This window comes from Shouchella sp. JSM 1781072, from assembly GCF_041949915.1.
Taxonomy (GTDB): Bacteria; Bacillota; Bacilli; order Bacillales; family Bacillaceae_D; genus Shouchella.
On record NZ_JBHFQE010000001.1, the window covers coordinates 1,493,597 to 1,551,267 of the forward strand.

The 57,671-nt window shown below is 40.0% G+C and carries 65 protein-coding genes (2 of these 65 running past the window's edge); 11 read left to right on the forward strand and 54 right to left on the reverse strand.

Going from position 1 to position 57,671, the window contains the following annotated elements:
- Positions 1-188: the beginning of a two-component system sensor histidine kinase NtrB gene (locus ACE1TH_RS07960; RefSeq protein ID WP_176554192.1), read on the reverse strand. 865 nt of this gene lie to the left of the window's left edge; 188 of the gene's 1,053 nt are visible here — the first part of the coding sequence; its start codon is at positions 186-188; the stop codon falls past the left edge of the window.
- Between the two features lie 223 nt (positions 189-411).
- On the opposite strand from ACE1TH_RS07960, the gene ACE1TH_RS07965 reads away from it, so the two are divergent.
- On the forward strand, positions 412-675 hold the full coding sequence (locus ACE1TH_RS07965; RefSeq protein WP_099300425.1) for a DUF2624 family protein: 264 nt from the start codon (positions 412-414) through the stop codon (positions 673-675).
- A gap of 77 nt (positions 676-752) precedes the next feature.
- Here the strand turns inward: ACE1TH_RS07965 and ACE1TH_RS07970 are convergent, their stop codons facing one another.
- Together ACE1TH_RS07970 and ACE1TH_RS07975 are read right to left on the reverse strand one after the other, a co-directional pair.
- Positions 753-1,631, reverse strand: a complete 879-nt coding sequence (locus tag ACE1TH_RS07970; RefSeq protein WP_099300424.1) for a deoxyribonuclease IV — start codon at positions 1,629-1,631, stop codon at positions 753-755.
- 15 nt (positions 1,632-1,646) lie between these two features.
- Complete coding sequence (locus ACE1TH_RS07975; protein ID WP_255225077.1) at positions 1,647-3,008, reverse strand: DEAD/DEAH box helicase; 1,362 nt, start codon at positions 3,006-3,008, stop codon at positions 1,647-1,649.
- A gap of 141 nt (positions 3,009-3,149) precedes the next feature.
- Here ACE1TH_RS07975 and vrrA point away from each other — a divergent pair, with 141 nt between their 5' ends.
- The 3 genes from vrrA to ACE1TH_RS07990 all read left to right on the forward strand — a co-directional run bounded on the left by vrrA (position 3,150) and on the right by ACE1TH_RS07990 (position 5,375).
- Positions 3,150-3,722: a VrrA/YqfQ family protein gene (gene vrrA, locus ACE1TH_RS07980; RefSeq protein ID WP_255225076.1), complete on the forward strand. Its 573-nt coding sequence runs from the start codon at positions 3,150-3,152 to the stop codon at positions 3,720-3,722.
- Between the two features lie 104 nt (positions 3,723-3,826).
- Entirely contained in the window at positions 3,827-4,318 is a 492-nt protein-coding gene (locus tag ACE1TH_RS07985; RefSeq protein WP_099300421.1) for a CarD family transcriptional regulator, read from the forward strand.
- A gap of 112 nt (positions 4,319-4,430) precedes the next feature.
- Positions 4,431-5,375, forward strand: coding sequence for a 4-hydroxy-3-methylbut-2-enyl diphosphate reductase (locus ACE1TH_RS07990; RefSeq protein ID WP_099300420.1), 945 nt, complete (start codon positions 4,431-4,433; stop codon positions 5,373-5,375).
- A gap of 56 nt (positions 5,376-5,431) precedes the next feature.
- Here ACE1TH_RS07990 and ACE1TH_RS07995 read toward each other — a convergent pair whose 3' ends face one another.
- The 25 genes from ACE1TH_RS07995 to rpsU all read right to left on the reverse strand — a co-directional run bounded on the left by ACE1TH_RS07995 (position 5,432) and on the right by rpsU (position 28,234).
- On the reverse strand, positions 5,432-6,547 hold the full coding sequence (locus ACE1TH_RS07995; RefSeq protein ID WP_375078802.1) for a Nif3-like dinuclear metal center hexameric protein: 1,116 nt from the start codon (positions 6,545-6,547) through the stop codon (positions 5,432-5,434).
- Positions 6,538-7,260, reverse strand: coding sequence for a tRNA (adenine(22)-N(1))-methyltransferase (locus ACE1TH_RS08000; RefSeq protein WP_375078687.1), 723 nt, complete (start codon positions 7,258-7,260; stop codon positions 6,538-6,540). The genes ACE1TH_RS07995 and ACE1TH_RS08000 overlap by 10 nt, the downstream gene beginning before the upstream one ends.
- Positions 7,261-7,292: 32 nt before the next feature.
- A complete protein-coding gene (locus ACE1TH_RS08005) occupies positions 7,293-7,664 on the reverse strand; it encodes a c-type cytochrome (RefSeq protein ID WP_099300418.1) in 372 nt (123 codons plus the stop codon).
- 253 nt (positions 7,665-7,917) lie between these two features.
- A complete protein-coding gene (gene rpoD / locus ACE1TH_RS08010) occupies positions 7,918-9,039 on the reverse strand; it encodes an RNA polymerase sigma factor RpoD (RefSeq protein WP_099300417.1) in 1,122 nt (373 codons plus the stop codon).
- A 31-nt stretch (positions 9,040-9,070) separates the two neighbouring features.
- Complete coding sequence (gene dnaG, locus ACE1TH_RS08015) at positions 9,071-10,885, reverse strand: DNA primase (RefSeq protein WP_099300416.1); 1,815 nt, start codon at positions 10,883-10,885, stop codon at positions 9,071-9,073.
- Positions 10,886-10,896: 11 nt separating this feature from the next.
- The gene (locus ACE1TH_RS08020) at positions 10,897-11,361 is read right to left on the reverse strand and encodes a YaiI/YqxD family protein (protein WP_255225071.1); all 465 of its coding nucleotides are present in this window, start codon (positions 11,359-11,361) and stop codon (positions 10,897-10,899) included.
- 241 nt (positions 11,362-11,602) lie between these two features.
- Complete coding sequence (locus ACE1TH_RS08025; RefSeq protein ID WP_099300414.1) at positions 11,603-12,415, reverse strand: pyruvate, water dikinase regulatory protein; 813 nt, start codon at positions 12,413-12,415, stop codon at positions 11,603-11,605.
- Between the two features lie 15 nt (positions 12,416-12,430).
- A complete protein-coding gene (ccpN, locus tag ACE1TH_RS08030) occupies positions 12,431-13,066 on the reverse strand; it encodes a transcriptional regulator CcpN (protein WP_099300413.1) in 636 nt (211 codons plus the stop codon).
- A 30-nt stretch (positions 13,067-13,096) separates the two neighbouring features.
- Positions 13,097-15,184, reverse strand: a complete 2,088-nt coding sequence (gene glyS / locus ACE1TH_RS08035; protein WP_375078688.1) for a glycine--tRNA ligase subunit beta — start codon at positions 15,182-15,184, stop codon at positions 13,097-13,099.
- Positions 15,184-16,065 (reverse strand): glycine--tRNA ligase subunit alpha, encoded by an 882-nt coding sequence (gene glyQ, locus ACE1TH_RS08040; RefSeq protein ID WP_099300411.1) that lies wholly within the window; start codon positions 16,063-16,065, stop codon positions 15,184-15,186. The genes glyS and glyQ overlap by 1 nt, the downstream gene beginning before the upstream one ends.
- Before the next feature lie 258 nt (positions 16,066-16,323).
- Positions 16,324-17,103, reverse strand: coding sequence for a DNA repair protein RecO (recO, locus tag ACE1TH_RS08045; RefSeq protein ID WP_099300410.1), 780 nt, complete (start codon positions 17,101-17,103; stop codon positions 16,324-16,326).
- A gap of 28 nt (positions 17,104-17,131) precedes the next feature.
- Positions 17,132-17,275 (reverse strand): YqzL family protein, encoded by a 144-nt coding sequence (locus ACE1TH_RS08050; protein ID WP_099300409.1) that lies wholly within the window; start codon positions 17,273-17,275, stop codon positions 17,132-17,134.
- Positions 17,276-17,474: 199 nt separating this feature from the next.
- Positions 17,475-18,383 carry a GTPase Era gene (gene era / locus ACE1TH_RS08055; protein WP_099300408.1) on the reverse strand — a complete coding sequence of 303 codons (909 nt, stop codon included), beginning with the start codon at positions 18,381-18,383 and terminating at the stop codon, positions 17,475-17,477.
- Positions 18,361-18,774: a cytidine deaminase gene (locus tag ACE1TH_RS08060; RefSeq protein ID WP_099300407.1), complete on the reverse strand. Its 414-nt coding sequence runs from the start codon at positions 18,772-18,774 to the stop codon at positions 18,361-18,363. The genes era and ACE1TH_RS08060 overlap by 23 nt, the downstream gene beginning before the upstream one ends.
- A 12-nt stretch (positions 18,775-18,786) precedes the next feature.
- Entirely contained in the window at positions 18,787-19,176 is a 390-nt protein-coding gene (locus tag ACE1TH_RS08065) for a diacylglycerol kinase (RefSeq protein WP_099300406.1), read from the reverse strand.
- Positions 19,151-19,624 (reverse strand): rRNA maturation RNase YbeY, encoded by a 474-nt coding sequence (gene ybeY, locus ACE1TH_RS08070; protein ID WP_375078689.1) that lies wholly within the window; start codon positions 19,622-19,624, stop codon positions 19,151-19,153. The genes ACE1TH_RS08065 and ybeY overlap by 26 nt, the downstream gene beginning before the upstream one ends.
- Positions 19,625-19,635: 11 nt before the next feature.
- Positions 19,636-21,777 carry an HD family phosphohydrolase gene (locus ACE1TH_RS08075; RefSeq protein WP_099300404.1) on the reverse strand — a complete coding sequence of 714 codons (2,142 nt, stop codon included), beginning with the start codon at positions 21,775-21,777 and terminating at the stop codon, positions 19,636-19,638.
- A gap of 29 nt (positions 21,778-21,806) precedes the next feature.
- Positions 21,807-22,778, reverse strand: a complete 972-nt coding sequence (locus tag ACE1TH_RS08080; RefSeq protein ID WP_099300403.1) for a PhoH family protein — start codon at positions 22,776-22,778, stop codon at positions 21,807-21,809.
- 5 nt (positions 22,779-22,783) lie between these two features.
- Positions 22,784-23,971, reverse strand: coding sequence for a sporulation protein YqfD (gene yqfD, locus ACE1TH_RS08085; RefSeq protein ID WP_099300402.1), 1,188 nt, complete (start codon positions 23,969-23,971; stop codon positions 22,784-22,786).
- 16 nt (positions 23,972-23,987) lie between these two features.
- Complete coding sequence (gene yqfC, locus ACE1TH_RS08090; RefSeq protein ID WP_099300401.1) at positions 23,988-24,275, reverse strand: sporulation protein YqfC; 288 nt, start codon at positions 24,273-24,275, stop codon at positions 23,988-23,990.
- A 157-nt stretch (positions 24,276-24,432) separates the two neighbouring features.
- Positions 24,433-24,996: a hypothetical protein gene (locus tag ACE1TH_RS08095; protein WP_375078690.1), complete on the reverse strand. Its 564-nt coding sequence runs from the start codon at positions 24,994-24,996 to the stop codon at positions 24,433-24,435.
- 56 nt (positions 24,997-25,052) lie between these two features.
- A complete protein-coding gene (gene floA / locus ACE1TH_RS08100) occupies positions 25,053-26,069 on the reverse strand; it encodes a flotillin-like protein FloA (protein WP_099300399.1) in 1,017 nt (338 codons plus the stop codon).
- Positions 26,070-26,091: 22 nt separating this feature from the next.
- The gene (locus ACE1TH_RS08105) at positions 26,092-27,432 is read right to left on the reverse strand and encodes an NfeD family protein (protein WP_375078691.1); all 1,341 of its coding nucleotides are present in this window, start codon (positions 27,430-27,432) and stop codon (positions 26,092-26,094) included.
- Between the two features lie 158 nt (positions 27,433-27,590).
- Positions 27,591-28,034 (reverse strand): GatB/YqeY domain-containing protein, encoded by a 444-nt coding sequence (locus tag ACE1TH_RS08110; RefSeq protein WP_375078692.1) that lies wholly within the window; start codon positions 28,032-28,034, stop codon positions 27,591-27,593.
- Between the two features lie 26 nt (positions 28,035-28,060).
- Positions 28,061-28,234 (reverse strand): 30S ribosomal protein S21, encoded by a 174-nt coding sequence (gene rpsU, locus ACE1TH_RS08115; protein WP_035396344.1) that lies wholly within the window; start codon positions 28,232-28,234, stop codon positions 28,061-28,063.
- Between the two features lie 183 nt (positions 28,235-28,417).
- Here rpsU and ACE1TH_RS08120 point away from each other — a divergent pair, with 183 nt between their 5' ends.
- Both ACE1TH_RS08120 and ACE1TH_RS08125 read left to right on the forward strand, forming a co-directional pair.
- Complete coding sequence (locus tag ACE1TH_RS08120; protein ID WP_099300397.1) at positions 28,418-29,356, forward strand: Na/Pi symporter; 939 nt, start codon at positions 28,418-28,420, stop codon at positions 29,354-29,356.
- Positions 29,357-29,398: 42 nt separating this feature from the next.
- A complete protein-coding gene (locus ACE1TH_RS08125; RefSeq protein WP_099300396.1) occupies positions 29,399-30,328 on the forward strand; it encodes an aldo/keto reductase in 930 nt (309 codons plus the stop codon).
- Positions 30,329-30,358: 30 nt separating this feature from the next.
- Here ACE1TH_RS08125 and deoC read toward each other — a convergent pair whose 3' ends face one another.
- The 12 genes from deoC to gpr form a co-directional block, all read right to left on the reverse strand.
- Positions 30,359-31,033, reverse strand: coding sequence for a deoxyribose-phosphate aldolase (gene deoC, locus ACE1TH_RS08130; RefSeq protein WP_255225067.1), 675 nt, complete (start codon positions 31,031-31,033; stop codon positions 30,359-30,361).
- Positions 31,034-31,142: 109 nt separating this feature from the next.
- Positions 31,143-32,492: a tRNA (N(6)-L-threonylcarbamoyladenosine(37)-C(2))-methylthiotransferase MtaB gene (mtaB, locus tag ACE1TH_RS08135; protein WP_099300394.1), complete on the reverse strand. Its 1,350-nt coding sequence runs from the start codon at positions 32,490-32,492 to the stop codon at positions 31,143-31,145.
- Positions 32,493-32,502: 10 nt separating this feature from the next.
- On the reverse strand, positions 32,503-33,249 hold the full coding sequence (locus ACE1TH_RS08140) for a 16S rRNA (uracil(1498)-N(3))-methyltransferase (RefSeq protein ID WP_255225066.1): 747 nt from the start codon (positions 33,247-33,249) through the stop codon (positions 32,503-32,505).
- Positions 33,250-33,257: 8 nt separating this feature from the next.
- On the reverse strand, positions 33,258-34,202 hold the full coding sequence (prmA, locus tag ACE1TH_RS08145; protein ID WP_255225065.1) for a 50S ribosomal protein L11 methyltransferase: 945 nt from the start codon (positions 34,200-34,202) through the stop codon (positions 33,258-33,260).
- Between the two features lie 79 nt (positions 34,203-34,281).
- A complete protein-coding gene (gene dnaJ, locus ACE1TH_RS08150) occupies positions 34,282-35,400 on the reverse strand; it encodes a molecular chaperone DnaJ (RefSeq protein WP_099300391.1) in 1,119 nt (372 codons plus the stop codon).
- A 156-nt stretch (positions 35,401-35,556) separates the two neighbouring features.
- Positions 35,557-37,389: a molecular chaperone DnaK gene (dnaK, locus tag ACE1TH_RS08155; protein ID WP_099300390.1), complete on the reverse strand. Its 1,833-nt coding sequence runs from the start codon at positions 37,387-37,389 to the stop codon at positions 35,557-35,559.
- 18 nt (positions 37,390-37,407) lie between these two features.
- Entirely contained in the window at positions 37,408-37,971 is a 564-nt protein-coding gene (gene grpE, locus ACE1TH_RS08160) for a nucleotide exchange factor GrpE (protein ID WP_099300389.1), read from the reverse strand.
- A gap of 153 nt (positions 37,972-38,124) precedes the next feature.
- Positions 38,125-39,147, reverse strand: a complete 1,023-nt coding sequence (hrcA, locus tag ACE1TH_RS08165) for a heat-inducible transcriptional repressor HrcA (RefSeq protein ID WP_099300388.1) — start codon at positions 39,145-39,147, stop codon at positions 38,125-38,127.
- A 103-nt stretch (positions 39,148-39,250) separates the two neighbouring features.
- Entirely contained in the window at positions 39,251-40,411 is a 1,161-nt protein-coding gene (hemW, locus tag ACE1TH_RS08170; RefSeq protein WP_375078693.1) for a radical SAM family heme chaperone HemW, read from the reverse strand.
- 60 nt (positions 40,412-40,471) lie between these two features.
- Positions 40,472-42,295: a translation elongation factor 4 gene (gene lepA, locus ACE1TH_RS08175; RefSeq protein ID WP_375078694.1), complete on the reverse strand. Its 1,824-nt coding sequence runs from the start codon at positions 42,293-42,295 to the stop codon at positions 40,472-40,474.
- Between the two features lie 85 nt (positions 42,296-42,380).
- On the reverse strand, positions 42,381-42,737 hold the full coding sequence (locus ACE1TH_RS08180; RefSeq protein ID WP_375078695.1) for a DUF3679 domain-containing protein: 357 nt from the start codon (positions 42,735-42,737) through the stop codon (positions 42,381-42,383).
- 175 nt (positions 42,738-42,912) lie between these two features.
- Positions 42,913-44,028: a GPR endopeptidase gene (gene gpr, locus ACE1TH_RS08185; protein WP_375078696.1), complete on the reverse strand. Its 1,116-nt coding sequence runs from the start codon at positions 44,026-44,028 to the stop codon at positions 42,913-42,915.
- 198 nt (positions 44,029-44,226) lie between these two features.
- On the opposite strand from gpr, the gene rpsT reads away from it, so the two are divergent.
- On the forward strand, positions 44,227-44,493 hold the full coding sequence (gene rpsT, locus ACE1TH_RS08190) for a 30S ribosomal protein S20 (protein WP_375078697.1): 267 nt from the start codon (positions 44,227-44,229) through the stop codon (positions 44,491-44,493).
- 52 nt (positions 44,494-44,545) lie between these two features.
- Here rpsT and holA read toward each other — a convergent pair whose 3' ends face one another.
- Positions 44,546-45,571, reverse strand: a complete 1,026-nt coding sequence (holA, locus tag ACE1TH_RS08195) for a DNA polymerase III subunit delta (RefSeq protein WP_375078698.1) — start codon at positions 45,569-45,571, stop codon at positions 44,546-44,548.
- Positions 45,572-45,867: 296 nt separating this feature from the next.
- On the opposite strand from holA, the gene ACE1TH_RS08200 reads away from it, so the two are divergent.
- Positions 45,868-46,002, forward strand: coding sequence for a YqzM family protein (locus ACE1TH_RS08200; RefSeq protein WP_099302074.1), 135 nt, complete (start codon positions 45,868-45,870; stop codon positions 46,000-46,002).
- 141 nt (positions 46,003-46,143) lie between these two features.
- Here the strand turns inward: ACE1TH_RS08200 and ACE1TH_RS08205 are convergent, their stop codons facing one another.
- The 3 genes from ACE1TH_RS08205 to ACE1TH_RS08215 all read right to left on the reverse strand — a co-directional run bounded on the left by ACE1TH_RS08205 (position 46,144) and on the right by ACE1TH_RS08215 (position 49,705).
- A complete protein-coding gene (locus ACE1TH_RS08205) occupies positions 46,144-48,408 on the reverse strand; it encodes a DNA internalization-related competence protein ComEC/Rec2 (RefSeq protein ID WP_375078699.1) in 2,265 nt (754 codons plus the stop codon).
- Between the two features lie 25 nt (positions 48,409-48,433).
- Complete coding sequence (locus ACE1TH_RS08210; protein ID WP_375078700.1) at positions 48,434-49,009, reverse strand: ComE operon protein 2; 576 nt, start codon at positions 49,007-49,009, stop codon at positions 48,434-48,436.
- 66 nt (positions 49,010-49,075) lie between these two features.
- Positions 49,076-49,705, reverse strand: a complete 630-nt coding sequence (locus ACE1TH_RS08215) for a helix-hairpin-helix domain-containing protein (protein ID WP_375078701.1) — start codon at positions 49,703-49,705, stop codon at positions 49,076-49,078.
- Positions 49,706-49,790: 85 nt separating this feature from the next.
- On the opposite strand from ACE1TH_RS08215, the gene comER reads away from it, so the two are divergent.
- Positions 49,791-50,615 carry a late competence protein ComER gene (gene comER / locus ACE1TH_RS08220; RefSeq protein ID WP_375078702.1) on the forward strand — a complete coding sequence of 275 codons (825 nt, stop codon included), beginning with the start codon at positions 49,791-49,793 and terminating at the stop codon, positions 50,613-50,615.
- A 40-nt stretch (positions 50,616-50,655) separates the two neighbouring features.
- On the opposite strand, the gene ACE1TH_RS08225 is transcribed toward comER, so the two are convergent.
- The 9 genes from ACE1TH_RS08225 to ACE1TH_RS08265 are packed head-to-tail and all read right to left on the reverse strand — an operon-like array spanning position 50,656 to position 56,567.
- Positions 50,656-51,411 carry a class I SAM-dependent DNA methyltransferase gene (locus ACE1TH_RS08225; RefSeq protein WP_375078703.1) on the reverse strand — a complete coding sequence of 252 codons (756 nt, stop codon included), beginning with the start codon at positions 51,409-51,411 and terminating at the stop codon, positions 50,656-50,658.
- Positions 51,412-51,426: 15 nt separating this feature from the next.
- Positions 51,427-52,281, reverse strand: a complete 855-nt coding sequence (locus ACE1TH_RS08230) for a CvfB family protein (RefSeq protein ID WP_375078704.1) — start codon at positions 52,279-52,281, stop codon at positions 51,427-51,429.
- On the reverse strand, positions 52,278-52,628 hold the full coding sequence (gene rsfS / locus ACE1TH_RS08235; RefSeq protein ID WP_375078705.1) for a ribosome silencing factor: 351 nt from the start codon (positions 52,626-52,628) through the stop codon (positions 52,278-52,280). Before rsfS ends, ACE1TH_RS08230 begins: the two co-directional genes overlap by 4 nt.
- Positions 52,591-53,199 carry a bis(5'-nucleosyl)-tetraphosphatase (symmetrical) YqeK gene (gene yqeK / locus ACE1TH_RS08240; protein ID WP_375078706.1) on the reverse strand — a complete coding sequence of 203 codons (609 nt, stop codon included), beginning with the start codon at positions 53,197-53,199 and terminating at the stop codon, positions 52,591-52,593. Before yqeK ends, rsfS begins: the two co-directional genes overlap by 38 nt.
- Positions 53,183-53,758 carry a nicotinate-nucleotide adenylyltransferase gene (locus tag ACE1TH_RS08245; protein WP_375078707.1) on the reverse strand — a complete coding sequence of 192 codons (576 nt, stop codon included), beginning with the start codon at positions 53,756-53,758 and terminating at the stop codon, positions 53,183-53,185. Before ACE1TH_RS08245 ends, yqeK begins: the two co-directional genes overlap by 17 nt.
- 14 nt (positions 53,759-53,772) lie before the next feature.
- Positions 53,773-54,066 (reverse strand): ribosome assembly RNA-binding protein YhbY, encoded by a 294-nt coding sequence (gene yhbY, locus ACE1TH_RS08250; RefSeq protein WP_375078708.1) that lies wholly within the window; start codon positions 54,064-54,066, stop codon positions 53,773-53,775.
- 12 nt (positions 54,067-54,078) lie between these two features.
- Complete coding sequence (gene aroE, locus ACE1TH_RS08255) at positions 54,079-54,903, reverse strand: shikimate dehydrogenase (RefSeq protein WP_375078709.1); 825 nt, start codon at positions 54,901-54,903, stop codon at positions 54,079-54,081.
- A gap of 22 nt (positions 54,904-54,925) precedes the next feature.
- Complete coding sequence (gene yqeH, locus ACE1TH_RS08260) at positions 54,926-56,044, reverse strand: ribosome biogenesis GTPase YqeH (RefSeq protein ID WP_375078710.1); 1,119 nt, start codon at positions 56,042-56,044, stop codon at positions 54,926-54,928.
- Positions 56,037-56,567, reverse strand: coding sequence for a YqeG family HAD IIIA-type phosphatase (locus ACE1TH_RS08265; protein WP_099300369.1), 531 nt, complete (start codon positions 56,565-56,567; stop codon positions 56,037-56,039). Before ACE1TH_RS08265 ends, yqeH begins: the two co-directional genes overlap by 8 nt.
- Before the next feature lie 367 nt (positions 56,568-56,934).
- Between ACE1TH_RS08265 and sda the strand changes: the two genes are divergently transcribed.
- Positions 56,935-57,075 (forward strand): sporulation histidine kinase inhibitor Sda, encoded by a 141-nt coding sequence (gene sda, locus ACE1TH_RS08270; RefSeq protein ID WP_099300368.1) that lies wholly within the window; start codon positions 56,935-56,937, stop codon positions 57,073-57,075.
- A 61-nt stretch (positions 57,076-57,136) separates the two neighbouring features.
- Here sda and ACE1TH_RS08275 read toward each other — a convergent pair whose 3' ends face one another.
- Positions 57,137-57,307, reverse strand: a complete 171-nt coding sequence (locus ACE1TH_RS08275) for a hypothetical protein (protein ID WP_375078711.1) — start codon at positions 57,305-57,307, stop codon at positions 57,137-57,139.
- Between the two features lie 250 nt (positions 57,308-57,557).
- Here ACE1TH_RS08275 and ACE1TH_RS08280 point away from each other — a divergent pair, with 250 nt between their 5' ends.
- On the forward strand, positions 57,558-57,671 hold the beginning of the coding sequence (locus ACE1TH_RS08280) for a Na+/H+ antiporter subunit A (RefSeq protein ID WP_375078712.1). It continues 2,298 nt past the right edge of the window; the window shows 114 of its 2,412 coding nt (coding positions 1-114); the start codon lies at positions 57,558-57,560; the stop codon falls past the right edge of the window.

Consider the following 57,671-nt stretch of genomic DNA (forward strand, 5'->3'; position numbering starts at 1 on the left):
AACTCTTTGAGTGAAGAATGTTGAAGTTCTTCTTTTTTAATGTCTGTTAAAAAACTAAACATTTCATTCCAAGATAAAACTTTCAACGTTTGATCTACTTTTAAATATGGTAAATTTAACTCTTCAATAAGCGTGAACATCGTTTGATTACGATAGTCTTGCTTTCCAATTATCTCTTTGTGCAACATATCAGTACTCCTATTAGGGCCATTTTTGTAAAGCTGGTTTTGGTTCATAGATCTTCTGGCCCCCCTTATCATTAATCAGAATAACAAATAATAAAACACTTTTCCGAATCTCCTATATTTTACTCTTATTCGTGAAAAGAGACGTTAACTCCTTTTTTTGTTCTGTTTTTTCTTTCACAACATACAGTAAAAGAGACTTTCTATTTTAAGGAGCGGTGCCATCATGAACTTCATCATGCAACAGCTCGTGAACCAAAAAATTAATTCAATTAGTAAAGAAGAATTTATGCAACTTGCCGAGAAACAAGGTTACCCATTATCAAGTGAACAGGCAGATAGCGTCCTTCGCATTTTACGGCAACAAACCATTAATGTTGGAAATAAAAAACAAGTCGAATCCATTATTTATCAATTAACAAAAGAAACAGATTCCTATGTTTCTTCAACCGTTTCCCAGCTGTTCCAGAAATACAACCATATGCTTTAAATGGTTTCTTGCCATTATTTTACCATTAGATAATAAAAAGAGCACCTCGTTTTTTCAAACTAGAGGTGCTCTTTTTATTATTTTTCGATAAGATCGCTCCGCTCTCTTCTTAATAACGCAATTTCGTGCTCATAAGGTGGCTTACGGTCTTTTTTGTCAACCCCGATAAACGGCGTTTCTAAAATTTTTGGGACATCTTTAAACTGATCATGATGAACAATATAATCAAGTGCCTTTAAACCAATATATCCATGTCCAATGTTTTCATGTCGGTCTTTTTGCGCGTGTCGTTCATTTTTTGAATCATTAACGTGAACAACTTTTATTCGATCAGCACCAATAATTTTGTCAAAAGACTCTAATACGCCGTCAAAGTCTTCCACAAGATTGTAGCCAGCATCATGCGTATGACATGTATCAAAACAAACAGATAATCGTTCGTTATGCGTGACTCCCGCAATGATCTCAGCCAGTTCTTCAAATGTCCGTCCACATTCAGAACCTTTACCGGCCATTGTTTCAAGCGCAATTTGCACATCTCTTTTTTCTGTTAAGACTTCGTTTAATCCTTCGATAATCTTCTTAATTCCAGCTTCCGGACCAGCACCTACGTGCGCTCCAGGGTGCAAGACAATTTGTTTCGCACCAAGAGCTTCTGTCCGTTCAATCTCTGAACGTAAGAAATCCACACCTAGTTTAAACGTTTCGGGCTTCTGCGTGTTTGCAATATTTATAATGTAAGGTGCATGAACGACAATGTCACGAATACCATGCTCTTCCATGTGCTGTTTTCCAGCTTCAATATTCAACTCTTCAATTGCTTTACGTCGCGTGTTTTGCGGTGCACCTGTGTAAATCATAAACGTGTTCGCACCATAAGCAGCCGCTTCTTCACTCGATTGAAGCAACATCTTTTTTCCACTCATCGATACATGTGATCCTAATAACAAAGACATTATCTGAACTCTCCTTTACTTGCTTTTACGGGAACGTGCTTTATTATCTCTTCGATGTTTCTTTTCCTGCGCGACACGCGCTTTTCGTTTGTATGCAGGTTTAACTTTTTTCGCTTTGGCTTTTGCTTTTCCACCAGTTCTTTCTTGTGGCTGCGATTTCGAGGCTGAATTTGACTGTCTTTTTTCATTAGTAGCTGGTTTTTTTTGCGAAAAGCCACCACTACCGATAGGCCCTTTAACTTGCTGCCATTCTCCATCTTTGAACTCCACAAACGTGAATGGAATTCCTTTGCTTGCAAGTTTGCCACATGCATACTCGTCCGTTTTTTCAAATAGAGACATCGCAAGACCATCTGCGCCTGCACGAGCGGTACGACCTACTCGATGAACATAAAAATCTAAATCTGCAGGAAATTCGTAGTTAATGACATGAGTAACACCTTTAATATCCATGCCTCTAGCTGCAAGATCAGAAGCAACTAAATACTGCACACTGGCATCATCTACTTTTTTCATCACTTTTCTACGCTCGCGTGAAGCAAGTCCACCATGAAGTCGTTCGATGTTTAATCCTTCTTTTGCTAGTTCATCTGCTACAATATCCGCTTGCTCTTTTGTGTTTACAAATACTATCGCTAAATAAGGATTAATGTTACGTACCAATTCTTTTAACACGGTTAGCTTTTCTTTGTGACGAACAGGGACCAGCTGGTGTTTGACCGCCTTAGCAGCCAAAGCTTCAGGCTGTACATGAACGTGGCGTGGCTGCGTCATATATTTCTTTAAGAACGGTTGAAGCTTTTCTGGAATCGTCGCTGAAAATACAAGCATCTGTAGCTGGTCCGCCATTTTCCCTGCGACTTTATCGACATCTTCAATGAAGCCCATATCAAGCATTTGATCTGCCTCATCAACCACAAGCGTTGTAGCCGTATACGCAAGTAGCGCATTTTGCTGAATTAAATCATTAATTCTACCTGGTGTCCCAACAACAATATGTGGTTGTTTCGTTTTTAAGCGGTCCAGCTGTTTTTGACGGTCCGTACCACCAACATAAAGTTGAGCAGAGACTCCACCTTCAAACGGTTTAATGAGCTTCGCTACCTCATTATATAATTGTGTTGCAAGTTCTCTAGTTGGAGCCGTTATAATGGCTTGAACCTGCTCTTGTTCCCTTTTTAACTTCTCAACAATTGGCAATAAGAAAGCGAACGTTTTTCCAGTTCCTGTTTGCGATTGTCCAATAACGTCTTTACCGTTTAAGATAGCCGGTATAAGGCGTTCTTGTATTTCTGTTGGTTTAGCTATATTGGCATCAACAAGCGCTTGCTGCAATTTATCCGTAATTCCTAGTCTTAAAAAATTTTCTGCATTCATTATTCATTTCCTCTTTTCCAGTTCCTTCATGCAATAGTTCATTTTATCATAATTCACGAGCAAGTCCAAGGTCAAAATACGCACAATACGCCCGTTTTTCGCATAGTCTATATTATTAGATCATTGTAGGAGGACATTGTCATGCAGCCATATTATGGACCACCTGCCAGCTCGATCCCTATGCAACCATTATCAAGTGGTTCAAGTCGATTATTAGGAACAGCAACTCATTTTATGCAGCCGACAGCATCAATGGCATCCGCCCCCATCCAACATGCTGTATCAGGCGCTTCCCGTGGCGGCGGAATCTTAGCTCGTCTACTCGGAGGTGGTCGGATTACCAGTCAAGCATTAGGAAGTGCATCTGGAGGGTTAAACTTTGCTACCATTTTAGAAAATACACAACGGGTTATGGGCATTACCCAGCAAGTCGCCCCTATGATTCAACAATACGGACCATTTGTTAAAAATGTTCCCACTCTTTGGCGAATGATGCGATCGATGAGACAGCCATCATCCGGTCAACAGATGCAGACAAGTGCAGAATCGACTACTGCTCGTTCAGACCAAGCTTCTAATCAGCAAGCGGACGGTATTCAAAATGAAACACCCGTGCTTGATCGTCCATCAAATCAATCAATTGCGAACACAACTTCGGCTACTAAACAAAAGCAACCACCTTCCGGGGAATCGCTTCCAAAACTTTATATATAAATCAAATTTTAGTTGTTGACAAGCTTCCTATAACGATAGTATAATTTGATATTTGCCTTCAAATGTGCTATACTGACATGTATAAATCGATTGGAGGAATGTCCATGTTTAAAGTCGGAGACAACGTTGTTTACCCTTATCATGGGGCCGGAAAGATCCAAGAAATTGAAGAGAAGAGTGTTTTAGGAGAAACACAGTCATATTATATTTTGCATTTTCCACTCGTTGATGTAACACTTATGCTTCAAGAATCGCGGATTGATGAATCCGGACTTAGAAAGGTCATCTCCTCCTCTGAAGTCACTCAAGTAGCAGATGCATTAAAATCAGGCCCTGAAATTCCCCTGTCTTCAAGTCAGTTTTCTCGAGACACAGAAAACTTACTTAAAACAGGAAGTATCATCGATGCAGCTCACCTTGTATCTTCGCTTTCAAAAAAGCAAACCGAGCGTTCGAATGGTCTCCATATCCAAGATCGCCACCATTTACAGAAAGCTAGACAAATGGTAGCAAGCGAACTTGCAGTTGTGCAAAAATATTCCGAAGAGCAAGCATATGAATTTATCGACACAAATTTGCTAGAAGAAGCAAATTAATAACGCGTCTTGATTGTCACCTGCGCGTATCTCCTTTACAATAGAAGATGAATCAAAACACGGCTTTCTTTTTTTATGGAAGCCTGTTTTTAATAGGAGGCCATGGACTTTTATGGACGTATTAAAAATTTCACCTAGAGGCTATTGTTATGGCGTTGTAGACGCGATGGTTATGGCACGTCAAGCTGCGCAAAATTTGGACTTGCCGAGACCTCTTTATATACTTGGGCAAATTGTCCACAATCAACACGTTACGGATGCATTTGAAGAAGATGGCATTATTTCTTTAGATGGACCGAACCGGTTAGAAATTCTTAAGGAAGTGACCCACGGTACCGTAATTTTTACCGCACACGGTGTATCTCCAGAAGTGCGTCGACTTGCTAAAGAAAAAGGGCTAACGTGCATTGATGCTACGTGCCCAGATGTAACAAGAACACACGATTTAATTCGCGAAAAAGCAGAAGAAGGTCATCAGTTCATTTATGTTGGTAAACAAGGCCACCCTGAACCAGAAGGCGCAGTAGGCGTTGCACCAGATGCCGTTCACCTTGTTGAAACAATGGATGATCTTGAAGCGTTAACGTTGGATGATCGTGATATTATTATCACAAACCAAACAACAATGAGTCAGTGGGACGTTTCCGACATTATGAAACGTGCTATGGAGCTGTATCCTAAAGCTGAAGTACACAATGAAATTTGTTTAGCGACTCAAGTTCGTCAAGAAGCAGTTGCAGAACAAGCGTCACAATGTGATGTTGTCATTGTAGTTGGTGACCCGAAAAGCAATAACTCCAACCGTTTAGCACAAGTTTCACAACAGATTGCAGGTACACCCGCATACCGTATTGGTGATTTATCACAGCTAAACTTGGATTGGATTAAGGATGCAAAAAAAGTTGGTGTCACTTCAGGTGCTTCAACGCCAACACCGATCACGAAAGAAGTCATCACATTTATTGAAAACTATGAACCTGAAAATGAAACAACGTGGGATACGACGAAAAAAGTACCGATTGAAAAAATCCTCCCAAAAGTACGCGTAAAGAAATAAACGATAAAAAGCGCTAATGTAGATAACCTGCATTAGCGCTTTCTTCTGTTACGATGTCACATGAATTGAAAAGGATCTGTACTATTTTTCGAAGCGGAAATCTTCAGCTCTTTCCCCTCAAATCGTTTTTGTAGTTCTTCGGCGACACCTTTTTTCATAATGGCTTCAATATGATGACCTGCATCAATAATTGTCATTCCATCCATTTTCGCATCTTGCGCAACATGATAATAAAGATCACCAGTCACAAGTACATCCGCACCTTTACGCAATGCTTGATTAACATACTTATTCCCATCTCCGCCTAATACGGCTACTCTGTTAATTTTCTTATCTAAATTTCCGACAACACGGACATTCTCAACACTGAGTGCTTTTTTCACTACATCCACGTACTCACGTAACGTTTGAGCTTGAGGAATTTTGCCCACTCTACCTAACCCGAGCGTTACGGAAGGTTCTTCAAGTGGATAAAGATCATACGCTGGTTCTTCATACGGATGAGCTGAAACGAATGCTTCAATCACGGACGTCGTTAAGTGTTTCGGGACAATCGTTTCAATCCGTTCTTCCTCTACCACTTCTTGTTTATTGTTCTCACCTAAATAAGGATTGGCACGCTCAGTTGGACGAAACGTCCCTTCACCAATTGAAGAAAACGAACAATGGCTGTATTCTCCAATAAAACCTGCTCCCACTTCTCCTAACGATTCTCGAATTGCATCGCCATGGGTTTTTGGAACAAAAGCCACAAACTTGAACATATCTTCTTTATAAGTTGGTACGAGCACCTCTGGCGATTGGATGTGTAGCGCATTCGCTAATAAATCGTTCACACCTCCAGATGCAACATCAAGATTTGTATGTGCGGCATAGATCGTTATTTCATGTTGAATTGCTTTTTGAACAATTCGCCCCATTGCTGTATCCAAATTTATTTGTTTCAAAGGTCTAAATAGTAATGGATGGTGGGCAATAATTAAGTCAACTTTTTGCTCAATTGCCTCGTTCATCGTTTCTTCAAGTACATCAAGGGCAATCATCACATGTTGAACTGGCTTATTTAACGTACCTACCATCAATCCATTTCGATCGCCTTCAACAGCGTACGCTTTCGGTGAAAACCGTTCAAATTCCTTTATGACGTCTTTCCCTGTAAGTGTCACACAAATACCTCCTCAACCATGTCAATCTTACGTTTTAACGCTTCTTTTTTATTTGAAAGCTCTATCGTTTCCGTTCCCTGCTTTAATTGTTTTAACACACGTTCCCAACTATTTTTTTCTTGCGTCCATTTCTTTTTAAAAACCTCTGTATGATTTTGAATTAACAGAGGACCCATCATCAACTCTACCTCTGTATACGTTACAAGAGAGTCACTTTTTTCAGCGACTACAATCTCATAAATTTTATCATCTTCTTCAATAATTTCTTCAGCGACAATGTTAAATTGATGGGACATCAGCCACTCACGTACAGCTTGTGAAGCTACATTCGGCTGCAAAACCAACCGCTGACTACCTGTAAGTTTTTCCAATCCAAGTTCTAAAATAGAAGCAATAAGCGGTCCTCCCATACCTGCGACCGTGATTACGTCGACCTGTTCGTTATCGTTTATAACTTCTAAGCCGCTTCCTTTTCTTACTTCGATCTGATTTTCTAAACGCGACAGCTCTACTTGTTTACGTGCAGACTGATACGGACCTTCATTTATTTCTCCAGCAATGGCATGAAGACCAGCATCTCTCAAGCATAAATAACATGGTAAGTAAGCATGGTCTGAGCCAATATCCGCCAAAGATTGGTAGCCTTCCGCATAGTACGCCACACGTTCAAGTCTGCGAGACAATTGATTCGTATTCAAAGCGATTGTTTCTCCTTCCAAAAGAAAAAAGCAAGGGTTATCCCCCCGCTCTCCTATTCCGATAATGATAATAAGTAATCGGCGACTGCATCAATTTCTTCCGGTTGTAGTGAAGAGCCAAATGCAGGCATGTTTCCTTGACCGTTCGTCACAATGTCAACGATTTCATCGTGAGATAATTCTCCCTCTAAATCGTTAATCGCTGGTGCACTTGCGGTACCACCTAAATCATTTGCATGGCAACTTATACATGAACTCTCAACGATACCTTGTCCATATTCAACCGGATCCCCGATGTCTACTGGTTCTTCCTCTTCTTCATCCATACTAGCACGTTGATCTACGCCAATTGCAGACATCGCAACCATAAGTACGATCCCAAGTAGTGCGATAATAGCGAACGGGATTAACGGACGACCTTTCATATAGGTGCTCTCCTTTCTCGTTAGAACGAACCCTTAATTTATGTATAAAAAGCACGAATCTACTATAGTTTACTCCAAATTCACCATTATGAAAAGGCTTCATCTTACTTTTCCCAAAAATAGCGAAAAAAATTCAAGTTAATTTATAAGAAAATTCTCAACAACGATTTGCAATCCGTTTTAAGAAGAAGTAAAATAGAAATAAGGAAGGCACACGAACCCAGTTAAGCTGAATCCGTGTGCACACCAATTGTTAATCTAAGAAATCCTTTAATCGTTTACTTCTACTTGGATGGCGTAATTTGCGTAAGGCTTTCGCTTCAATTTGTCTGATCCGCTCACGCGTTACACCAAACACTTTACCAACTTCTTCGAGCGTGCGCGTACGACCATCATCAAGGCCAAAGCGAAGGCGAAGTACATTTTCTTCTCGATCCGTGAGGGTATCCAACACGTCTTCTAGTTGTTCTTTTAATAGTTCATACGCAGCTGCATCTGACGGCGCTAAAGCTTCTTGGTCTTCAATGAAGTCACCTAAGTGAGAATCATCTTCTTCACCAATTGGCGTTTCTAATGAAACAGGCTCTTGAGCAATCTTAAGGATTTCTCGAACTTTTTCTGGCGTTAATTCCATTTCTTTTCCAACTTCTTCTGGCGTCGGTTCTCTACCAAAGTCTTGAAGAAGCTGACGTTGTACACGAATTAATTTGTTAATGGTTTCAACCATATGCACTGGAATACGAATGGTTCTCGCTTGGTCCGCAATGGCACGAGTAATTGCTTGACGAATCCACCACGTTGCATACGTACTAAATTTAAAGCCTTTGTCATAATCAAACTTTTCAACCGCTTTAATCAGACCCATGTTGCCTTCTTGAATAAGATCAAGAAACAGCATGCCTCTTCCTACATAACGCTTCGCAATGGAAACAACAAGACGCAAGTTCGCTTCTGCTAAACGCTTCTTCGCTTCTTCATCACCTTGCTCGATTCGTTTTGCTAAATTGATTTCCTCTTCAGCAGAAAGAAGCGGCACACGACCAATTTCTTTAAGGTACATACGAACTGGATCGTTTATTTTAATACCAGGAGGGACACTAAGATCATTTAAATCGAATTCATCTTCATTTTTTTCGACTTGTTGCATGGATGGTACTTCATCGTCCGTTTCATTTAAGAGTTCCACACCTTGCTCTCCAAGGTATTCATAAAATTCATCCATTTGGTCAGCATCTTGTTCAAACGAAGCCATTTTCTCTGTAATTTCGGCATACGTTAATGTACCACGCTTTTTACCAACCTCTACTAATTGTTCTTTTACTTGATCGATGGATAGATCACCTTCAGTTACTGGACGTAACGGTTTATCAGCCACTCGATCCCCTCCTTCCAAAATTAACGACGAATTACTTTCCTAGCAATTCCCTTTTTTCGCGTATGAGTTCCATTTGCTTTTGCGCGGCAAGAATTGGATCTTGCTCTAAACGCGCCGCTTGTTGCTTTTCTTTAATTTGTAATAGTTTCGGATATTGTTCAATCTTCTTAATGTAATCGTGTAGTTCATCATCTGTACAGTCGATTTTTATATCTTGCATAAGCAGGTAAGCAGCTAACTTCGCAAGATTTTGATCTTCAAGACTCTCTATAAAATCATTTATTCCCTTTTCTGGATGTTGCGAAACAAAGGATAACAAATATGCATAAAGAGCTCCATGTTCGTCTATATTGAAACCACTCTCTAGACGCTCCGTAACTCTCCAAATCATCTCTTCATCTTGTAGCATATGGGCAAGGAGCATCCGTTCTGCCTTAATATGCGCAGCCATAGGCCTAGATGTTTGGAAATGATGATGTGGTTTAATCGTTTCTTTCCGATGTTCGGCAGGTTGATCTTGTTTTGAACGCCCCTGTTTTTTTTCCTTCCGCTCCATTTCTTGTTGCAAAACGTGCAAAGACAGGTTAAATTCGTTTGATAACTGCCTTAAATAGTGCTCTTGCTCAATCGATTGCTCTAAGCCTGCGATTTCCTCAAGCATGTCTTCAATATACTTAAGACGTTCTCCTTCATTTTCTAAGTTTTTTGTTTGCTTGGCATCATGCATCTTAAAAGCCATAACAGACAAAAGTTCTTCTTCTAAATGAAGTTTGAACGCATCTGAACCAAATTCTTTCACAAAGTCATCTGGATCATACCCATCTGGTAACAAACAAACTTGAATCCGGCAGCCCACTTTTTCTAAATAAGGAATTGTTTTTCGGATTGCCTCTCGACCCGCTTTATCACCATCAAAACAGACAACAATCTCTTCTGCGTTTCGGCGAAGAAGCTTCGCATGATCGGGGCTTAAAGCCGTTCCGAGGGTTGCAACCGCATTTTCAATTCCTGACTTCCATGCCGCCATCACATCGAATGCACCTTCAAAAAGGTAAGCACGGTCTTTCTTTCGAATGATTGGTCGCGCTTCATACATGTGAAATAACGTTTTTGCTTTTTGATAAATAGGTGTCTCTGGACTATTTAAATATTTTGGTTGACCTTCACCAATAATTCTTCCACCAAAACCAACAATGTCTCCATTATTATCTGAAATTGGAAAAATTAAACGATTGCGGAATAAATCGTAAAATCCGCTTGTTTTACGCTTCGCAACTAATCCAGCTTCTTCCATGATCTCTAAGTCGAAATCATTTTGTTCAAGGACCTTTGAAATGGTTTCCCATTCGTCTAGTGCATAGCCAATTTTAAAATGATCAATTTGAGCTTGAGAAAACCAACGTTCCTCTGCATATACACGACCTGGAGATCCCTCTTCCGTAAACATAAAAATACTATGATACGTAGAAGCAGCTAGCTGATGAGCTTTCTTCATTGCTTCTATTTTAGATGTATCTACTTGCGAAACATCCTCTGAAAGCTGCGTGATTTGAGGTAAAGAAATCTTATTTTTATCAGCTAGATGGGTGACCGTTTTTGTAAACGACCAGCCTTCTAATTCTTGCAGGAACGTAAACACATTCCCGCCAGCTCCACAACCAAAACAATGGTAAACCTGTTTTTCTTCTGAGACAGAAAAAGACGGCGTTTTTTCATCATGAAAAGGACATAACCCGCCGTATTGGCGCCCATTCTTCTTAAGTTGAACATACTCACCGATGACATCAACGATATCGCTCGCATTCCTTATTTCTGATAGTTTCTCATCAGGAATTTTCACGGACATAACGCCATCACCTATTCTTTTTCATTCCTATCGTTGTCACGTTTTAATGCGTATTCAAGCGACTGTGCAAATTGCTCACGATCTTCTGTCGTAAATTTCCGAGGACCTTTTGTCTTCTTTCCAGCTCTTCTAGCTTTTTGAGAAGCATAGCGAGACTGTAACATGCTCGACATTTCCTCTTCTTTATATACATGACCGCGTGGAGAAAGCACAATCGTCCCTTTTATAATCAATAATGAAGCTAAGGCATGATCTTGAGATATGCATATGTCGCCTCGTCTTACCGTTTGGAGTAAATAAAGATCCGCTGCTTCTTTATCTACATCTACTTGTACGGTTTTGACTTGTTGGGGCAAGACCATATTATGTGCATACGAAAAAACAAAGACCAATTCTTTTTGATATTGATCACAAAGGGTAATAATTTCTTCTTTAACAGGACAAGAATCTGCATCAACATATACCGTTGAACTCATACGTAACCATTCAACATTTATGGCTTGATCTCCTTCTTATTTGACGAAAAAAACAAGAACCTGTCGAAAACCCTAATTTATTTCGTCTTCTTTACTATCATTACCAAAAAAACAAGAAAAAGTCTTGACTTTTTAAATTTATTTGATCTCTAGCCTTTTTATACATCAAATCAGCAAATTTAGAGTCCCAATTGGCAATTATACTTTAAAACAAGCTTTTTGAACAGTAAACAGTTTCCAATTAATGCTTTTGGAACATATTGGAGATTAAATTCGCTGTTTCTTCTACCGCTTTATTTGACACATCAATCACTGGACAGTTTACCCGCTCCATCACTTCTTGCGCATAATCCAATTCTTGTTTAATGCGGTTTATATTTGCGTAGTTCGCTTCAGACTTCAATCCTAATGCTTTCAAACGCTCAGTTCGTATGCTATTTAGCTTTTCTGGGCTAATACGTAAGCCAATACATTTTTTAGATGAGATTTTGAATAGTTCTTCCGGCGGTTCCACTTCCGGCACAAGGGGGACGTTCGCCACTTTTAATCGTTTGTGAGCTAAATATTGAGAAAGAGGCGTCTTTGACGTTCTTGATACGCCAATCAAGACAACATCTGCCAAAATAATTCCTCTAGGGTCTCGGCCATCATCATATTTAACAGCAAATTCGATCGCTTCAACTTTTCTGAAATAATCTTCGTCCAATCGATAAATTAGACCTGGTTCATACCGTGGTTGTTCATTCGTTAATTGATTAATCTTCCCTAATACAGGACCAATAATATCAACGGTTTCAACATTTGCTTCTTTTGCTGTTTGCAGTAAATAATCTTTAATCTCTGGAACAACAAGCGTAAATGCAATTAACGCCTTCGCTTTTTTCGCGATTTGTACGACTTCTTGAATCGTTCCTTTATCCTCTACATAAGGAATGCGGCGAATTTCTACATTCGATCCATTAAATTGACTAACTGCCGCTTTCACAACTAGTTCAGCAGTTTCACCAACTGAATCTGACACAATGTAAACAATTAAGCGTTCCGTTTGACTCATGAAGAACAGCCCTCCTTATGTTCCTTCATTCTTAGCTAAATCTACTAACAAAGAAGTCATATTTGTTTTTGTGATTCGCCCAATGACTTCAAATCCAGAGCCGACATCAACTTTTTTCACAATCGGAATTCCATCAATTTGCCTTGAAATGAGTTTATGAGCGACTTCAATTATTGAGTCCTCTTTTTCACAGACTGTAATATTCGGCATTCGCGTCATAATAATACTAACTGGAATGGTTTCAATTGCTTGTCCACCCATGCTTGCTCGGAGCAAATCTTTTCGAGAGACAACCCCTACTAACGTTGTGTGCTTATCAACGATAAACAATGTCCCGCAGTCTTCAAGGAACATCGTACAAATCGCTTCATAAACAGAAGTTGATTGTTCTACAATAACGGGTCTTGATTGATAATGATGGACTTTAATTTTTTGGATTTCATCTGAAAGAACAGGAGAATCCGTTTTCCCTGTATAAAAATAACCAACTCGTGGTCTAGCATCAAGAAAGCCAGACATCGTTAGAATAGCTAAATCAGGGCGGAGTGTTGCCCTTGTTAAAGACAAACGCTCCGCAATGTGCTCTCCTGTAATCGGTCCATTTTCTTTGACAATATCAATGATTTGTTGCTGTCTATTTGAAAGTTCGATTGGGACTCACCTCTCTAACCTGAACACTAGTTACGAAGAAAAGACAATTTGCTGAAAATCAGCATATGAATGAATCGAACGAGCTAACCTTTTTAATAATGCTAGACGATTCGATCGAATTGCTGGATCGTCTACCATAACCATTGTGTGTTCAAAGAATGCATGAATCGGCTCTTGGCAAGCCGCTAAAAGGTGATAAGCTGCAAACGCGTCATGTCGTGTCCACGCTTGCGCTAAACTCATTTCCACTTCAACGATTGCTGCCAACAACTTTGCTTCAACATCATTTTCAAACAGCGCTTCATCAATGATTGTATCTGTTTCCGCCTTTTGAGCAAGGTTTGTTACTCGACTCAATGCTTCGACAGCTTTTTTAAACTCAGGTTGATTAAGCTGTTGTCCAATCGCTTCTGCTTTTGCAAACATTGAATATACATCGACTAGAGGTGCAGCTAACACTGCATCTACAACATCATACCGGTAGCCAGCCTCATTCATTAAATGTTTAAAGCGGCTTAAAAAGAATTGTACTGCTTCTTCTTTTGTAGATTCGACATTAGCCGTCATAAATCCTTTTTGACTCAATGTATTTACCCAATAATCAATGATCGTATCTATTGAAGTGGCTGATTTTCGATCAAGTAAAATTTGAACGACCCCGTTCGCTTGCCTTCTTAACGCATATGGATCTTGGGAACCTGTAGGAATGAGACCAATCGCAAAGCACGATAACACAGTGTCAATTTTATCTGCTAAAGACAAAATGCCACCGATTGTTGAACTTGGCAACGTATCGTGCGAAAAACGCGGTAAATATTGCTCACGAATCGCAAGCGCTACACGATTGTCTTCGTTTGCTTTTTCCGCATAATCTTGACCCATTCGACCTTGCAACTCTGGAAATTCCCCTACCATGTTCGTAACAAGATCAAATTTAGAAATGGTTGCTGCTCGCTTCACAAACTCTATTTGTTCTACTGGTACTTGTTCTTTTTCTGCTAGCCAAATAGCCAGTTCTTGTGTCCGACTAACTTTTTCCGCAATCGTACCAATTGACTCATGAAACACAACATTTTTCAGCTTTTGGTTCCACTGATCAATTGATAGCTTTTGATCTTCTTCGTAGAAAAATGCAGCATCTGCTAGACGACCACGTAACACTTTTTCATTCCCTTTAGAAACATTTTCAAGATGTTCTTCATTTCCGTTCCGCACTGTGACGAAATGAGGTAATAATTCACCTGTTTTTGATTCGACCGGAAAATAGCGCTGATGTTCGCGCATGGTTGTAATCAACACTTCTTTCGGTAACGTTAAATACGTTTCTTCAAATCCACCACTTAGGGCAGTCGGGTATTCAATTAAATTATTGACTTCTTCCAAAAGATCTTCATTTACTGGAATAACCCACTCATTCGTCGCTTCCAATTCCGCTAACTGTGAGCGAATGGCGCTTTTTCTTTTTTCAGCATCTACCACGACATAGTGCTCAAGCATTTGATTTTCATAGTTGTTAGGAGATGAAATGTCAATACTAGATTCACCTAGAAAACGGTGTCCTCTTGTTGTACGACCTGACGTCACGTCTGTTAGTGCAATTGGAACAACCGCTTCTCCAAACAACGCTACAATCCATCGTATTGGACGAGCATATCGTAAATCGTACGTATGCCATTTCATTCTTTTCGGGAAGTTAAGACTTGTTATTAACGACTCCATTTGTGGGAGAATGTCAACGGTATGCTTTCCTTCTGAAAAAGATGTTGCATATACATATTCAACACCGTTATACGCTTCGATCGTTAACGCATCTGGCTCAATTTTTTGCGACTTAGCGAAGCCAAGTGCTGCCTTTGTCCAGTTCCCTTCTTCATCTTGCGCAATTTTTTTTGCAGGGCCTTTTGCTTTTACGACAGAATCCTCTTGCTTATCAGCCAAACCGTGAACCAAAATGGCTAATCGTCGAGGGGTTGAGAAACGTTCCGTTCGCTCGTAAGTAAGTTTTTGATCAGCTAACCAATGCTGCACCTTCTCTTCAAGTTGAACAATGGCTTCTGTCACGAACCTTGCTGGCAATTCTTCTAATCCTATTTCCAGGAGAAATGGTGTTGTCGCCATTAGTTTGCCTCCTTTTTCTTCAACATTGGAAATCCAAGTTTTTCACGTTCTTCGTAATACTGTTTTGCAGCTTTTCTCGCTAGCGTACGCACGCGTCCAATATAACCCGTTCGTTCCGTTACAGAAATCGCACCACGAGCATCTAATAAATTAAACACGTGGGAACACTTCAAAATATAATCATACGAAGGAAACACTAAGTTACGGTCTAAAGCTCTCGTTGCTTCTTTCTCATACGTATTGAACAAGTTAAATAACATCTCACTATCTGACACTTCAAACGTGTATGTGGAGTGTTCGAATTCTGGTTGTAAGAAAATATCACCATATGTGAAGCCTTCTACCCATTCAAGATCAAACACGTTTTCTTTTTCCTGAATATACGTAGCTAAACGTTCGATTCCATACGTGATTTCTGCAGACACGGGAGAAGCTTCCATTCCGCCAACTTGCTGGAAGTACGTAAATTGTGTAATTTCCATTCCGTCTAGCCAAACTTCCCATCCAAGTCCAGCACATCCTAGTGTCGGATTTTCCCAATTATCTTCTACAAAACGAATATCATGTTCAAGCGGGTTAATTCCAAGCGCTTTTAGACTTTCGAGATATAATTCTTGAATGTTATTCGGCGATGGTTTCATAATGACTTGGAACTGATGGTGTTGATATAGACGGTTCGGGTTTTCTCCATAGCGTCCATCAGCTGGTCGTCTCGATGGCTCTACATAAGCAACGTTCCATGGCTCAGGTCCAATGGTTCTTAATAACGTATGCGGACTCATCGTTCCAGCACCTTTTTCCGTGTCGTAAGCGTTCATAATAATACAATTTTGCTTCGCCCAATATGATTGCAATGTTAAGATCATATTTTGAATATTCATACTATACCTCCTATTTTTCAAAAAACAAAAAACCCTCAATCCACATGCCATTACGGCATAGGGACGAGAGTTACCCGCGGTTCCACCCTACTTATTAAACACAATCGTGTTTAATCACTTTATACGGTCTTATGCTAAAGAGTGCCTTGCACGTTCTTGGTTCTTCAGCTCACACCATTCTGAAGTCGCTAGAAACCAATAACTGAACATACTTTTTCTCTTATCACTGCATTTTAGTCATGTTCCATTATTTTACCTTTATTCCTTCGCATCGTCAACCTTAAAATGATCGGGATCTACTTTCTTTAATTGATCAATAAACCGCTGCGACTTTAATGTGACGCCGACATATTCTTGGTAGTAGGAAGAAATGATTTGAGCTAAACGCGCTTTTGTTTCTCGCTTAATTGAAATCGCCCCTACTTTATTTAAGTCCACATAATAAAGGGTTCGAATCAATTTTACCATTGACAACGTAAGGGGAAACGCACGTTCATCACGAGGAGCGCAAACTCCACATAAGAAACCAGCAAATGTTAAAGAAAATACGACTGGGTCTCTTTCAACTGATCGACAACTTGCACAGCCGTCTATATTCGGCTTTGCACCTGCTATTGAGAGCATTTTTAAATCAATAATTCTCGCAATGATTTCTGGATCTTGCCCTTTGTCAACCTGTTCGATTGAGAGATAGAGCCAATCAAATAAAAATAAATAAGGTTTGCGTTCTTCCGTTAATTTATCAATTAACTCTGTTATATAAGCAGCATAGGAAGCTTTAAATAGATCAAAATGCACATGCTTAAACGATTTTATAATCTCACCTTGACTAATGGTCGGTAACCCATTGCCTTTAAAATAGACAAATGAACCATGAACAAATGGTTGCATAACGGCAGCATAACGACTATTTGGCTTTTTCGCCCCTTTAGCCATAAGTGTTATTTTGCCATGATCTTTCGTAAGTACGGTTGCAATTTTGTTCGATTCACCATAATCAATTGTTTTTAAAATAATTCCTTCTTCTTTTATTAGCATATTAAATCCTTACAGCAAGTCTCTGCTATTAAGAAAGAGTAGGGTCCACCTGGTCATCTGAGGGTACTACTTCTCCCTCGTCCATGTCATTATCTCTCTCCAATTCCTTGTGGAGTAAATAAGTTTCAATGTTTCCCGTCTGTGAAAAAACTTTCCAAGATAGAACAAGCACTGTTTTACAACTCCTCTCAATCGTTCTTATGAAGTATGATGACCTAAACTTACTATACTCATCCGATGGAAATATTGTTAATTAGCAGAGCTTGACTTTTTATTTTTTTACGATTCTCATCTGTCATTATCATATCTTTTTGTATAACAAAAAACAATGGTCCAACACCCAGTTTGAACCATTGTTTCCATTTAATATTCTAATATTCGTCTTCGTTAAATCCGTAATCTCGAAGCTGCGAGGGACGATTGCGCCAGTCTTTTTGAACTTTAACCCATAGCTCTAAAAAGACGCCTGAGCCGAGTAACGCCTCGATATCCACCCTTGCTTTTTGGCCAATATCTTTCAACATTGAGCCATGTTTGCCAATAATGATCCCTTTTTGTGAAGACCGCTCCACAATAATGGTTGCGCCAACGTAAACTTTCCCATTGTCTCTTCTCTTCATTTGTTCAATGACGACCGCCAGGGAATGCGGGATTTCTTCCTTCGTTACGTGTAATGCTTTTTCCCGAATAAGCTCCGCAACAATAAAGCGTTCTGGATGATCGGTTACTTGATCGCTCGGGTAATATTGCGGCCCCTCTTCAAGATGACCCATAATTTGATTCATCATTGTCCCTACATTGTCACCTTCTAATGCAGAAACCGGCACAACTTCTTCAAAGTCATAACGATCACGATAGGCATCAATAATTTCGAGAAGAGCGTCTTTCGTTACTTTATCAATTTTATTAACGATCAAAAAGACAGGTGTTTTTGTATCTTTTAAGCGATCAATAATATATTGTTCTCCAGGTCCAAACTTAGCATCAGCATCAATAACATATAAGATTAAATCTACTTCTCGTAATGTGTTTGTCGCAACTTTCATCATAAAATCGCCAAGGCGATGTTTCGGCTTGTGAATGCCTGGTGTATCGATAAAGACGACTTGTGCGTCATTTGTTGTAAGAACACCTTGAACTTTATTTCTTGTTGTTTGAGGCTTGTCCGACATAATGGCAATTTTTTGCCCAATGACTCTGTTTAACAACGTCGATTTCCCAACGTTCGGTCTGCCGATAATAGAGACAAAACCTGATTTAAATGTTTCTTTTTGATTCATTCATATCCTCCGCTTTAAAAAAACCTGGTAATAATGCTTCAATTGTTGTTTCTTGCCAATCCCCATTAAGATTACTTAAATATACAGGCATTGTTGGTTCACATAATTCAGCCAATACTTGTCTACATGCACCGCACGGCGATACAGGATTCGGTGTATCTGCCGCAACTGCTAATGCTTGAAATGGAGCATGACCTGGCTCATATGCTTTAAATAGCGCCGTTCTTTCTGCACAATTCGCTAAACTATAGGCTGCATTTTCAATATTTGCGCCTTTTACGACTGTGCCATCGGCTAATAATAAGGCTGCTCCTACTTTAAATGAGGAGTAAGGAACATATGCTTGTTCTCTTGCTTCAACTGCTTGTTCAATAAGTGCTGCTTTTTCCATTTAAACTCCTCCTTAACGAAACATTGATAGTAAATAGGGTACAAAGATAATTAACCCTATTATAACCGCTATCACACAAAAGATAAAAACACTTGCTGCACCAATATCTTTCGCTCGTTTTGCAAAAGGATGGTACTCTTCTGTCACTAGATCTACCGTTCGTTCAATCGCCGTATTTAACGTTTCCGCAGTTAATACGCCTCCCATGACCAGTAATAATACCACCCACTCCATGGCAGTCACGGAAAAAAACCAAGCAAGTCCGCAAATGACTATTGTGCTTATTAAGTGAATCTGCATGTTTTGTTCATTTTTTATTACATACCCAAGACCCGAAATTGCAAAGTTGAATGAACGAATTAAACGTTTGACCCCTCTACGGTTTCGATCTTCCAATGCCATAGGATTCTAAAATCTCCTCTTGTTTAGTAAACATTTCCCTTTCTTCATCTGACGATTGATGATCATAGCCGAGCAGATGCAAAAAGCCATGTACAACTAAAAATGCGAGCTCACGTTCAAATGAATGGTTATATTCTTCGGCTTGGCGCTGAATATGGGAGATCGAAACGATAATATCTCCTAACAAATTCGGCATACCTTCCATTTGTTCATACTCTTGTTCGCCATCGTTTAACGCAAATGACAGTACATCTGTTGATCGGTCAATGCCACGATGTTCCAAATTCAATTCATGAATCGCCGCCTCCGTTACGAACGTAACGGATAGTTCCGAATCTGCTTGGACATGTTCTGTGTCCCCGGCTGCCAAAAGAATCTCGTGAACAAGCTTTGTTTGCTCTTCTGTTAATGTTTCTGTCTCATCGACTATGTCAATCTCAATCATCACTTTACTCCTTTTTAGTCATCATCAGGATATTCAATACGCTGATGAAATGTGCCATTTAATGTCTCGCACATGGATAATTTAATCTGATTTAACTCTTTTAACGTTAAATCTGACTCGTCAAATTGCCCATCCTCTAACTTATCTTTAATAATCTTATCAACTAATTGCTCCACTTTATCCGGTGTCGGCTTTTGCATTGAACGAACTGCCGCTTCGACACTATCTGCAATGGAAATAATCGACGTCACCTTCGTTTGCGGTTTTGGCCCTGGGTATCGGAACTGTATTTCCGGAATATGCTGCTTATCATCGTCTTGCTTTGCTTTGTAATAGAAAAACTTCAACAAGCTTGTACCATGATGTTGCTCAGCAATATCAACAATTTCTCGTGGCATTTTATGTTGTTTTAACAAATTTGCACCATCATAAGGGTGAGAGATAATAATGGTTTTGCTTAACTGAGGTGAAATTTTATCATGAGGGTTATCGCCTTTTAATTGATTTTCAATAAAAAATCGCGGTCTTCGCGTTTTTCCAAGATCATGATAATAGGCGCCAACCCTTGCAAGCAATCCGTTTTCACCTAATGTTTCGCACGCTGCTTCTGCTAGATTTCCTACAATTACGCTATGGTGATAGGTTCCTGGTGCTTCTGTTAAAATTTTTCGCAATAACGGATGATTTGGATTAGACAATTCAATTAAACGAGCCGTTGACAATACGCCAAAACCCGTTTCAATAAACGGTAATAACCCAATTGTTAAAACAGATGCAACAAATGCAGCTAAAAATGCAGCTAAAAAGTAAAAGCCTAATTCAACCCAGTTTAAGTAAATACTTTTCATCAAAAGCAAAGCGACAACAGTCAAACTGTTTGCACATAAAACAAAAAAGCCAGCTTTTAAGATGCGCGTTGCTTTATTTGATTGATTTAAGAAATAAATCCCTGTCAGCGATCCCACTAAAATATAGAAGCCGTAAACGAAAGCAAATGTACTTGATGAATCATGATTATAGAAGACACTACCTATGATCGCAAATAAAAAGCTGGTCACAATCGCTATTTTTGGATGAAGCAAAAGCGTTAACAGCATCGCTCCTGCTGCGGCTGGAACGGCATAGCCAATTCCCGGAACCGATATAACGGTTTCAAGATAACTATACAGTTTCATTAGCACCAAAATAACGGTAAACACAATTGAAAACATTAGTAAATGCGAATTGTTTGTTGCAACAGACGTATTTGAATCATTTAAGAAAAACGTCAACATACCGACTAAAAGCACAACAAACAAAGCAAGTCCAATGTACGGGAAAATAATTGTGGCTTCGTCAAGTAAACCGACTAAACGAAGTTGTTCATACATTTCATATGTAACTAAGTCGCCTTCTTTAACAATTAGCTCCCCTTCACGTATTAAAACAGGATCAACTGAATCAGCCGCTTCTTGCCTTAACCGTTGCGTGGCTTCCGAATCATACGTCACATTAAATACAATCGCTAAATCAACCACGTCAATAATGGAATCACGAACTTCTTGCGAGAGGCTTGTGACTTCTAGAATTTGCTCTTCAGCTTCTTGCTTCGCTTCTTGTAAATCGCCAACTTTTATCGGCTGGCTCATTATTTCATGCACGGTGTTAACCGCTGCTTCGTGGGCAGACTGAAACTGAAAATCAGACGCCGTGATTAAAACTTCCAGCGCTTCATCTGGTAAATCTGCGTTTGTGGAAGCCGACAAATCGGCACGTATGTCGTCAATTTGATCAGAGACTGATGCAGCTTCATCCTCTTCATCCGAAGCTTCCTGTTCACGTACGAGACGAATTATCGTAAAAATATCATTCACTTGCTGAACGCGATCTTCTTCATAATGTTGATTATGACGCATCTGGCTTTCAACAGAACTTACAGCCTCTGTTCGCCTTTGTTCTGTTGCCACTCGGTTCTCAACAGTCATCGGGGCTCGAATATCTTGTTCAGCAGGCTCAGACAAGTTTACTTCTAACTGCTCAGGTATGATGTTGTCCAACATTAAGCCGTACATAATAAAGCCAAGTATTGTAAAAATGACTGTACGTATATACGGCTGTTGTTTTATTTTTTGCCACCACTTTCTCGGGGCCGATACTTTAGGCTTATCCTCTTCCACATATAGTCACCTCACTAGGCTCTACACACTCACTTTTCGTCAGCTTGCTCTTCCTTTTCATACGCATAAAGAATGCGCTGAACAAGCACATGACGAACGACATCAGAAGCTTGAAGGTATACAAATCCAATACCCTTTACTGATTTCAATTTGCGAAGCGCCACTTGTAATCCGGATCTTTTTCCTTTAGGTAAATCAATTTGTGTAATATCTCCATTAATAACCATTTTTGAACCGAATCCTAGTCTAGTAATAAACATTTTAATTTGCTCTTCCGTTGTGTTTTGCGCTTCATCGAGAATAACAAATGAATCATCGAGTGTTCTACCACGCATATAAGCTAAAGGAGCAACTTCGATCGTTCCTCTTTCCATTAGTCTAGTCGTATGTTCGACTCCTAAAACATCGTGGAGGGCATCATAAATCGGTCGTAAATACGGGTCAACTTTTTCTTTAAGGTCTCCTGGTAAAAACCCTAAACTTTCTCCTGCTTCTACAGCCGGTCGAGTTAAAACAATCCGGTTCACTTTGCCATCCTTTAATGCTGAAACCGCCGAAACAACGGCTAAATACGTTTTTCCTGTTCCCGCAGGACCTACACCAAACACCATATCATGTTTTTTTATCATGGAAACATAATGTCGCTGGCCTAATGTCTTTGCACGGATGGCTTTTCCTTTTACAGTCGTAGCAATATTCTCGTCATACAAGTCATTTAATTCATCTAGCTTTCCTTCTTTTTCAAGTTGGATCGCATAAAACACATCTTGTTCTGACAACTTCGTATACTGTTCTACAATTGTAATAAGCGTTTCAATAATTGCCGCTGCTCGTTCAATTTGTTTTTTCTCACCTGTAATGAGAATATCTTCACCCCGAGTAACAAGCTCAATGGATAATTCTTCTTCAATTCTTTTTAAATGTAAATCATTCGGTCCATATAGTGCTTGTGCTAATTGGGCATCTTTTAAGTTTAGTTGAATCAATGATGTTTCTGACAATCGCCTCAGTCTCCTTGAATAATTGGTTTTTCTTGAGTGATCTCTTCTAGAACTTGGTAATGAATCGTTAATGAAACTTTATCACTTTCAACTGTTTCATGCAAAACTTGTTCGCCAATAATTTGTGCATCATCAGGCAAGTCCTGTTTTAAATCAAATTTGGCTTGGTTTTTCAAGACTTCAATCGCTTCTGCTTTTTCATAAGTTCTTTCAAATAGTAGCGTTTCGCGCTGTTCATCAACCGTAATTTGAAGTGGCAGTCGATACCCAAAAATAGAATAATCACTTTCTCTTCTAAACGTTTGATGTGCATCATACTTTGGTGCCGTAAAATTCCAAAATGGAATCGAAACATCTCCTACCGTTAAATGGTATTTGTTTTTTTGATCTCCTGTTAATGAGCGATACGTTTGCGTTAAAGGCATACTTACAGTTGAAGTATACCATATTTCACCTTTTACTGATGCCTTTGCAGGAATTGTTTGTTCATTCCCTTCAACACCAATAAAACCTGAAACAAGCAAGTCCCCTTTTTCCACTACATCATTCGTATGTTTTAGTGCTGTACCATCTTCTACAAACATGGATCGAATAACAGCTTTTTTTGAGGCAACAAGATGTCTCGGACTTAAAATTTCTGGCTCTAATTGGCGCACTTGTTCCACGACTTCAAACTCATAGTTCGTCCCTTTTCGACGCACACCAATCCAAGTTGCTTCATCCACTCGATCTGTCACGTACGCTTGAATAACGTTCGGCTTTGGTAGCTGAAAAATGAACTCCCCTCGTTTCACTCCTAATTCTTCAATGGCTTCTTCCAGCTTTTGTTCTACTTGAGGGGAAGCCCCTTCAATGGAGTACCCCCAAACGATGTTTGAAAGAAGTATAAACCCAACTATAAAGGCGACAATACCAGTGACAAATCCTGCACGCACACGCATTTTTTTAACCAAAAAAGGCAGCCCTTCTCGTTCTTTAAAACATAAAGTAAGATCGGTTTTTCTGAGAAATTTCCGCATGCGATGAACATGTTTTAACTGCATTTTAAATTGAACACTACCCACTTCCGATACTGTCACATCCCAAATATGAATCCCCTGTTTAATACAACGATTTAGCATTTGTTCGGGATAAGGTCCTGATAATTCTGCTGTTACAACACCACCTATAAGATTGACAAACCCATTACGCATTCCTTTTCACTCCTTTTTACTCCTCTTTCTGAATGAACGTCACTTTATCAATTCGTCCTTCTAACAGTAGCTCTTCAGGTAAAATCGTTTTCAAAACAAATTGATCCCCTGTCACAAGCAGTTGACCTTCTTTTAAAAGCAACCGTAATTCGGTCGTTGAAAATTGCAAAACACCACGGTGGTTTTCGATATATATATGTAGCTGTCCGATCATCGTAATTCGAGGTAAGTCCATCATGACGTCAGCCGGAAGCTGCATTTGTTCAGTTACCCATTTTTTTATACGGTTCGTTAAACGATTCATAAAGCAGCCCTCCTCCTATAAATTGTATGAGCATAACCCTTGCCTTAGCACAAAAAATGAAGCGAATCGCCTGTTAAAACGTGCTTCTTCTAAATAAAAAAAGCGTAGCACCATCGAAGGTACTACGCTTAACATACTTATATAAATTGTCTTTTACTTAACGAGACATGCGCCCTCTCGGACCACGGTTCCTACTTTTAGGAGGACCGAGCACCTCAGACCAGACAACAGCTTCCATCATTTTCTTTCTAGAGACGTTTTTGAAATCCATATTCAAATCGCCATTTGATTGTGACTGATTGGTTTCTGTTGCAATGGCAACGACTGGAGCAGCTTGGTCTTTAAGCTCTTTCACCTTACGACGCGCTTCACGATGCCGTTCATACAATTCATGCTGCGAACGGGATGAGCTAGACTCATCCGTTTGGCTTTGTGTTTCACGAACAGGCTCATACGCTTGCTCAGGAGGTGCAGATTCATTAGGGAAATAATCCTCCCACCGAACTTCTTTTTGTCGTCGCTCAACTGGTTGTTGCCTTTGAGGTTGCGATTGGGGTTGCTGTCTCTGCTGAGGGTGTTGGCCCTGCTGACGCTCGCTCCCTTGACGCTCCTCTTGTTGCTGACTTGATTGCCCTAATTTCGATAAGGAACTAACCAATATACCAACAATAATAATTAAGATAAGAGGATTCGCCAAAATAAATTGAATAAACTCTGACATCCAGTATCCCCTCCTTTTAAATGGTCAAGCCAAAAATCATATGCTAAGAGGTTCTCTTAATTATTCTTGTTTCTTGGATCGTTTTCCGGGAACATATCGCTGTCACCTTTAGAAGATTTACTGATAGAGTCTCTCATATCCGTGTCAGCCATAACATTTTGGTAGTTCATGTAGTCCATGACACCCATATGTCCATTTCGTAAAGCTTCAGAAAGCGCCATTGGAACTTCTGCTTCTGCTTCCACAACTTTCGCGCGCATTTCTTCAACACGAGCTCTCATTTCTTGCTCTTGCGCTACTGCCATTGCACGACGTTCTTCCGCTTTTGCTTGAGCGATTTTCTTATCTGCTTCAGCTTGGTCGGTTTGTAGTTCTGCACCGATGTTTTTGCCGATATCAATGTCTGCGATATCAATCGATAAGATTTCAAAAGCAGTACCTGAATCTAAACCTTTTGTTAAAACAGTTTGTGAAATCATATCTGGATTTTCAAGAACTTTTTTGTGATCTTGTTGAGAACCGATTGTAGAAACAATCCCTTCACCGACACGAGCAATAATTGTATCTTCACCAGCACCACCGACTAACCGGTCAATGTTTGCACGAACAGTAATTCTTGCTTTTGCTTTCACTTCAATCCCGTCCATCGCTACACCAGCAATAAACGGCGTTTCAATTACCTTAGGGTTTACACTCATTTGAACGGCTTCAAGCACGTCACGACCAGCAAGGTCGATCGCTGCCGCTCTTTCAAATGAAAGTTCAATATTCGCTCGCTGTGCTGCGATTAACGCATTTACAACTCGGTCAACATTACCACCTGCTAAGTAATGTCCTTCTAATCTTGAAGAATCAAGATCAATTCCTGCTTTTACCGCTTTAATGAGCGGGTTTACAACGCGAGCAGGAACGACTCGTCTTAACCTCATCCCTACTAGCTCAAAAATACCAATTTTAACCCCTGCTGCAATTGCTGAAATCCATAGTGCTACTGGCACAAATGTGAATAAAATTGCCAATAGGATAATGGCAGCCGCAACAATAATGAGTGTGATAATCATTCCGTCATCCATTTGTTATTTCCTCCCTTTTCCTTTAATCATTTTGCTCAATTTCTCTAACAACAATTCTTGCGCCTGATGTATAGACAACCTTGAGCTTACTCCCTCGTCCAATATAGCTTCCTTCAGACACAACGTCAAGGCGCTCATCGTTAATTAGCGCAATTCCTGCTGGCCGCAAATCACTTAACGCTTTTCCGGTTGAACCTACAAGGTCGTGATTCGTTTCCTTAGACAAATACCCTTCTTCCGTTTTCGTCTGTGCTTGAAGGACGAGTTTTTTCCAAGGTCCTCGATCACCAAAGAACACAAATAAAATGATGGCCGCAGCAATCGAAATGAAGAGCGCAATTGCTATAGAAATAACCATAACAGTTGTTGAGAATGAAGCCATAAACAAACCACCAATGACCAAACCGATACCGAGTATTCCAAATATACCAAAGCCTGGCGCAAGCATTTCAACACCAATAAGTACCGCTCCAATAATAACTAGAATCAGTGATTCCCAGCCTGCAAAACCTGCTACCATATGACCAAAAAAGAATAAGAGTAGCGATGAACCCCCCATAATACCAGGTATACCAAACCCTGGCGAAAACAACTCCATAATTAATCCAAGGCTACCAATTGTTAATAGAATTGGAATAACGACCGGGTTTGTCACGAAGCGAGCAATTTGTTCAGCGAAACTAACTTCTGAATAAACCAATTCGACATCATCTGAGTCGTAGCCAAGAAAGTCTACAACACCTTCTAGATTTTGTTCAATCGCGTCTGCATATCCGACCTCTAGCGCCTGGTCAGCATTTAAAGTCAAATATCCAGAGGGGAACCCTTCAACATCAAAATCAGCATTTGACATCGCTTCAGCATAAGCAGGATCGCGCCCACCATCTGGTCCATTCTCTTCAGCTGCGGTTTTCATTCTACTGACCCATAAGGATTGTGCTTTTTCATTCGCTGCATTTCCAGATCCATCGATCACTCCGGCTGAACCAATTTGGCCATTTGGAACCATCACAATCTGATCTGCGTTTAGCGCAATATAAGCACCAGCCGAAATCGCCTCACTATTGATATAAGCGGTTACGGGAATATCTGTACTGTTGATGATATTCGCAATGTGACCAGCTGCATCAACTGCGCCACCCGGTGTATCAATATCGAGGATAATATGATCTGCATTTTCTTCCTCAGCTTCTTCAAATGAACGCTCTAAAAATGCTTCAAGTCCTCTTTCAACAGTTTGTTCAACTGGAATGACGTATAGTTTTGTATCACTAGCGGTATCAGCTTCGACAATCATTTGTAACGGCATCAGCAAAAAAGCAAGCAAATACGCAACAAATGCGACCTTTAACCACTTGTTCACGTTAGAATCATCCCTCCATCCCCTTCTACACGCTTCTACGATCTAAGAGCGTAAAAAGTTTCATCTTTATTAAATTTTATCACGTGTATTTTCCAAATCCAAATTAAACGCTAAAAAACCTCTGTTTTTTTAAAAAACAGAGGTTTATCAAACAAAAGTTAAGTTAACCGCTTTGCTACAAGACGATTGACAGAACCACCGTCAGCTTTCCCTTTTACTTTTGGCATAATGGCACTCATCACTCTGCCCATATCGGCTTTGGAAGAAGCACCTACCTCAGTAATCGTTTCGCTCACAATCGTTTCCAATTCTTCATCTGATAATTGTTTAGGCATATATCGTTGGAGCAAAGCAAGTTCTTCTTCTTGCTTCAACGCTAAATCTTCACGATTCGCTTGTTTAAATTCATGGAGGGATTCTTTACGCTGCTTCACTTCTCGATTAAGCACAGTCATGCTTTCATCGTCAGTAAGCTCACGTCCGAGCTTAATTTGCTCATTTTGCAACGAGGACTTCACCATGCGAATGACGGAAAGTGTTTCTTTTTCCTTATTTTTCATCGCTGTCTTCATGTCCAGGTTTAACCTCTCAAGAAGAGTCAAGTGAAATCATCCTCTCCTAATAAAAACTAGAACTTACGTTTTCTAGCTGCTTCTGATTTCTTTTTACGCTTCACACTTGGCTTTTCGAAGTGTTTACGTTTCTTAACCTCAGCTAACGTTCCTTCTTTAGAGAGCGATCTCTTAAAGCGACGAAGTGCAGCATCAATCGATTCGTTTTTGCGAACACGAGTTTCTGCCATTCTATTTCCCTCCCTCCGAAAACAACCAAACTCAATACGTGCTTATGACACGTCTCCTATAAGTATAATACAGTCGGTGTTTTCGGTCAACTAAAAAGTCACAATATCCATTGCTGCCTATAGAAAATAGACATGCTCCTAACCTTGAACCCATATAGTGTTAAAGACAAGGTGGTGACAAGCTTGGTAAAGGAATTCCTCTCATTATTAATCGTGTTTATCGCTTTATTTTTGTTTGGCATCTACATCTTACGTTCTGGACTTTTACAAGTAGGAACAACAAAGATAAAGACCATACTATTAAAAACTACTGATTCACCTTTTAAAGGGCTTATTGTCGGCATTCTCATCACAATGCTCTTTCAAAGTAGTTCTGTTGTGACCGTTTTACTAGTTGGCCTTGTTGCCGCAAGCCTAATGAAATTTACACATTCCATTGGCGTCATCCTCGGAGCAAATATCGGTTCGTGCTTCACGTTAGAATTAATCGCGTTTAATGTAACCGACTTTGCGCTTCCCCTTATTGCAATAGGGTTTATTTGCTTACTTTTCACTCGATCTTCTCTTTACATAATTGGGTGCGTCACATTTGGGATCGGTTGTATTTTTTTATCGATGAATGGATTAGAGACACTTGCGGAACCATTGCGAACGCTTCCTGTAACAGAGTACTTTTTTCAGTGGACGAATGATCATTATTTAGCGGGCATTTCTGTCGGTGCTATTGTGACGACAATTATTCAATCAAGCACAGCCACGATTGGCATTGCAATGAGTTTTATTGAAGGATTAAGCTTAACGAGTGAATCAGGTGTTGCAATTATGCTAGGTGCAAATATTGGCACATGCTTCACTGCCTACATCGCAAGCATCGGCGCTGGTAAAACAGCTAGGCTTGTTGCTCATGCACATATATGGTTAAATCTGCTCGGGGCTGTGCTTTTTTATCCTTTTATAGAATTTCTCGCCCACTTCTCTTCTTTATTAAGCGAGAGTCCTAGTGTACAACTAGCCCATGCAAGTACGATTTATAATGTTGTTTGTTCGCTTCTCGTTCTTCCTTTTGCTGGATCGTTTGCACGTTTTGTTCAATTTTTTGCACGATTAGAAAAAGACCGTTAAACTAAAAGAGTACGCACTAGATCTATAAGGAGGAAATGCAAAATGAGTACACAAGAATTAGGAAACTCAGGGATAAAGGTATTCCCTATTGGTTTAGGTGCAAATGCAGTTGGTGGCCATAATTTATATCCGGATCTTGACGAAGAAAAAGGAAAAGATCTTGTACGCCAAGGAATTAAAAATGGGGTTAATTTCATTGATACCGCATTCATTTACGGCGAAGGGCGCTCAGAAGAGCTTATCGGTGAAGTACTCCAAGAATTTAAGCGTGAAGATGTTGTGATTGCTACAAAAGCAGCTCACAAAAAAAGCGGAGACGACTACGTATTTGATAATTCTCCAGCGTTTCTTAACGAGTCGGTAAATTCAGCACTAAAACGCTTAAACACGTCTTATATTGATTTGTTTTACATTCACTTTCCGGATGATAACACTTCAAAACGTGATGCTGTAGCAGCATTGCAAGAATTAAAGCAAGCAGGAAAAATTCGCTCAATTGGTGTTTCTAACTTTTCGATTGAACAACTGAAAGATGCAAATGCTGATGGCTATGTTGATGTATTTCAAGGTGAATACAATTTATTGAATCGTGAAGCAGAAAAAGATTTGTTCCCTTATATGAGAGACCACAATATATCTTTCATTCCATATTTCCCCCTTGTATCAGGTTTATTAGCCGGCAAGTATACGGTTGATACGGTATTTCCAGAAGGTGATTTACGAAACCATCAAGGCCATTTCCAAGGAACCAAATTTAAACAAAACATTGAAAAAGTAAACCAGCTAAAACCAATCGCTAAAAAACATAATGTTGACACCGCACACGTCGTGCTTGCATGGTATTTGGCAAGACCGGAAATTGACATCATTATACCGGGAGCAAAACGAGCTGAACAGTTGTTGGATAATGCTAAAAGTGTCGAAGTATCATTATCCGAAGACGAAAAGAAGTTTATTGACACGTTATTTTAAAACAAAAAAAGCTGGGGATCCCCAGCTTTTTTAATAGCTTGCTTGTCCTTCCAAGCCTTTAACAATCTCAACGCCTGAACTTGCACCAATACGCGTAGCCCCTGCTTCAACCATCGCTTCTAAATCTTTAAGATTTCTTACGCCTCCAGAAGCTTTGACACCGACTTGATCGCCAACGGTTTGACGCATAAGCTTCACGTCTTCAATTGTTGCACCACCAGTTGAAAAACCAGTTGATGTTTTAACAAAATCTGCTCCAGCTTTTACAGAACGCTCACATGCCACCGTTTTTTCTTCATCTGTCAGTAGACACGTCTCGATAATCACTTTTACGAGTGCTTTTCCTTTTGCCGCTGCAACAACAGCTTCAATATCTTTTTGGACAACTTCATAGTCCCCATCTTTTAAAGCGCCGATGTTTATGACCATGTCAATTTCTTCAGCACCATGTTTAATCGCCATTTCTGTTTCAAATTTCTTAGTTTCGGTCGCTGACTGCCCTAGTGGAAATCCAATTACTGTACAAACTTTTACATTCTCTTCTGCTTGTAACGCTTTCGCAGCTTCCTGCACCCAATATGGATTGATGCAAACAGACGCAAATTGATATTCCTTTGCTTCTTGACAAAGTTGATAAATTTGCTCCCGTTTTACATCTGCTTTCAATAAAGTATGGTCAATGTAGCGTGCTATATCTTTAGCCATGTTCATTCATCCTTTCTCGTTCATTATCATAACATGAAATGCGCATATCTTTCATTCAGAAAAAAGAGGACGCTAATGATTAATAGCTCCCCTCCTTTTCAAATGTTCGTTAGTTCGCTTGCGATATCAGTTGCTCTTCTTCCGTTACTACACGTACAAACTGACCTTTGTTGTAAGGATAACCAGCTTCTGTCATTTTCACCCGAACAATTTCACCGACCATTTTTTCATCAACTGGAACTTTTACTTTTAAGTAATTGTCCGTATAACCTATGAACAAACCACTCTCTGGATTGTCTTTATCACGCTCTTCTGGAATGACTTCGAGCACTTCGTTTTCAAATGACGAAGCATACTCTTTTGCCAACTGATTTGAAAGCTCAATTAAGCGATGAACACGGTCATTTTTTACGCCTTCTTCAACCTGATCGGTCATACGAGCAGCTGGCGTGCCGGTTCTCATTGAATAAGGGAATACATGAAGTTCGCTAAACTTATGCTCAGCGATAAAATTATAGGTTTCTTGGAATTCTTCTTCTGTTTCACCAGGGAACCCTACAATGACGTCAGAAGTAATCGCTAGTCGTGGCAAAACCGCTTTTAATTTCGTAATACGTTCTGCAAATGCCGCCATTGTATATTTACGACGCATACGTTTTAATACCGTGTCAGAACCTGATTGAAGCGGAACATGCATATGACGTACAATTTTATTGGACTTGCCAATCACCGCAATCACTTCATCTGTTAACTGACTTGCTTCAATCGACGAAATTCGAATGCGTTTAAGACCTTTTACGGTTTCTAAATCTTCCAACAGACGTGCAAGACTATAATCTTTTAAATCTTCGCCATATCCACCTGTGTGAATACCCGTTAAAACAATTTCCTTATATCCAGCATCAACAAGCTGCTGCGCTTGACGTACCACTTCTTCCGGGTCACGAGATCGCATTAAGCCTCTTGCCCAAGGAATAATACAAAATGTGCAGAAATTGTTACAGCCTTCTTGAATTTTCAAGGAAGCTCGCGTGCGATCAGTAAATGAAGGGACATCTAACTCTTCATACACTCTCGTTTTCATGATATTGCCAACTCCGTTAATTGGCTGCCGTTCTTTTTTAAATTGCTCGATGTAGCCAAGCATTTTAGGGCGATCTTGTGTACCGACAACAACATCCACACCCGGAATGGCCATAATTTCCGCTGGCGATGTTTGTGCATAACATCCCGTTACACAAATAACCGCGTCAGGGTTTTTTCGAATAGCTCGACGAATGACTTGTCGGCTTTTTTTATCACCTGTATTTGTAACCGTACATGTATTAATGACATAGACATCTGCGGTTTCTTCATACTCTACTTTTTCGTATCCATCTTGTTTAAACAGCTGCCAAATAGCTTCTGTTTCATAATGATTTACTTTACAACCTAATGTATGAAAGGCAACGGTTGACATTTGTTTCACCTCATATTTCTACTTGATAAGAAAGTGCAGCTAAAACATACAAGCTTGCTGTTTCAGTTCTCAAAATTCTCGGACCTAAGCTACACGTTCGTGCTTGAGCATTTGTTAATTTCGTGACTTCAGAGCGAGATAACCCGCCCTCTGGGCCAACGATAATTAATAAACGTGAACCTGGTTTTAACGTTTCAAACATTTGCTTTAGCTGACTTTTTTCGCCTTGCTTTGCTTCTTCTTCATCACAAACGAGACAAGCATCGTACAGATTGACACGGCTGACGAGCGCTTGTCCATCTAATGGCGCTTCAATTTGCGGAATGGAAGAGCGATGCGATTGCTCAGCGGCTTCTTTTGCAATTTTTTCAAAGCGAGTGAGCTTTTTTTGCATTTTTTTCTCATCCCATTTTACAATAGACCGTTCCGCAAGAAAAGGGATGATTGTGTACACACCTAATTCCGTTGCTTTTTGAATAATGTATTCAAATTTATCACCTTTTGGCAAGCCTTGCGCGAGAGTCACTTGAACAGGCATATCCGTTCGGTTTTCTTCATCGTAAAGAATTTCTCCATCTACGCTCGCTTCTGAAACTGCCGTCAGCTTAACGACCACTGAGCGACTGCGGGTGTTCACACATACGATGTGATCGCCTACAGACATACGCATGACTTTTCTAATATGCTGGGCATCTTCACCAATTACTGTTACAGCCGTATCGCTCATTTGCTCATCTGCTATAAAATAGCGCTGCATACGTCACCTCATTCACTAGGCTTTTTCGCTATGATGGCAACCCAACCTTCTTGACGTTGAATGGAGTCAATCATAAAGCCAGCTTGTTCAATCGATTCTTTTACTAGTTGTTCTTTGCGCTCAATAATGCCAGACGTAATAAACGTTCCGCCAGGTTTCACAACATGAAATGCGTCTTCTGTAAATGTCACAATCACTTCCGCTAAAATATTTGCAACAACGAGATCAGCCGTATGTTCCTGAATCCCTGTCAATAAATCATTTTGCGATATTTCTATCGAATGTTCAGCGTTATTCAGCTTAAAGTTCTCTCGAGCACTTGTTACAGCAACATCATCTAAGTCATACGCATGGATCGTGCGTGCACCAAGCTTCCATGCTGCAAGAGCTAAAACGCCAGAACCAGTGCCGACATCAATAACTGCATCGCCTATTTTTACGATCTTTTCAATCGCTTGTAAAGAGAGAATGGTTGTTGGATGCGTACCCGTTCCAAAAGCCATCCCAGGATCAAGTTCGATAATCATTTCATGTTCTTTCTTTTCATAGTCTTCCCAAGTCGGCACAATGACAATCTGATCGGTGACGTTTACCGGGTGATAATACTTTTTCCACGCGTTTGCCCAGTCATCATCGTTGACTTCTACATAACCAGTTGTTCCATTACCAATATTAATGTCGAACGTGACGAGGCCTTGAATTTTATCTTCTACTTCAGCAATCGTCTTATGGAATTGATCATTCATTGGAAAATAGGCTTTGACCATTACACCCTCTTCCGGATAATCATCCGGATTCAATTCATAGACTTCACCGAACTTAACGCTCCATTCCGTTACTAAATCTTTTGGATCTTCAATTGCAACGCCTGCTGCACCTGCTTCATGAAGAATATTTGATACTGGTTCGACTGCTTCTTGTGTTGTATGTACGAAGAATTCTGCCCATTTCATTATTTTGTCCACCTTTTCCTATGCACTCGTAAAAGAAGTGAAGAAAAGGAATTGCTCCTTCACTTCACTACTCATCTCATTAATCACCTTTAAAAGCTCGACGCAACTTATCAAAAAAGCCATCATTTTGCTCTTCTGGTCGCCCACCACTCATGCCAGCGAATTCTCTCATTAATTCTTTTTCATTTTCGTTTAGGTTTTTCGGTGTAACAACGCGTACTTGAACGTGTTGGTCTCCTTGACCACGGCCATGAACATTTGGCACACCTTTTCCTTTTAACCTAAAGTTTGTTCCAGTTTGTGTTCCAGCTGGGATTTTTAATTTAATCTTGCCCGTTAACGTTGGTACTTCAATCTCATCCCCTAATGCAACTTGAGGGAATGTTAGAGGGACTTCACAATATACATCCTCTCCATCTCGTTCAAAGAACTCGTGCTCTCTCACTTGGAAAACCACATAAAGGTCGCCTGCTGGACCACCGTTCGTGCCTGCTTCTCCTTGACCAGATACACGAAGTTGTTGACCATTATCAATCCCTGCAGGTACTTTTACATTTATTGTTTTCTTCTTACGAACTTTTCCTTTACCGTGACACGTATTACATTTATCTTTAATAATTTTTCCTGAACCTTCACAATGGTTACATACGCGACGGTTCACAACACGGCCAAATGGCGTGTTTTGTTCAACATTTAATTGACCTGAGCCTTTACAGTGTGAACATGTCTCTGGTTTCGTTCCCGGCTTTGCTCCGGACCCATCACAAGTTTCACAATTTTCGTCTCTCGGAATCTCAATTTCCGTTTCTTTTCCGAAGACAGCCTCTTTAAAGTCCAACGTCATCGTATATTGGAGATCGTTCCCTTGTCTTGGTGCGTTTGGATTTCTTCTCCCGCCACCTTGACCACCAAAGAACATGTCAAAAATATCGCTAAAGCCACCAAAATCACCAGCACCTGCTCCACCAAAGCCTTGGTTTGGATCAGTGTGCCCAAATTGATCATAATGTGCTTTCTTTTGTGGGTCGCTTAACGTATCATACGCTTCTTTCACTTCTTTAAATTTTGACTCGGCACCCTCTTCTTTATTTACATCAGGGTGGTATTTGCGAGCTAATTTTCGATATGCTTTTTTCACTTCGTCTTCAGAAGCATTCTCACTAACACCTAATACTTCATAAAAATCTCGTTTACTCACGGTTTTCCTCCCGACTACAAAGCAACCATGCTGCTTTTACCTATTCTCACATAACGTTCATCTTATCATCTGTCAATCCGATTGCGCAACTTGGATAGAGACGTTCTTAAAAAAAAGTCAAAGCCCTTGAAACTGACTTTGACTTTTCCATAAAGCTTATTTCTTTTCGTCGTCGTTTACTTCTTCATAATCCGCATCGACAACATTCTCATCTTGCTGACTACCTTCGCCTTCAGCACCTTGTTGTGCTTGCGCAGCTTGAGCCGCTTGCTCATACATTTTCGTCGTTAACGCTGTAACGATTTCTTGTAGCTCATCTTTAGCAGTCTTGATTTCTTCCTCGTTATCTGTTTCAAGCGCTGCTTTTAACTTGTCTTTCGCAGCTTCTGCTTTATCTTTTTCTTCTTGTTCAACGTTGTCACCAAGGTCAGTTAGTGTTTTTTCAGTTGTGAACACAAGCTGGTCAGCTTCGTTGCGAAGTTCGACTTGCTCACGACGCTTTTTGTCTGCTTCTGCATTTTCTTCCGCGTCTTGAACCATTTTTTCGATTTCTTCGTCAGAAAGACCAGAAGAAGATGTAATCGTGATGGATTGTTCTTTGTTTGTGCCTAAGTCTTTTGCTTTAACATTTACGATACCATTTGCATCAATATCAAAGGTTACTTCAATTTGCGGAACCCCACGTGGTGCTGGTGGAATATCGTTCAATTGGAAACGGCCAAGCGTTTTGTTATCTGCTGCCATTTCACGCTCACCTTGTAAAACATGGATATCAACAGAAGGCTGATTATCTGCAGCTGTTGAGAACGTCTGAGATTTAGATGTTGGGATCGTTGTATTACGCTCAATTAACTTTGTGAACACAGCGCCCATTGTTTCAATACCAAGTGATAGAGGTGTCACATCTAGTAATACAACATCTTTCACATCACCAGTTAAAACACCCGCTTGAATTGCAGCACCTAGCGCTACTACTTCGTCTGGGTTTACGCCTTTATGAGAATCTTTGCCTGTTAAACGCTTGATCGCTTCTTGTACAGCTGGGATACGTGTAGAACCACCTACAAGAACTACTTTATCGATTTCAGACGCAGAAAGACCTGAGTCAGAAAGCGCACGGCGAGTTGGCGCTAGTGTACGCTCAACTAAATCAGTCGTTAACTCATCAAATTTCGCACGAGTTAAGTTCATTTCTAAGTGCTTCGGTCCTGTAGAATCTGCTGTAATAAATGGTAAAGAGATTTGCGTTTGCATAACTCCAGAAAGATCTTTTTTCGCTTTTTCAGCTGCATCTTTTAAACGCTGCATCGCCATTTTATCTTGAGATAAATCAATGCCGTTTTCCTTTTTAAACTCTGCTACTAGGTGATCCATGATTACATCATCAAAGTCATCTCCACCTAATTTGTTATCGCCAGAAGTCGCTTTAACTTCAAAGAAGCCATCGCCAAGCTCAAGAATCGACACGTCAAAAGTACCGCCACCAAGGTCATAAACAAGGATGGTTTGATCTTCTTCTTTTTCTAAACCATAAGCAAGTGCTGCTGCTGTAGGTTCGTTTACAATACGGTCTACTTCAAGTCCCGCGATTTTACCAGCATCTTTTGTTGCTTGACGTTGAGAGTCATTAAAGTATGCAGGAACGGTAATAACAGCTTTCGTTACCGTTTCACCTAAGTACGCTTCTGCATCAGATTTAAGTTTTTGAAGGATAATCGCAGAAATTTCTTGAGGAGAATAGCTTTTTCCCTCTACTTCTACTTTATAGTCTGTACCGATGTGACGCTTAATCGAAATAACAGTGTTTGGGTTTGTAATGGCTTGACGTTTTGCTACTTCACCTACTAAGCGCTCTCCATCTTTAAATGCAACAACTGACGGAGTTGTACGGTTGCCTTCCGGATTAGGAATAACCGTTGCTTCTCCACCTTCCATTACTGCTACACATGAATTCGTTGTACCTAAATCAATTCCAATAATTTTACTCATTTTTTCTTCCTCCTAAGCCTATGAATTCACTTTAACCATTGAATGGCGAATAACTCGATCTTTTAACTGGTACCCTTTTTGCAGTTCATCAACAATTTGATTGCTTTCAAAGCCATCTTCTTCAACCTGCATAACAGCTTGATGGTAATGAGGATCAAACATTTCTCCCTTTGTCGGGATAACCGTCACACCCTCATTTTGAAGCGCATCTTCAATTTGACGATACACCATTTCCATTCCTTGAAGAAGCTGCTTCGCTTCCTCACTTTCTGGATTTACGGCTAGTGCACGCTCAAAGTTATCAAGAGCAGGTAGTAACGTTTCAATCAATGTTTGTGATTTATATTTAAGCTGAGCTTCTCGCTCTTCTTTCGTTCTTCTTCTGAAGTTATCATAGTCAGCTCTTGTTCGCGCTAAACGATCATTTGCTTCTTTTAATTCTGCTTCAAGAGGATGAACGACTTCAGCTTCTTCTTGAACCGTTTCGTCAACATCCGTCTGTTCTTCTGAACGATTGTCCACTACTTCTTCTTCAGTGCCATGCTCGTGCTGTTCTGCATCATTTTTCTTTTCCTCTGGCATTTTGTTCACCTCCTGCTATAATCAATCCATTTCACATTTTTGTTATACCTTCGTCAGGATAGCAAAAAATCTTTACAAGACGCAAACAATTTTGCTCTTGATTTTTATGTATGTAAAGCAGCAGTCAAATAAACCGCCACCCACATCAATTCTTTAGTGGTCCGTTAGTAGCTTTGACATATTTTTCGATAACGAATCAACGACTTTTATCATTCGCCGATATTCCATCCGAGTTGGACCAATGACACCTAGCGTACCAACATGCTGACCATTAATTGCAAATGAGGCTGTAACAATGCTGCACTCATCAAAAGCCGCTAGTTGATTCTCATTACCAATGGAGACATTTAATCCATTAAAATGCTGGGTCTTCAACCAATCATAAAGAACAGATTCTTCTTCAAGGGTTCGGTAAACCATTCGCATTTTTTCCATGTCTTGAAATTCAGGTTGTTCCATTAAATTTGATCGTCCTGAGAAAAATAACTTCTCAGCAATATCAGGCGATAACGTCGGCTGAAGCATCGCTAATACGTGCTTGTAATTTTTAATATGCGCTTTAAACAAGTGATTCAACTCAAATTGAATCTTTTGCTGTAGCTGAGAAAACGGCACCCCTCTTAAACGTTCGTTTAATAGATTAACCGTTCGTTCTAAATCTTCTGCTGTCACGTGTTCATCAAGCTGCACAATATGATTCTCAATATGCCCTGTTTCACTAATAAGAATGACAATCGCTTTCATGCCTTCCAGTGGAACGATCTGAATCTTTTGCAGTCGCTCATTGAGTAACTCCGGCCCGAGAACAATCGACACATAGCTTGTCATTTCTGACAGAATCCGAGCCGATTCTTGAAATACTTCTTCAATCGCTTGCAGTTTAGCAGAAGCAAGCGTCGATAACCTCGACCGTTCCGCAACGGTTAACCGATGTGGAGACAATAAATGGTCAACATAATAGCGATACCCTTTTTGGGAAGGAACACGACCAGCAGAGCTATGAGGCTTATCAAGAAAACCAAGCTCTTCCAAATCAGCCATCTCGTTCCGAATCGTCGCTGAGCTAAATTGAACATCAGCACGCTTAGAGATGCTTCTTGAACCAACTGGCTCAGCGGAACGAACATAATCGTCAACGATTGCGTGTAAAATCAAGAGTTGTCTTTCAGTCAACATTCCAAGCACCCCCTGTTAGCACTCGCTATCGTTGAGTGCTAATGCTATAGTTACACTATCAAAAGGCATCCTTTTTGTCAATTAAAAAAACAGGTTCTAATTTCTAATAGGAATAAGCTGATTCATCTAAAGCCGCCACAAACAATTCAAATGCTTCGTTAGCGAGCAACAACCCTTCTTTCGTTAACGAAAGGGATTCGTCGCTATTATGAAGCAAGCCTTTGCGAACTCCGGTAGCTATCTCTTCTTTAAATAACTCGTCAAGCTTATACCCATACGTATCATAAAACGATTGTTTCTGAACACCTTCTCGTTTCCTCAATCCTAAAAACACGGCTTCTTCAAGACACTCCGCTTTCGAAACGTCGTGTTTTTTATACGTTGCTTCCCCTCGCTCCATAATCGCATCAATGTATTTTTGGATTGGGTTGATATTTTGATAACGACAGCGGTCTTCATAGCCAGAGGCCCCTGCTCCAAATCCCGCATAATAACGGTTATCCCAATAGACTAGGTTGTGTTTACTCTCATAACCGGGCTTCCCAAAATTACTCAACTCATATTGCCTGAGGCCGTGCGCCTTTGTTCGTTCGGTTAAGATGTCATACATGGCTACATCATCTTCTTCAGGAGGCAAGGTCAGGGTGCCTTTCTTTTTGCGATTATAGAAGACAGTCTGCTTTTCAACTTTTAACATATACGCAGAAATATGTTCGACGCCTAAACGTAGCGCTTCGTCTAAGGATTGTTCAAAATCAGCTACTGATTGATTTGGAAGACCTAGCATTAAATCAACCGATAGATTCGTAAACCCTGCATCTCTCGCCTTTTTAATCGCATCGTGTACGCCTTCAGGTGAATGGGTCCGACCAATCTCTGTTAATATCGGCTGAGAAAACGTCTGCACCCCTAAGCTTAAGCGGGTGACACCGTACTTCTTCATGACGTTCAACCGGTCCGTAGTTCCACTGTCAGGATTCACTTCAACCGACCATTCTTTCAGCTCAGATAGGTACAACAAGCGGTGTATCGATTGAAACAAACGTTCCAACTGAATCGCCGTAAGCGAAGTCGGTGTGCCTCCACCAATGTAAATGGTTTCAATTGGAATTTGATTACGCGCTTGTTGCGATCCTTCTATCTCTTTAATCAATGCATCGATATACGCTTCCACTGGCTGATTTTCTAAAAAGACCTTATTAAAATCGCAGTAATGGCAAATATGTTCACAAAATGGGATGTGTATATAAATGGATTGCCCCATTGCTTCTTCCTCCTTACAAAGAAAAAAAGCCAACTTAAACGTAGCCGGCTTTTTTCATTCTTAATCTTCGTCCATTCGCAGTACAGCCATAAACGCTTCTTGGGGAACTTCTACATTCCCAACTGCTTTCATTCGTTTCTTACCTTCTTTTTGTTTTTCCAGAAGCTTACGTTTACGCGAAATATCTCCACCATAACATTTGGAAAGAACGTTTTTACGCATCGCTTTAATCGTCGAGCGCGCAATGACTTTTGTACCAATGCTCGCCTGTATAGGCACTTCAAATTGCTGTCTTGGAATGAGTTGCTTAAGCTTCTCAACAATAATTTTTCCTCGATCATAGGCAGAATCTCTATGCACAATAACAGATAACGCATCGACTTTTTCGCCATTTAGCAAGATATCCATTTTTACAAGCTTTGACTCACGGTAGCCTACAAGCTCATAATCAAAGGATGCATATCCTTTTGTATTAGACTTAAGTTGGTCAAAGAAATCATAGACAATTTCTGAAAGCGGGATCTCATAGACAATCTGAACTCGAACCTCATCCAAGTACTGCATGTCCATAAACACGCCGCGCTTTCCTTGACACAACTCCATAACGGCGCCAACAAAATCATTCGGGACCATAATGGTTGCTTTTACATAAGGCTCTTCAACATGATCTACTTTTTGTGCATCAGGCATATTGGATGGATTATCAATGTTGATCACTTCTTGGTCCGTCATGGTTACAGTATAAATAACAGATGGTGCTGTTGTAATTAACGTAATACCAAATTCTCGTTCAATTCGCTCTTGGATAATTTCCATGTGGAGCAAACCTAAAAATCCACAACGAAACCCGAACCCTAAAGCTTGAGACGTTTCTGCTTCATATTGAAGCGAAGAGTCATTTAACTCAAGTCGTTCTAATGCTTCACGAAGATCATTGTATTCACCAGTATCGATTGGGTATAAACCACAATATACCATTGGATTCATCCGACGATAACCTGGAAGTGCCTTTTCTGCAGGTGTAACAGCACTCGTAATTGTATCCCCTACACGGGAGTCGCCTACGTTTTTAATAGCCGCTGTTAAGAATCCTACATCTCCAACAGTAAGCTCATCGCACTTCACCGTTTTCGGTGTAAAGACACCTACTTCGTTCACTTCAAATTCTTTCCCTGTTTGCATCATCCGAATCTTTTGTCCTGGCTTTACCGTTCCTTCTACAATTCGAATATATGCAATAACACCTCGGTAAGGGTCATAGAGAGAATCAAAGATCAATGCTTTTAATGGCGCATCAGGATCTCCAGCAGGTGCTGGTACTTTCTCAACCACTTGCTCCAGTATTTCTTCAATACCAATTCCATTTTTTGCAGATGCAAGAACGGCGTCAGAAGCATCCAATCCAATAACATCTTCTACTTCTTTTTTCACTCGGTCCGGCTCTGCACTTGGTAAGTCAATTTTATTAATGACTGGGAGTATTTCTAGGTCGTTATCCAGTGCTAAATAAACATTCGCTAACGTCTGCGCTTCAATCCCTTGCGCACTATCGACAATTAACAGGGCGCCTTCACAAGCTGCCAAGCTTCGCGATACTTCATATGTAAAATCGACATGACCTGGCGTGTCAATTAAATGAAAAATGTATTCTTCTCCATCTTTTGCTGTATATTTTAACTGCACTGCATTTAATTTAATGGTAATGCCACGTTCTCTTTCAAGATCCATTGCATCTAGCGTTTGAGCTTTCATTTCTCTATCAGTTAATGCGCCGGTGCGTTCTAAAATCCGGTCAGCCAACGTTGATTTACCGTGGTCAATGTGAGCGATAATCGAGAAATTACGTATTCTAGATTGGCGCTCTAGTTTTTGATCCTTCTTCATTCGTCTGCCTTCACCCCTAAAAAAACCTACATTTACACTATCCCTTATTATAGCAAGGTTAAGGCACACCAGCAATAAAAGCTTTTTATTCCCTCTCTTCTTTGTTTACATTGTCTTGTACAAGAGAGACAACTTTTTCAAGCCCAGAGCGTGTCGCGCCCTCTGTTTGATTGGCTAACGTCGAGCCTAAATCAGAAAATAAGTTTGAAAGACCCTTTTCTTCACGATTTGTTGTAATTGGCTGACGCTTCTCTTCCTTTTCTTCTGGTGGTACGCTCACTGCTTGCATGGATTCAGCGCCTTCATCTTCTATCGTTGTTTCTATATTTAACGGTTTTGGTTCATTTAAACCTGCGTATTCACTCATCATTTGTACACCCATCATTAAGCCAAACAGCACGCTAAAAAACAATAAGAAAAATCGACGTTTTGCCGTCTTCATTTTCCTCATCCTTTCTACCAAGCTTGGAGAGCTTGTCCTTTTTTACACTATATGTATCAAAGAAAAAAAAAGACCAAGTTTTTTTCGTGAACCAAACCGTATCGAAAAAGCGCCCTAAAAGGACGCCTTTACGTGCTAGTTCGGGTGCACTTATTTTCTTACAAAACGTTGTGCTTTATTTTGTATAAGCACCAACGTTTTCTTGATTCACTCTACCATGCAAGGCAGCGTTTAGACCTCCAGCAATGACGTGAGCCATATCTTCAATAAACACATCAATTTCTTTTGGGGTTACCATTAAATTATGACCTAACGGGGCAAGAACTTCTTGAATTAAGCTTCGTTTTTCTTCCATTTCCAAACCTCCGACCATGCCTAATATCGCTTTTCTTCCAGCTTCGTCAGGTAAATCCTTTTCCGTCAATTCTCGCCGTTCTCCAAACGTCATTCCAGCTGGTGCTAATCGTTTTGATGGTTTGTCGCCTTCTCTCATTTCTTTCCCCATATGCTTTAACACAAAATCAATTGCATCGGAAGTAATCGTGACTGCATCAACAACAGTAGGAATCCCAATGGCAATAACAGGGATACCTAACGTTTCTTGATTCATTGCTTTACGGTTATTCCCTACACCACTACCAGGATGAATCCCCGTATCGGCAATTTGAATCGTCGTGTTCACACGTTCGATAGAACGAGAGGCTAACGCATCAATGACAATCAGAAAATCTGGCTTCGTTTTCTCAACAACACCAAATACAACGTCACTTGTCTCAATTCCTGTTACCCCCATAACCCCAGGTGTAATGGCACTAACAGAGCGATAGCCATCTTGAATTTCCTCCGGCGCTAGTTTAAACAAGTGCTTGGTGACTAAAATTTCTTCTACCGTTAATGGACCTAAGGCATCTGGGGTAACATTCCAATTTCCTAAACCAACAATTAAACATGTGGCGTCTTCTTTAATGTTCGATCGCTTTAAGAAAGCAGAAAATTCTTTTGCAAAAACTCGCTCAAGGTCTGCTTGTAAATCTGTATCCTTTTGTCTAATTCCTTGGGCTTCAAAGGTTAAGTAATTTCCTGCTTTTTTTCCTAATCGTTCGGCTCCCTCTTTACCAATTTTCACTTTCGTCACTTTTACATTTGAGACCGTTTCTTCTACAACGAGCACATCGTCAACTTTAGTTGGCTCTTTTACATTTTGTTGCTCTTGTTCTTCCACGACCATTTCATGCGCTTCAAGAGCCAGATCCGTTCGAATCACAAATGGTTCCATGTTCAATTTACCCATAACGTTATCTCTTCTCCTTCGTCAATGTGATACAATTAATATGACCGAGTCGAAAAGAAAACATTCAGAAGATAGAAGACTTCAACACTTTGTATTGCAATCATTGAGTATGTTTGATAAAATGCAGAGTGTTGTACTGCTGAAACAGTGATCTAGAGAGGCCTTCGCATAGGCCATTTTATGACGGAGGTGAAATAAATGCCAAATATTAAATCTGCTATTAAACGTGTTAAAACAAACGATAAACGCCGCGCGCAAAACGCAGCGCAAAAATCTGCTTTACGTTCTGCAGTAAAGAACTTTGATACTGCTGCTTCTAACGGCAATGCAGAAGAAGCAAAAGTTGCTTTTGCTGAAGCGACGAAGAAGATTGATAAAGCTGCAACAAAAGGACTTATCCATAAAAATGCTGCAGCACGTCAAAAATCTCGTCTTGCAAAAAGATTAAACGGACTTTCTGCATAAGACAAGCCGTTTAGACGACAAAAAACGATTCACCTTGTGTGAATCGTTTTTTTTATGTTCGTGTACTTAATTTCAGTAATAGCAATTCTACCGAGCGTTCTTTTTCCCCTTTTCCCGTTTTAATCGCATAATCAGTGTCTGCACATGCGATTATCGCTTTTCGAAGATCGCTTTTTGCATGACGATTTGTCTGTTGCATTGTAAGTTTTATTACATACGGATGTAGATTAAGCTGGCCAGCAATTTCTTTTTGATTGTATCCTTTTTCTTGTCGAATCTTTACATAAAGCAGGTTGCGAAATTGTCGTGTTAATAGAGCAAGCATGGCCAAAGGTTCTTCTTTTTGTCGTAATAACTTGTGATACGTTCTGAGCGCTTGCTCCGTTTTCCCACTTGCCACACTTTCGACAACTGAAAAAATACTCTCATCCACCGTCTCTGCAACAAGCGTTTCCACATCCTGCTCTACGATATGCTTTTTATCTGCCGTAAACAGCATACACTTCTCGAGTTCTTTTTCTATTAACATTAAATTAGAACCAACGCGGGCAAACAACAGCTGTGCAGCAGTCTTATCAATTGTAAAGCCTTGTTCGCCAACAGCATTAACCATCCACTGTTTTACTTGTTCTTCATTCAGTGGATTTGATTCAAGCGCTGCCGTTTGTTTTTTTAATTGTTTCGTTAGCTTTTTACGCTCGTCCACTTTTTCATATGGCGCAATGATGATAAAAACGGTTGAATCCGACGGCGATTGGATATACTGTTCAAGCGCAGAAAGATCGTGCTCTACCTTCGCTTTTACTTTTTGAGTGGAGACAAAATAAAAATCTTGAATGACGACTAGTTTTCGATTCGAAAAAAACGGAATTGTTGCAGCTTCCTGAACGATCTCTTGAATCGGCGTGTCTACAACTTGAAATCGGCTATCATTCATTGAATCATCTGCTTCGGTAAATAATAAAGACCGTACTTTATTTACAAAAGCATCTATTAAATACGTTTCAGACCCGTATAAAAAATATACATGCTGCAACGAGTCTCCCTTTAGTTTTTGGATGGTTCCTAAAATGCTCATATGTATAACTCCTCACTCATGCTCATTTTTATAGTGTATTCATTTTTACATGAATGAGCAAGAGGGGAAATCTCTTCCCCCTCAATCTATAATGAACGCTTTTAACGAAGACCCTAGGACTTCCCGTTAAAAGCGGGCCACCACTGTATACAACAACATATGCAAGCAATGAAAGTTCGGTGCTGTATTCAAGATGGTTTTCTTTAATGTTCAGTAAAAAGCAATGTCGCATAGTTGAACAAATCTTTTCATTTTCAAAAAAATCACGTATACTTACGGAAGAGGAGGTGCATAAAATGAATCACTTTGAAAAAGATGTCCAAGATAAAGCAAATGATATTGTCCCATCGATTGTTGGCTTTGTTGCCTCTTTTGGGTTTTTTGCATTAATATTTATCATCGCGAATATTGTGGATGTGGCTACATTCTAGAAACAAAAAAACAGCTCTCATTTTTATCGACTAAAAAGAAACCGTTTCCGTCAAAGATGGTCGTTTGCACCTCATGCTACATACGTAAACACCTATCCATCTTTTATTGAAAAATTTTTCAGTCATAATGTGGGCTGTTTTTTATTGTGACTGTGTTGGAAAAACGTCGATCCTGTTCTCATTAATCACAATTTCGACTGTGGCATGAAGATTTGTTTGATAGACATCAACACCTGAAGCATGTAAACGATCTAATACATCAGGATGAGGATGACCGAAGCGGTTGTTCACACCTGCTGATATAAAAGCAAGCTGCGGCGATAATTGCTCTAGAAAATGCGGTTGCGTTGAGGTCTGGCTTCCGTGATGCCCTACTTTTAACAAATCCACACTCATTTGCGGATAACGCTGTTTTAAATCATCTTCTCCTTCCTTTTCTAAATCACCGGTTAATAAAAGAGACGTATCATAAAATGAAGTATAGAGAACGATTGATTTATCATTTCCACTCCACGATTTATCCGCCGTTGGATGAAGAACGTAAAATTGATCGGAAATGGTATCCCCCGCTTGCACAAACGTTAATTTCGCATCATCAATAATCTCCACTAAGTGATAGTCAATCTCTTTTTCTAGTTCGCCGTATGGAAGATACACTTGTTCTACTTGCAGTTCATTTAATACCGCCTCCGCTCCACCTACATGATCATAATCACCGTGAGTCAATATGAGCCCATCGATTTTCTTAATTCCTTTCGCCTTCATATAGGGCACAACGATATCTTTTCCAGTATCAAAGGTTTTCTTTTTTTGCTGCCAGTCTTCTGTCGCAAACGACACAACTCCACCTGTATCAATAATATAAACTTCCTTCCGGTAAGGCGTTTCAATAATCATACTATCTCCCTGTCCGACATCGAGCATGGTAACGACCGCTTGTTCATTCCATTTCGGCAGTTGCGATGGAAGCATTAAGCATACAGAAAACAAACCTAGCGATAGATACAGCCAACGTGAGCGCCTTTCCCATAATAGGCCACTTAAAATGAGTAAACTATATAAACAAAGAACGATTAGCACATGGGGACGACCAATAACAAATACATAGACATAGTCTGCTAACGCCACAATCCATTTATGAAGCCACTCCATCACAATGGCTGGAAAAAATGAGAATAGTTGTACAGCATGAATAGAAAAGCCGTTTATGAAGACAAGTAAAAAGCTATATGGAAGCAAAAACAACGAGACAAACGGAATATAGATTAAATTAATAATAAGGCTAAATGGAGACCATTCATAAAAATGAAATGCAATTAAAGGCAAACCTATCAGCTGCGCAATCGTTGTCACATAGAATAAACGCCCCATATAGGAATGAACCCGGTTCATAATTGTGTTTTGAACTAAGAGAAGCGTAAATGACACAAGAAAGGATAGTTGAAATCCGAGTTGAAAGAGAGCATAAGGTTGGAAAAATAAGTAGAGAAGAAAAATTGCCGAAAATCCGTAGAATGGATGAATGGGAACACGTAAGAAAAGAAGTAAAAAGTAAATCATCGTCATAACGGCTGCTCGAACAACAGGAGGAGAAGCGCCCGTCAAGAAAATAAAAAAAGGGAGAAGAACGAAGATACTAAGAATGACGAGTTCTCTCGGAACACCGATTCGAATCATTACATAAAAATAGGTCCCTGTAACAATGCCAACATGCAAACCAGATATGGCGAGTAAATGAATCACTCCTAATTTTGAATAGGCATCACTTACAAGAGGGTCCATATAATAGCGCTCACCTAATGTCAAAGCAATAACGATCCCGCTAATGGATGGAGGGAGCCGTTCTCGCAAAAGTGACATCACATGATGGCGATATTGATTTAACTGATAAAGAAAAGAGATGCCTGTATTTGTTGTGCATTCTATGAACTGGAGTTGTTTGACGTCAAATAAATAGTGAATACGCTGATAATATAAAAACTGTTGGTAATCAAATGCATAATGATTTCTTGCTTCCATCGGCCTTTTTAAATCGCCTTTCGCCTGACAAATATCCCCAGCTTTAGCTGTCCAATTGGTTAACGCCTCTTCAGTTTGGCTGTAAGCAGTTAACATTAGTTTTTCATGATCTGCTGTTTGAATCGTTGTTTTCAATTGATTTCCATCAATATACACTCCATCAAGTAACTGGAATGTAAGCTCAGTAGGCCCTGGCGTCAATGTTGAAGCATTTTTTTGGTGAATATATGAGGTGGATAAGAAATAAAGAATGAACGGAATGAGGAGGTACCAAATGGTTGTCCTTTCCCCTTTTAAAAAGTGAAAAGAAGAAAGAACGAAACCACTGATAAAAAAAACAAAAGCGAGGATCAAACTGCTTTGTAAGACAAACAAGATTGCAGACATAACAGCTAGAAAAGAAATGAATGCTTTATTCACTTGTTTTAGAGAAATAAATGGATTGTGTTTTAGTGGCTAATTCTTCAAGTCGCTCATCTGAAACACCTAGCTGTTCAACTTCTTGCAATAGCTCTGTTGTTAATGCTAGTTTATCGTGAAAAAATTCATCAAGTACGGATGGATCTAATTCAACTTCTATACAATCAATTCCGGCTTCAGCAAAAAGCTGCTCGGCATATGGTTGATTTTTATAGTCTTTGGCATAGTGAACTTTGGAGATGCCTGCTTGAATTAATGACTTCGCACAATGTACACACGGAAAATGCGTAATATAGATTTCCGCACCCTTCGTTGGGACGCCGAATTTAGCACATTGCAACAGCGCATTTACTTCGGCGTGAACGGTACGTATACAATGACCATCTACGACATAGCAACCCTGATCAAGACAGTGATCTGAACCTGATACAGACCCGTTATAGCCCCCTGCAATAATTCGTTTTTCTCGTACAATCGTAGCGCCTACCTTCAATCTCGGACACGTACTCCGCAAAGATAGCAATTGACTTTGTGACATAAAATATAAATCCCATGAGATGCGTTCCATGATCGTGCTCCTTTTTTCATGCATAGTAAGAGTTTAAAGTGATTTGCAGCTTCCGTCAATCTATGCTCACTTAACACTAATAGCGTCTTTTAATGATTCATACGATTTTTCGCCAATTCCACTTACATTTTTAATGTCTTCAACGGTTTGAAACAACCCATTCTCCTCTCGATACTGTACAATTGTAGCTGCTTTCGAAGGGCCAATTCCTGGTAATGCCTGAAGTTCCTCCACAGAGGCTGTATTAAGATTGACTTTCCCTACTTCATCCTGCCCCCCACTTCCTCCTGCACCAATCGCTACCTGAATAGGCTCTTCTCCGATTTCTGGAACGTATATCACTTGTTCATCGATTAATTTTTGCGCTAAATTCACTTGGTTAACCTCAGCCGTTTCTGTAAATCCCCCGGCCCGCTCAATCGCATCATCTACTCGGTCTCCTTCTATAAATGAATAGACCCCAGGTTGTTCAATTGCGCCTTTCACATCGACGATAATCGGTAAAGCCGTGTGATTATCGGCTTCTTCTTCAACCGCATCGCTTGTTAAAAATGCAGGTTCAGAAAACACGCTATCGTCAGCCTCTTCCCCGTTAAGTCCCTGTACGAACAAAAAAAGAAGGATCAATACACTTAGCCCCAATGCCCCGGTTGCTGTATAGCCATTTTTAACAAATTCTATGATACGGTTTTTCACACTCTACCTCCTCATCAATCTTGGAATGATAACCAAGCAGTCTTGCATAACATGAGTAAAGCTACGTCTTAAGGGAGGTTTTTACATGAAAGTCGGATTTATTGGAGTAGGCAGTATGGGTAGTATGTTAATAGATACATTATTAGAAGCGAAGTCGATAGAAGAAAAAGACATTGTCATTATTAATCGAACGGTTTTAAAAGCAAAAGCCGTTCAAGAAAAGTATCCTGGTGTCATGATTGCTCCTTCTATTAAAGAATTAGCGGAAACGTGTAAATGGATTTTTCTTTGCGTAAAACCAAAAGATATACCAGTACTTACACCAACTATCACACCTTTTCTTACAAACGAACATGTAATGATTTCGATTACTAGCCCAGTTTCAGTTGAACATTTAGAGGAGCTGTTTCCATGTAAGGTGGGAAGGATTATTCCTAGCATACTAAATCGCGCACAGTCTGGCTCCACTCTTGTAAGCTTTAGTAATCGCTGCACCCAAGAAGATGAACAGGAAATCCTTGCGTTCATTTCAACCATTTCAAGTCCTTTGTTTATTGACGAAAATGTAACGCGAGTATCATCTGATATCGTTAGTTGTGGACCAGCGTTTTTTGCGTTTATGGCACAGCGATTTATTGAAGGAGCAGTCTCGGAAACACCATTAGGAGAAAAAGAAGCAACTGAATTAACAACATCGATGTTGATCGGTTTAGGAAAGCTACTAGAGGAAGGGTATTACACATTACCAACGTTACAAGAACGTGTATGTGTGCCTGGAGGTATCACAGGTGTTGGAATTGCACATTTGGATCAATTAGTAGGGGATGGATTCGGATCGTTGTTTCGATTAACCGAAGAAAAATTTTCATCAGAAAAACAAAAGCTCGTACAAGAGTTCCAGTTAAAATAAGTTAGGACTTCCTAACTTATTTTAACTTATTCGCTCTTTCTTACGATGTTCCTGCTTCTTTTATTGCGGAAAAGAAAAATCTCTCTGTTTTAGCATGTGGGGGTTCGTCACAAAAGTCACTAGTAACTTGAATAGCTTTGAACCCAGATTCTTCCAACCACTTCGTGTATGTTTTTTCATTAAATGTTCGTTCTTGATGAAGCTCTTCTACACGTTCATAAAGTCCATTCTCTTGCTCAATAAAAAACGTTAGTTCGTGCTCAACACTATTCGGTGCGTCTCCTGTAAAGGAATGCCAAATATACGCTACCCCATCGCCATCATCTGCATATGTCGCTTGATCAAACTGACTCATTTTAAAAGGAGAATGGACATCAAATAACAATAAACCTCCATTATTTAATGCATCGTAGCAGCGTAAAAACACTTGTTTAAAAGCCTCTTCTTCTTTTATATAGTTTAACGAATCGCAAAAAATCGTAATAACATCGTAACGACCTAGTCCTGAAAACTGACTCATATCTTCATGAAAAACTTGAGCAGGATAACCAGCACTTTGTAATTTTTGGTGCGCGACCGTTAACATATCTTCAGACAAATCCAGACCAGCAACCGTATAGCCAGCCTGATTCATTCGCATCATGAATTCTCCTGTACCACAACCAATATCTAAAATGGTCGTCGCTCGAATGCCCCTTTCTTTTAAGGCTTTCTCCATATACGTTAGCCAGCGATCATAATCAACGTGCTCCATAAGGTCATCATAGATATTAGCAAACTGTAAATAAGGTTTCATCTCATTCAACTCCGATCACTTTACCTTGTGTGTAAACCCATCTTGTTGAACGATCAGCTTTTGCTTCAATAACTTTCCTAAAGCCCGTTTAAAGGCTGCTTTGCTCATACCTAGAGCACGCTCAATATCTTCAGGGGTCGATTTATCCGTTAAAGGCATCGCATGATTTTGGCGTGCTTCCAGATACGTTAACACTTTTTTAGCATCGATATCTTGCTGATCTGTCCGTTTTAACCGCTGGGATACATTCACGCGACCATCTTCACGTACAAATTGAACCCTTGCAGTAATGGTTTGTCCGAGCCTAGGTATTCCATCCGCTTCATCTTGATGTAAGAAGGCAATGGGGCCGTCTTTAATTCGTATCGCAGCCCCTTCATCTAGAAAGTGATAGATGATTCCCGACACATCGCGATTAAGCCAGTCTTGATCCGCTTTAATCGCTGCATCCGTAATGGGTCCACCCTTTACGAGCCGTCCCATTAATCGCCCTTTTTTATCCCACGTTAACGAACAACATAAGTGATCCCCTTTTTGCGGCCACTCCATGCGATCTTGAGGCAGTTCGTCCATTGATATAAATAAATCACGTGAAATGCCGTTGTACACAAACACCCCATGAGTCGGACGTACCTGTACGACTTCAAGCCAGCCAATTTCATCGTTTTTTATAATAGGTTGTTTCATGGTGGCACTTAAGCGGTTTTGGTGATCATGATAAAGAAACACATCTAAGCGGTCATCAATTGAAACCGACTCTGTTAAGTCATTTTTGTGAAGCAATACATCTTCGTTGCCATCCGTGAGAAAAAAGCCAAAAGAAGCTTCTCTTATCACGGTAAGAGTAGCTAATTCTCCTGGTTTCATCATTGGCTAATAACCTCTTGTAAAGGGACGGTAGGCGCGTCTCCCCATAGCTTTTCTAAATTGTAATAAACTCGCTCTTCTTTGTGAAAAATATGAATAACGACATCGCCAATATCAAGCAACACCCAGCGTGCTTTATCATATCCTTCAAGCCTTTTAATATCTTGTCCTTGTTCTTGAAAGACTTTTTTAAGCTCGTGGGCAATCGCTTGAACTTGTTTTTCAGAATTACCATGGCAAATAACAAAGTAATCAGCAATTGGTGAAATTCCTTTCATATCCAAGGCGGTAATATTATGACCTCGCTTATCGTCAATCGTATGAACGGCTAATTTTAAAAATGGATTCAATCTCTTGTTCCCCTTTCAACGTATAATAATTGTATGCTTCAATTGTGTACGGATGAATCGGCAAATCTTTTGATAGAAGGTAATTCATCGTATTATTTAAACTAAACTGACAGGCTCGATCTAAATGAATGTCTGCTAGCTCCCGAGCTTTTTCCACACCCTGAAATGAACGATTTGGTTCAATATAGTCTGCCACAAAGAGTACTTGCTCTAACCTAGACATGTTAGCGCGTCCTGTAGTATGGGATCGAACAGCTTGCAAAATGTCGCCATCTTCAATGTGTAGCTCATTTTTACTATACAGTGCACCATAAGGAGCATGAAGCAACTCTCGACCAAATACGGCCCAATGTGTTTCGCCTTTAGCAGCTAAATGGTTCGCCATCTCATCTGTATCATGGTACTTACATATGTCATGAACAATCGCCGCTAATTCCGCTTTCTCCTCATCTACATGATACTGTCTAGCCAATCGAACTGCAGTCTCAGCCACACCGATTGTATGCTGAAATCGCTTTTCAGTGAGGTGATGGCGAACAATTTCCCAAGCCCCTTTAGCTGTAATTGCCATATAAAGAACGCTCCTTTATGAGTTCCCGCACTGATTCTGGTACAAAATAACGAATCGGTTTGCCTTCCTGGACTCGTTTTCGGATGAGCGAAGATGAAATCTCTACTTCTAAAAACGGAATATGTTCGACTTCTTTATGAGCAGAAATGTGCGAACCAGGGCGATCAAACGCCGCAAACGTCACCATCTTTTTTAGTTGATCAATTTTGTACCATTTCTCCAATTGCTCGACCATATCTGCGCCGATGAGAAAGTAGAAATGGTCTTCTGGAAATTGATTTGTCAACTGTTCTACTGTATCAAACGTATACGATTTACCTTTTCGTTCGATTTCCAGATCCAGTACTTTAAACGTAGATTGCGAAGCCACTGCCGCTTGTGTTAATGCCAAGCGATCCGCACCTGATGTTAATTCGTTACGTACTTTATGTGGGGGATCTGACACTGGAATAAACCAAACTTCATCAAGTTGTAATGCTAGCTGGGCTTCTTGGGCAATTAATAAATGCCCGTGATGCGGTGGATCAAACGTCCCACCAAACAAGCCGATTCGTCGCATTGTCTTCCTCCTGACTAATTCGGCAATTGCAAGGTAGGATTGTTTACCGATTTTTTGTAAAGAATGATTGTGCTCCCAATTAATTGCACCACATCCGCACCAGTTCCGTTAACAATTTCAGTTGCAACTGAATCATTCTCTTCCATGTTGTTTTGCAAGATGGAAACCTTTATTAGTTCTCTTACCTCAAGGGCCTCGTTGATTTGTGTGATCATATTCTCATTCACGCCAGCTTTACCAACTTGAAAGATTGGCTGAATGGTGTGTGACTTTCCTCGTAAAAAACGCTTTTGTTTATTTGTTAACATGTTGTTCCTCCGTTATCCCTTTACTTCAGTTAATAATGTTTTTTCCATAATGGCTCGATTTGGCTTTTCTCCTGTCCATAGCTCGATTGCTAACGCAGCTTGGTTAACGAGCATCCCGACACCATTCAACGTTTTATTGCCCTTCAGCCTCGCTTCTTTTAACAACACCGTTTCTAATGGGTTATAAATGAGGTCACAGACTAACGTCTCACGGTGTAAGAAAGTCAGCTGAAGCGGCAATTCTTGTTTTGCTAAAGACATCCCGACAGATGTTGTATTAATTACGATATCGAATTGTTCCAACGTCTTCTCCGCATCAGCTTTCGTTATTACATTGACGTCAAAAGGGGACATCGCAGCTAACGTTTCTGCTTTCTGATGGGTACGGTTGGTCAGTGAAAGGAGCGCACCGTCTTTTGCAAGAACATGCACAATTGCTCGCGCAGCCCCACCTGCTCCAATCACCAGTATTTTCTTTTGCTTAACAGAAGTCGTCTTTAATTTATCAAGTAACGATTCTTTAAAGCCCTCTGCATCTGTATTATACCCAATTACACGGTCGCCGACTTTCTTGATGGTATTGACGGCTCCAATCGCTTTGGCGTCTTCATCAATTTCATCTAAAAACGCCATGACCGCAACCTTATGAGGAATCGTTACGTTAAGACCAGAAATTTCATCAGCTCGAATACGATCAATGATTTCTTTCACTTGATCCTCGGCTGTTTCCAATGACTGATAACTTGCTTGTATATCCATCTGTTCATATGCAGCTTGATGAATATTTGCGCTTTTGCTATGACCAAGTGGTTTCCCTATTAAAGCAAACTTCTTCACTTCACGACCCTCCTAAACGTTTTTACGACAAAATGGATGTGCGCTTTGAAATCGCTACTTCTTGTGGGGCATGTGCATTAACGGTAACGCCTGCCCCTTTTACTGTTATCCAGCCTAGACCAGAAAAAACAATATCCGTTTCTTCTTCATGTAATTTAAACGTTTGGCTCTTTAAATTAAATACCGCTTCATCATCTTCACTAGTAGGCGGCTGTAATAAATCGCCAACATGTGTATCGTATAGCTGGTCCGCCTTTTCCAACTTTGTGCGGTGGATCGATAATTGATTTGACACATAAACGACAAATGATGTGCGCTCACCCTTAATAAAATCTAATCGCGCCAATGCCCCAATAAATAAGGTTTGTCCTGGATTTAACTGAAACACCATCGGTTTAATTTCTTTAGTCGGCGTAATTTGTTTTAAACTTTTTGGACTTAAATAATGAGACAACTGGTGTCGGTTAATAATCCCAGGCGTATCGTATAAAGCTTTTTGTTCATCAAATGGAATTTGAATCATATTGAGTGTTGTACCCGGGAAGTGAGAGGTTGTAATAAATGGATCACTTTCATGCCCATGTCGCTTTAATAGTTGATTAATGAAAGAGGACTTTCCGACATTTGCACTTCCTACAACATAAACATCTTTGCCGTTTCTTACTTCATCGATAACAGAAATCGTTTCATCAATGCCTTCCCCTGTCACTGTACTAATAATCATGGTTTCCACAGGTTTTAAGCTTTGATCACTTGCTTCTTTTTTCAACCAGTGATGCAATTTTTTTCGATTCATTGACTTAGGCATTAAATCAATTTTATTGGCGACAAGAAGAAGTTTATTTTTGCCTATTAAGCGGCTTATACTTGAGAGCCAACTACCATATAAATCAACAACATCGACAATTTTCACAATCAACGCATCTTTGTTACTAAGGGTATGAAGCAAGTCTAAAAACTCTTGATCGGAAATACCGCTTGGCTGTATTTCATTGTAGTGAGTGAGTCGAAAGCATCTTTTGCATACAACCTGTTCCCTTGATAATGCAGAAGCAGGCGCGTAGCCGGCCTTTTTCGGTTCGGTTGTTTGGATTTTCACACCACACCCAGAACAAAAAAATTCTTCTTCGTAATTACTCATTGCTTTTGTTATCCTCCCACTCAATAAGCCCTCTTTTTTTCATATTTCTTAGGACATAGCGTTCCATTTTTCGATTTGCTTTTGTCATCCAATCGTCTGTCTGTGTGACAGGTACTACGAGAATTGTATGAATACCAGCACGATTTCCACCAAGAACATCTGTGAAAATTTGATCGCCTATCACAACAGTTTCTTCCGTTTTCACTTCCATTCGCTCACAAGCCTGTCTAAAAGCTTTTCGTCTAGGCTTTTTCGCACTATGAATAAACACACGTTTTTCAGGATCACAAAACGCCCGAACTCTTCTCTCATTATTATTAGAGACAATGGTCACCTTCAACCCGAATTCATCTAACCGTTTAAACCACTCTTGTACTTCAGGTGTCGCTTCAGCGCGGTTCCATTCTACTAACGTATTATCTAAGTCTGTAATGACGGCTTTTATTCCTTTATCTTTTAAAAGTGAGAAATCTATTTCATAAATACTTTTCACGTATTGATCTGGCGTTAGGCGATTAAGCACACGCACACCTCTTTTCTCTTTCAATCAAAAAACTATTAGTCAAACATCAACTATACCTGCTACACACGTTTATTTCAAATAAAACATTGCTTCTAACGTGGAATGGAGAAAAATCGATAAAATCTTTCGACAAAAATATACAATTACTCAACCTGTGGATAACGTTATACACGTTATAAACATTAGTACATTAAGATTATTCAAACATTGCCCACAATTAACCCACAAGTTATTCACGTCCGATTGTGGATAAAACGAACGGTTGTTCTGCACGATTGATCATGGTAGGATACAAGAAATCAAACAAATTTATGGTCGTATGTATGTATGCACAGGAGGTGAACCTGCTTGGGAGCAGGGACTGAAAATGGAAAACTTGTCAGACGAATTGCTGATTGAAACCTATCGAAAAGCATTGGAACTGAAATTAAATCAAGATTTTATTGACTTGATTTATAAAGAGTTGTACAAGCGTTCATTGCACGATCGAGTCAAGTTAACATCTTAACTGTCTGTCATTTCTACCTACGACCTACTTCACATACAAAACCAAAATAAAGAGGAAGCATCTACCTTGCCTCCTCTCCTTCTAACCGTTCTTTTTTAGGGATTAATTTAATGTATTGTCGCGGTGCAAACAACTCATCATCTTGCTGTAATGATTGAATTCCTTCACGATCTGTAACTGTCTTCGAGTATAGATCATTTGTATCGCAAACATACCAACTTGCGCTGAACATACAGAGGAATATTGCCGATGACACATATACTTTCGTCCGTGTGCGAATAATAAAACGCCTCCTTTTTTATAAAGGTGGCGTTTTTATTAAGATCTTATACATTTTTTCTTGTTTTTGTTGAGTTTCATCCTATTTAAATGGAATGGTTGATCACAAAAAAGTCAAGGATAAAAATGTGCAAGTTTAAATTTTTTACGCTATAATGGCTGAGATTCATGTAATTTTGCTCATTACTTAAAGGAGGTTAAACATGTCAAGCCTACATCTTGCTATCCTGCTGCCATTTATTGCAGCAATTGTCATCCCATTGATTTATCCACTTACCAAACGTCTACATACCGGTTGGATTACGATGCTTATTCCA

Excerpts from the sequence above, each read along its gene's own strand:
- ACE1TH_RS07965 (WP_099300425.1), top strand. The coding sequence starts at position 412 with ATGAACTTCATCATGCAACAGCTCGTGAACCAAAAAATTAATTCAATT.
- ACE1TH_RS07970 (WP_099300424.1), bottom strand. The coding sequence starts at position 1,631 with ATGTCTTTGTTATTAGGATCACATGTATCGATGAGTGGAAAAAAGATG.
- ACE1TH_RS07975 (WP_255225077.1), bottom strand. The coding sequence starts at position 3,008 with ATGAATGCAGAAAATTTTTTAAGACTAGGAATTACGGATAAATTGCAG.
- vrrA (WP_255225076.1), top strand. The coding sequence starts at position 3,150 with ATGCAGCCATATTATGGACCACCTGCCAGCTCGATCCCTATGCAACCA.
- ACE1TH_RS07985 (WP_099300421.1), top strand. The coding sequence starts at position 3,827 with ATGTTTAAAGTCGGAGACAACGTTGTTTACCCTTATCATGGGGCCGGA.
- ACE1TH_RS07990 (WP_099300420.1), top strand. The coding sequence starts at position 4,431 with ATGGACGTATTAAAAATTTCACCTAGAGGCTATTGTTATGGCGTTGTA.
- ACE1TH_RS08005 (WP_099300418.1), bottom strand. The coding sequence starts at position 7,664 with ATGAAAGGTCGTCCGTTAATCCCGTTCGCTATTATCGCACTACTTGGG.
- dnaG (WP_099300416.1), bottom strand. The coding sequence starts at position 10,885 with ATGTCCGTGAAAATTCCTGATGAGAAACTATCAGAAATAAGGAATGCG.
- ACE1TH_RS08020 (WP_255225071.1), bottom strand. The coding sequence starts at position 11,361 with ATGAGTTCAACGGTATATGTTGATGCAGATTCTTGTCCTGTTAAAGAA.
- ACE1TH_RS08025 (WP_099300414.1), bottom strand. The coding sequence starts at position 12,415 with ATGAGTCAAACGGAACGCTTAATTGTTTACATTGTGTCAGATTCAGTT.
- glyS (WP_375078688.1), bottom strand. The coding sequence starts at position 15,184 with ATGGCGACAACACCATTTCTCCTGGAAATAGGATTAGAAGAATTGCCA.
- glyQ (WP_099300411.1), bottom strand. The coding sequence starts at position 16,065 with ATGAATATTCAAAATATGATCTTAACATTGCAATCATATTGGGCGAAG.
- recO (WP_099300410.1), bottom strand. The coding sequence starts at position 17,103 with ATGCTAATAAAAGAAGAAGGAATTATTTTAAAAACAATTGATTATGGT.
- era (WP_099300408.1), bottom strand. The coding sequence starts at position 18,383 with ATGAATCAAAAAGAAACATTTAAATCAGGTTTTGTCTCTATTATCGGC.
- ACE1TH_RS08060 (WP_099300407.1), bottom strand. The coding sequence starts at position 18,774 with ATGGAAAAAGCAGCACTTATTGAACAAGCAGTTGAAGCAAGAGAACAA.
- ACE1TH_RS08065 (WP_099300406.1), bottom strand. The coding sequence starts at position 19,176 with ATGGCATTGGAAGATCGAAACCGTAGAGGGGTCAAACGTTTAATTCGT.
- yqfD (WP_099300402.1), bottom strand. The coding sequence starts at position 23,971 with ATGCGTAATGGGTTTGTCAATCTTATAGGTGGTGTTGTAACAGCAGAA.
- yqfC (WP_099300401.1), bottom strand. The coding sequence starts at position 24,275 with ATGAATCGTTTAACGAACCGTATAAAAAAATGGGTAACTGAACAAATG.
- ACE1TH_RS08095 (WP_375078690.1), bottom strand. The coding sequence starts at position 24,996 with ATGTCAGAGTTTATTCAATTTATTTTGGCGAATCCTCTTATCTTAATT.
- floA (WP_099300399.1), bottom strand. The coding sequence starts at position 26,069 with ATGGATGACGGAATGATTATCACACTCATTATTGTTGCGGCTGCCATT.
- rpsU (WP_035396344.1), bottom strand. The coding sequence starts at position 28,234 with ATGGCAGAAACTCGTGTTCGCAAAAACGAATCGATTGATGCTGCACTT.
- ACE1TH_RS08125 (WP_099300396.1), top strand. The coding sequence starts at position 29,399 with ATGAGTACACAAGAATTAGGAAACTCAGGGATAAAGGTATTCCCTATT.
- deoC (WP_255225067.1), bottom strand. The coding sequence starts at position 31,033 with ATGGCTAAAGATATAGCACGCTACATTGACCATACTTTATTGAAAGCA.
- mtaB (WP_099300394.1), bottom strand. The coding sequence starts at position 32,492 with ATGTCAACCGTTGCCTTTCATACATTAGGTTGTAAAGTAAATCATTAT.
- ACE1TH_RS08140 (WP_255225066.1), bottom strand. The coding sequence starts at position 33,249 with ATGCAGCGCTATTTTATAGCAGATGAGCAAATGAGCGATACGGCTGTA.
- prmA (WP_255225065.1), bottom strand. The coding sequence starts at position 34,202 with ATGAAATGGGCAGAATTCTTCGTACATACAACACAAGAAGCAGTCGAA.
- dnaK (WP_099300390.1), bottom strand. The coding sequence starts at position 37,389 with ATGAGTAAAATTATTGGAATTGATTTAGGTACAACGAATTCATGTGTA.
- grpE (WP_099300389.1), bottom strand. The coding sequence starts at position 37,971 with ATGCCAGAGGAAAAGAAAAATGATGCAGAACAGCACGAGCATGGCACT.
- hrcA (WP_099300388.1), bottom strand. The coding sequence starts at position 39,147 with ATGTTGACTGAAAGACAACTCTTGATTTTACACGCAATCGTTGACGAT.
- hemW (WP_375078693.1), bottom strand. The coding sequence starts at position 40,411 with ATGGGGCAATCCATTTATATACACATCCCATTTTGTGAACATATTTGC.
- lepA (WP_375078694.1), bottom strand. The coding sequence starts at position 42,295 with ATGAAGAAGGATCAAAAACTAGAGCGCCAATCTAGAATACGTAATTTC.
- ACE1TH_RS08180 (WP_375078695.1), bottom strand. The coding sequence starts at position 42,737 with ATGAAGACGGCAAAACGTCGATTTTTCTTATTGTTTTTTAGCGTGCTG.
- gpr (WP_375078696.1), bottom strand. The coding sequence starts at position 44,028 with ATGGGTAAATTGAACATGGAACCATTTGTGATTCGAACGGATCTGGCT.
- rpsT (WP_375078697.1), top strand. The coding sequence starts at position 44,227 with ATGCCAAATATTAAATCTGCTATTAAACGTGTTAAAACAAACGATAAA.
- holA (WP_375078698.1), bottom strand. The coding sequence starts at position 45,571 with ATGAGCATTTTAGGAACCATCCAAAAACTAAAGGGAGACTCGTTGCAG.
- ACE1TH_RS08200 (WP_099302074.1), top strand. The coding sequence starts at position 45,868 with ATGAATCACTTTGAAAAAGATGTCCAAGATAAAGCAAATGATATTGTC.
- ACE1TH_RS08205 (WP_375078699.1), bottom strand. The coding sequence starts at position 48,408 with ATGTCTGCAATCTTGTTTGTCTTACAAAGCAGTTTGATCCTCGCTTTT.
- ACE1TH_RS08210 (WP_375078700.1), bottom strand. The coding sequence starts at position 49,009 with ATGGAACGCATCTCATGGGATTTATATTTTATGTCACAAAGTCAATTG.
- comER (WP_375078702.1), top strand. The coding sequence starts at position 49,791 with ATGAAAGTCGGATTTATTGGAGTAGGCAGTATGGGTAGTATGTTAATA.
- ACE1TH_RS08225 (WP_375078703.1), bottom strand. The coding sequence starts at position 51,411 with ATGAAACCTTATTTACAGTTTGCTAATATCTATGATGACCTTATGGAG.
- ACE1TH_RS08230 (WP_375078704.1), bottom strand. The coding sequence starts at position 52,281 with ATGATGAAACCAGGAGAATTAGCTACTCTTACCGTGATAAGAGAAGCT.
- yqeK (WP_375078706.1), bottom strand. The coding sequence starts at position 53,199 with ATGGCAATTACAGCTAAAGGGGCTTGGGAAATTGTTCGCCATCACCTC.
- ACE1TH_RS08245 (WP_375078707.1), bottom strand. The coding sequence starts at position 53,758 with ATGCGACGAATCGGCTTGTTTGGTGGGACGTTTGATCCACCGCATCAC.
- yhbY (WP_375078708.1), bottom strand. The coding sequence starts at position 54,066 with ATGTTAACAAATAAACAAAAGCGTTTTTTACGAGGAAAGTCACACACC.
- yqeH (WP_375078710.1), bottom strand. The coding sequence starts at position 56,044 with ATGAGTAATTACGAAGAAGAATTTTTTTGTTCTGGGTGTGGTGTGAAA.
- sda (WP_099300368.1), top strand. The coding sequence starts at position 56,935 with ATGGAAAACTTGTCAGACGAATTGCTGATTGAAACCTATCGAAAAGCA.
- ACE1TH_RS08275 (WP_375078711.1), bottom strand. The coding sequence starts at position 57,307 with ATGTTCAGCGCAAGTTGGTATGTTTGCGATACAAATGATCTATACTCG.